This window comes from Kitasatospora sp. NPDC058048, from assembly GCF_042885555.1.
Taxonomy (GTDB): domain Bacteria; phylum Actinomycetota; class Actinomycetes; order Streptomycetales; family Streptomycetaceae; genus Kitasatospora; species Kitasatospora lactacystinica.
The window spans coordinates 1-57,671 of sequence record NZ_JBHVRT010000042.1; the positions used below are offsets into that span (position 1 = coordinate 1).

42 protein-coding genes, 1 pseudogene and 1 riboswitch (1 of these 44 running past the window's edge) are annotated in these 57,671 nt (G+C 75.3%); of the genes and pseudogenes, 24 read left to right on the forward strand and 19 right to left on the reverse strand.

Annotation, left to right across the window (positions count from 1 at the left end):
- Window positions 1-256 precede the first annotated feature (256 nt).
- The gene (locus ACFVVA_RS33235; protein WP_387694463.1) at window positions 257-1,045 is read left to right on the forward strand and encodes an SDR family NAD(P)-dependent oxidoreductase; all 789 of its coding nucleotides are present in this window, start codon (window positions 257-259) and stop codon (window positions 1,043-1,045) included.
- On the opposite strand, the gene ACFVVA_RS33240 is transcribed toward ACFVVA_RS33235, so the two are convergent.
- Window positions 999-1,910: an NAD(P)-dependent oxidoreductase gene (locus tag ACFVVA_RS33240; RefSeq protein WP_387694464.1), complete on the reverse strand. Its 912-nt coding sequence runs from the start codon at window positions 1,908-1,910 to the stop codon at window positions 999-1,001. The two genes, ACFVVA_RS33235 and ACFVVA_RS33240, sit on opposite strands and share 47 nt — an antisense overlap.
- Before the next feature lie 155 nt (window positions 1,911-2,065).
- Here ACFVVA_RS33240 and ACFVVA_RS33245 point away from each other — a divergent pair, with 155 nt between their 5' ends.
- Together ACFVVA_RS33245 and ACFVVA_RS33250 are read left to right on the forward strand one after the other, a co-directional pair.
- Window positions 2,066-2,617 carry a MerR family transcriptional regulator gene (locus tag ACFVVA_RS33245; RefSeq protein ID WP_387694465.1) on the forward strand — a complete coding sequence of 184 codons (552 nt, stop codon included), beginning with the start codon at window positions 2,066-2,068 and terminating at the stop codon, window positions 2,615-2,617.
- Between the two features lie 4 nt (window positions 2,618-2,621).
- A complete protein-coding gene (locus ACFVVA_RS33250) occupies window positions 2,622-3,395 on the forward strand; it encodes a GNAT family N-acetyltransferase (RefSeq protein WP_387694466.1) in 774 nt (257 codons plus the stop codon).
- A 383-nt stretch (window positions 3,396-3,778) separates the two neighbouring features.
- Here ACFVVA_RS33250 and ACFVVA_RS33255 read toward each other — a convergent pair whose 3' ends face one another.
- The 7 genes from ACFVVA_RS33255 to ACFVVA_RS33285 form a co-directional block, all read right to left on the reverse strand.
- Entirely contained in the window at window positions 3,779-4,225 is a 447-nt protein-coding gene (locus ACFVVA_RS33255) for a hypothetical protein (RefSeq protein ID WP_387694467.1), read from the reverse strand.
- 4 nt (window positions 4,226-4,229) lie between these two features.
- Window positions 4,230-5,489 carry an amidase domain-containing protein gene (locus tag ACFVVA_RS33260; RefSeq protein ID WP_387694518.1) on the reverse strand — a complete coding sequence of 420 codons (1,260 nt, stop codon included), beginning with the start codon at window positions 5,487-5,489 and terminating at the stop codon, window positions 4,230-4,232.
- A 2-nt stretch (window positions 5,490-5,491) separates the two neighbouring features.
- Window positions 5,492-5,824 carry a type VII secretion target gene (locus ACFVVA_RS33265; protein WP_387694468.1) on the reverse strand — a complete coding sequence of 111 codons (333 nt, stop codon included), beginning with the start codon at window positions 5,822-5,824 and terminating at the stop codon, window positions 5,492-5,494.
- 154 nt (window positions 5,825-5,978) lie between these two features.
- On the reverse strand, window positions 5,979-6,677 hold the full coding sequence (locus tag ACFVVA_RS33270) for an ABC transporter ATP-binding protein (protein ID WP_387694469.1): 699 nt from the start codon (window positions 6,675-6,677) through the stop codon (window positions 5,979-5,981).
- A gap of 31 nt (window positions 6,678-6,708) precedes the next feature.
- The gene (locus ACFVVA_RS33275; protein ID WP_387694471.1) at window positions 6,709-7,500 is read right to left on the reverse strand and encodes an ABC transporter ATP-binding protein; all 792 of its coding nucleotides are present in this window, start codon (window positions 7,498-7,500) and stop codon (window positions 6,709-6,711) included.
- A 760-nt stretch (window positions 7,501-8,260) separates the two neighbouring features.
- Window positions 8,261-10,318 (reverse strand): ABC transporter permease, encoded by a 2,058-nt coding sequence (locus tag ACFVVA_RS33280; RefSeq protein WP_387694472.1) that lies wholly within the window; start codon window positions 10,316-10,318, stop codon window positions 8,261-8,263.
- Between the two features lie 6 nt (window positions 10,319-10,324).
- The gene (locus ACFVVA_RS33285; protein ID WP_387694473.1) at window positions 10,325-11,014 is read right to left on the reverse strand and encodes a hypothetical protein; all 690 of its coding nucleotides are present in this window, start codon (window positions 11,012-11,014) and stop codon (window positions 10,325-10,327) included.
- Between the two features lie 108 nt (window positions 11,015-11,122).
- On the opposite strand from ACFVVA_RS33285, the gene ACFVVA_RS33290 reads away from it, so the two are divergent.
- Window positions 11,123-11,722, forward strand: coding sequence for a hypothetical protein (locus ACFVVA_RS33290; protein ID WP_387694474.1), 600 nt, complete (start codon window positions 11,123-11,125; stop codon window positions 11,720-11,722).
- 4 nt (window positions 11,723-11,726) lie between these two features.
- Entirely contained in the window at window positions 11,727-13,211 is a 1,485-nt protein-coding gene (locus ACFVVA_RS33295) for an ABC transporter substrate-binding protein (RefSeq protein WP_387694475.1), read from the forward strand.
- Window positions 13,212-13,396: 185 nt separating this feature from the next.
- Here the strand turns inward: ACFVVA_RS33295 and ACFVVA_RS33300 are convergent, their stop codons facing one another.
- From ACFVVA_RS33300 to ACFVVA_RS33315, 4 genes are all read right to left on the reverse strand, one after another.
- A complete protein-coding gene (locus ACFVVA_RS33300) occupies window positions 13,397-14,557 on the reverse strand; it encodes a PP2C family protein-serine/threonine phosphatase (protein WP_387694519.1) in 1,161 nt (386 codons plus the stop codon).
- Between the two features lie 202 nt (window positions 14,558-14,759).
- Entirely contained in the window at window positions 14,760-15,182 is a 423-nt protein-coding gene (locus ACFVVA_RS33305) for a MarR family transcriptional regulator (protein WP_359904334.1), read from the reverse strand.
- A gap of 87 nt (window positions 15,183-15,269) precedes the next feature.
- Complete coding sequence (locus tag ACFVVA_RS33310) at window positions 15,270-16,604, reverse strand: M48 family metalloprotease (RefSeq protein ID WP_387694476.1); 1,335 nt, start codon at window positions 16,602-16,604, stop codon at window positions 15,270-15,272.
- Between the two features lie 138 nt (window positions 16,605-16,742).
- Window positions 16,743-17,525, reverse strand: coding sequence for a universal stress protein (locus ACFVVA_RS33315; protein ID WP_387694477.1), 783 nt, complete (start codon window positions 17,523-17,525; stop codon window positions 16,743-16,745).
- Window positions 17,526-17,894: 369 nt separating this feature from the next.
- Here ACFVVA_RS33315 and ACFVVA_RS33320 point away from each other — a divergent pair, with 369 nt between their 5' ends.
- The 7 genes and pseudogenes from ACFVVA_RS33320 (at window position 17,895) to ACFVVA_RS33350 (ending at window position 25,410) form a co-directional block, all read left to right on the forward strand.
- Window positions 17,895-19,133, forward strand: coding sequence for a CapA family protein (locus tag ACFVVA_RS33320; protein ID WP_387694478.1), 1,239 nt, complete (start codon window positions 17,895-17,897; stop codon window positions 19,131-19,133).
- A gap of 580 nt (window positions 19,134-19,713) precedes the next feature.
- Window positions 19,714-20,460, forward strand: coding sequence for a 2,3-dihydro-2,3-dihydroxybenzoate dehydrogenase (locus ACFVVA_RS33325; protein ID WP_387694520.1), 747 nt, complete (start codon window positions 19,714-19,716; stop codon window positions 20,458-20,460).
- Window positions 20,461-20,631: 171 nt separating this feature from the next.
- Window positions 20,632-21,843 (forward strand): isochorismate synthase DhbC, encoded by a 1,212-nt coding sequence (dhbC, locus tag ACFVVA_RS33330; RefSeq protein ID WP_387694521.1) that lies wholly within the window; start codon window positions 20,632-20,634, stop codon window positions 21,841-21,843.
- The gene (locus ACFVVA_RS33335; RefSeq protein ID WP_387694479.1) at window positions 21,840-23,519 is read left to right on the forward strand and encodes a (2,3-dihydroxybenzoyl)adenylate synthase; all 1,680 of its coding nucleotides are present in this window, start codon (window positions 21,840-21,842) and stop codon (window positions 23,517-23,519) included. Before dhbC ends, ACFVVA_RS33335 begins: the two co-directional genes overlap by 4 nt.
- A 102-nt stretch (window positions 23,520-23,621) precedes the next feature.
- A pseudogene (locus ACFVVA_RS33340) lies at window positions 23,622-24,239 on the forward strand (isochorismatase family protein); the annotation flags it as partial.
- A 122-nt stretch (window positions 24,240-24,361) separates the two neighbouring features.
- Window positions 24,362-24,595 carry a phosphopantetheine-binding protein gene (locus ACFVVA_RS33345; RefSeq protein ID WP_380348422.1) on the forward strand — a complete coding sequence of 78 codons (234 nt, stop codon included), beginning with the start codon at window positions 24,362-24,364 and terminating at the stop codon, window positions 24,593-24,595.
- 14 nt (window positions 24,596-24,609) lie between these two features.
- Window positions 24,610-25,410, forward strand: a complete 801-nt coding sequence (locus ACFVVA_RS33350) for an AMP-binding protein (RefSeq protein WP_387694522.1) — start codon at window positions 24,610-24,612, stop codon at window positions 25,408-25,410.
- A gap of 126 nt (window positions 25,411-25,536) precedes the next feature.
- On the opposite strand, the gene ACFVVA_RS33355 is transcribed toward ACFVVA_RS33350, so the two are convergent.
- The gene (locus ACFVVA_RS33355) at window positions 25,537-26,739 is read right to left on the reverse strand and encodes a M20 family metallopeptidase (RefSeq protein WP_387694480.1); all 1,203 of its coding nucleotides are present in this window, start codon (window positions 26,737-26,739) and stop codon (window positions 25,537-25,539) included.
- Window positions 26,740-26,858: 119 nt separating this feature from the next.
- Here ACFVVA_RS33355 and ACFVVA_RS33360 point away from each other — a divergent pair, with 119 nt between their 5' ends.
- The 4 genes from ACFVVA_RS33360 (at window position 26,859) to ACFVVA_RS33375 (ending at window position 36,403) form a co-directional block, all read left to right on the forward strand.
- Window positions 26,859-34,202 (forward strand): amino acid adenylation domain-containing protein, encoded by a 7,344-nt coding sequence (locus ACFVVA_RS33360; RefSeq protein WP_387694481.1) that lies wholly within the window; start codon window positions 26,859-26,861, stop codon window positions 34,200-34,202.
- A complete protein-coding gene (locus ACFVVA_RS33365; protein WP_359904308.1) occupies window positions 34,199-34,384 on the forward strand; it encodes an MbtH family protein in 186 nt (61 codons plus the stop codon). Before ACFVVA_RS33360 ends, ACFVVA_RS33365 begins: the two co-directional genes overlap by 4 nt.
- Complete coding sequence (locus ACFVVA_RS33370) at window positions 34,381-35,784, forward strand: DHA2 family efflux MFS transporter permease subunit (protein ID WP_387694482.1); 1,404 nt, start codon at window positions 34,381-34,383, stop codon at window positions 35,782-35,784. The genes ACFVVA_RS33365 and ACFVVA_RS33370 overlap by 4 nt, the downstream gene beginning before the upstream one ends.
- Before the next feature lie 70 nt (window positions 35,785-35,854).
- The gene (locus ACFVVA_RS33375) at window positions 35,855-36,403 is read left to right on the forward strand and encodes a Uma2 family endonuclease (protein WP_387694483.1); all 549 of its coding nucleotides are present in this window, start codon (window positions 35,855-35,857) and stop codon (window positions 36,401-36,403) included.
- Between the two features lie 30 nt (window positions 36,404-36,433).
- On the opposite strand, the gene ACFVVA_RS33380 is transcribed toward ACFVVA_RS33375, so the two are convergent.
- The 5 genes from ACFVVA_RS33380 to fhuB all read right to left on the reverse strand — a co-directional run bounded on the left by ACFVVA_RS33380 (window position 36,434) and on the right by fhuB (window position 41,794).
- Window positions 36,434-37,291 (reverse strand): MBL fold metallo-hydrolase, encoded by an 858-nt coding sequence (locus tag ACFVVA_RS33380; RefSeq protein ID WP_387694484.1) that lies wholly within the window; start codon window positions 37,289-37,291, stop codon window positions 36,434-36,436.
- Window positions 37,292-37,302: 11 nt separating this feature from the next.
- A riboswitch (guanidine-III (ykkC-III) riboswitch) is annotated at window positions 37,303-37,370 on the reverse strand.
- 25 nt (window positions 37,371-37,395) lie between these two features.
- Window positions 37,396-37,593, reverse strand: a complete 198-nt coding sequence (locus ACFVVA_RS33385) for a DUF397 domain-containing protein (RefSeq protein WP_387694485.1) — start codon at window positions 37,591-37,593, stop codon at window positions 37,396-37,398.
- Window positions 37,590-38,405: a Scr1 family TA system antitoxin-like transcriptional regulator gene (locus tag ACFVVA_RS33390; RefSeq protein ID WP_387694486.1), complete on the reverse strand. Its 816-nt coding sequence runs from the start codon at window positions 38,403-38,405 to the stop codon at window positions 37,590-37,592. The genes ACFVVA_RS33385 and ACFVVA_RS33390 overlap by 4 nt, the downstream gene beginning before the upstream one ends.
- Before the next feature lie 67 nt (window positions 38,406-38,472).
- Window positions 38,473-39,597, reverse strand: coding sequence for an enterochelin esterase (fes, locus tag ACFVVA_RS33395; protein WP_387694487.1), 1,125 nt, complete (start codon window positions 39,595-39,597; stop codon window positions 38,473-38,475).
- A gap of 19 nt (window positions 39,598-39,616) precedes the next feature.
- Complete coding sequence (gene fhuB, locus ACFVVA_RS33400) at window positions 39,617-41,794, reverse strand: Fe(3+)-hydroxamate ABC transporter permease FhuB (RefSeq protein ID WP_387694488.1); 2,178 nt, start codon at window positions 41,792-41,794, stop codon at window positions 39,617-39,619.
- Window positions 41,795-41,901: 107 nt separating this feature from the next.
- Here fhuB and ACFVVA_RS33405 point away from each other — a divergent pair, with 107 nt between their 5' ends.
- From ACFVVA_RS33405 to ACFVVA_RS33440, 8 genes are all read left to right on the forward strand, one after another.
- Window positions 41,902-42,933, forward strand: coding sequence for an ABC transporter substrate-binding protein (locus ACFVVA_RS33405; protein ID WP_387694489.1), 1,032 nt, complete (start codon window positions 41,902-41,904; stop codon window positions 42,931-42,933).
- Window positions 42,934-42,960: 27 nt separating this feature from the next.
- Window positions 42,961-43,743: an ABC transporter ATP-binding protein gene (locus tag ACFVVA_RS33410; RefSeq protein WP_380537831.1), complete on the forward strand. Its 783-nt coding sequence runs from the start codon at window positions 42,961-42,963 to the stop codon at window positions 43,741-43,743.
- Between the two features lie 225 nt (window positions 43,744-43,968).
- On the forward strand, window positions 43,969-44,826 hold the full coding sequence (locus ACFVVA_RS33415) for a DUF4132 domain-containing protein (protein ID WP_387694490.1): 858 nt from the start codon (window positions 43,969-43,971) through the stop codon (window positions 44,824-44,826).
- Window positions 44,823-49,988, forward strand: a complete 5,166-nt coding sequence (locus tag ACFVVA_RS33420; protein ID WP_387694491.1) for a hypothetical protein — start codon at window positions 44,823-44,825, stop codon at window positions 49,986-49,988. The genes ACFVVA_RS33415 and ACFVVA_RS33420 overlap by 4 nt, the downstream gene beginning before the upstream one ends.
- Window positions 49,985-51,151 carry an AAA family ATPase gene (locus ACFVVA_RS33425; protein WP_387694492.1) on the forward strand — a complete coding sequence of 389 codons (1,167 nt, stop codon included), beginning with the start codon at window positions 49,985-49,987 and terminating at the stop codon, window positions 51,149-51,151. The genes ACFVVA_RS33420 and ACFVVA_RS33425 overlap by 4 nt, the downstream gene beginning before the upstream one ends.
- A 4-nt stretch (window positions 51,152-51,155) precedes the next feature.
- Window positions 51,156-54,788 carry a DUF5682 family protein gene (locus tag ACFVVA_RS33430; protein ID WP_387694493.1) on the forward strand — a complete coding sequence of 1,211 codons (3,633 nt, stop codon included), beginning with the start codon at window positions 51,156-51,158 and terminating at the stop codon, window positions 54,786-54,788.
- On the forward strand, window positions 54,785-56,755 hold the full coding sequence (locus ACFVVA_RS33435) for a hypothetical protein (RefSeq protein WP_387694494.1): 1,971 nt from the start codon (window positions 54,785-54,787) through the stop codon (window positions 56,753-56,755). Before ACFVVA_RS33430 ends, ACFVVA_RS33435 begins: the two co-directional genes overlap by 4 nt.
- Window positions 56,756-56,958: 203 nt before the next feature.
- Window positions 56,959-57,417, forward strand: a complete 459-nt coding sequence (locus ACFVVA_RS33440; RefSeq protein ID WP_359914760.1) for a MarR family transcriptional regulator — start codon at window positions 56,959-56,961, stop codon at window positions 57,415-57,417.
- Between the two features lie 163 nt (window positions 57,418-57,580).
- On the opposite strand, the gene ACFVVA_RS33445 is transcribed toward ACFVVA_RS33440, so the two are convergent.
- Window positions 57,581-57,671: the end of an ATP-binding protein gene (locus tag ACFVVA_RS33445; protein WP_387694495.1), read on the reverse strand. The gene runs 1,670 nt beyond the window's last position; 91 of the gene's 1,761 nt are visible here — the last part of the coding sequence; its start codon lies off the right edge, out of view; it ends in the stop codon at window positions 57,581-57,583.

Here is a 57,671-nt window from a genome sequence, read left to right on the forward strand (position 1 = left end):
CCCGGCGCGGGGGCGCGGGGGCGGGGACCGTCCCGACGGTCCCGGCCGCCGCCGTTCCGGTTCTCCGCCGGCTTGGTCCTCGCGCTCCCTTCATGTCCCCTTCGCGGTCCCTTCGCGCCGCTTCGCGTCGTCCTGGGACCGCTCCAGGACCGCTCCGGGACTGTTCCGGGACCGCTTTTGCGCCGCCGACCGTCCGGATCCGGCGTACCGGCCGAAGAGCCCCGGCTCCCGTCCGTCGGCTGGATAGAGTCCCGCCATGGTGACTGTGAACGCGGAGAGCCCGGCGGGCGGGCGGCTGGCCGGCCGCTCCTGTGTGGTGACGGGTGCGGCCAACGGCATCGGGAGGGCGGTCGCCGAACGCTTCGCCCGGGAGGGCGCGTCGGTGGTCGCCACCGATGTGGACGCGGCCGGGCTGGACCGGCTGGCCGAACGGTTCCCCGGCGCCGTCAGCACGGTGGTCGGTGACGTGGCCCGGGACGAGGACGCCCGCCGGATGGTGGCCGCCGCCGTCGAGCGGCACGGGCGACTGGACGTCCTGGTGGCCAACGCCGGGATCATCCCCCTGATGGAGATCACCGAGGCCACCGCCGAGGAGTGGGACCACGTGATGGCGGTGGACGGCCGCGGTATGTTCCTCACCTGCAAGTACGCGATCGAGGCGATGACCGCCCAGGACCGGCCCGGCGGCTCGATCGTCTGCCTGTCCTCCATCTCCGGCGAGGCCGGTCAGCGCGGCCAGGCGGTGTACGGGCCCGCCAAGTTCGTCGCCTCCGGCCTCACCAAACACCTCGCCGTGGAATGGGCCGACCGCGGCATCCGGGTCAACGCCGTCGCCCCCGGCACCATCACCACCGCGCGCGTCGCCCGGCTGTACGACGAGCCCGGTGGCCCGGAGTACCTCGGGGCGATCGAGAAGCGGCACCCGATGGGGCGGCTCGGGGACCCGGCCGAGGTCGCGGCGGCCGTCCTCTTCCTCGCCTCCGACGACGCGTCCTTCGTCACCGGGGTCGTGCTGCCGGTGGACGGCGGGTACCTGGCGCAGTAGGGCCGCCGCCGGACGGCCGGTCCCTGGCGAGCAGCTCGACCAGGACGGACACTCCGTCCGCCCCGTGCCCGGCGCCGACCGCCGTCCGGGTGAGGGCGAGCGCCGCGTCCAGCACGGAGGTGTCCAGGCCGCGCGCCCGGGCGGTGTGCGCGACGTGCGCCAGACCGGCCTCGGCGGAGGCGAGACTGCTGCGGTCGCCCGGATGCCTGCGCTCGTCCGCGCGCTGCGCGTAGCCGTCGATCAGCGGCGGCAGCAGGCGCGGCAGGCCCTGGGCGTACGGGGCGAGTTCGACGCCGCCGATGCCCTCGGCACGGGCCAGCGCCAGGGCGTGCAGGTAGCCGTGCACGGTGGTCCAGAACAGGTCGAGCAGGGCGGCGTCGAAGGCGCTCGCCCGCCCCGGGTCCGCGCCCACGTGGCGTACGGTGCCGCCCAGTGCCCGCAGCGCCGCCTCGTGGGCGGCGAAGGCCTCGGCGTCGCCGCTCAGCAGGACAGTGCCCTCCGGGCGGCCGACGGTCGGGGTGGGGGTGAGGACCGCGGCGTCCAGGAGGCGGAAGCCCCGGGCCTCGGCGTCGGCGGCGTTCGCCCGCGCGTCGTCCGGGGAGACCGAGGTGGCGTTGACGACGGTCCGGCCGCGCAGCGCCGTTCCGGCCGCCTCCAGCACGCTACGGGCGGCCGGCTGGTCGCGGACGCAGAGCAGCGCGAGCGGGGCGTCCGCCACCGCCTCGGCGGCGCTCGCGGCCGACCGCGCGCCGAGGTCGAGCGGCTCGGCGTCCCGGCCCGGCGTGCGGTTCCACACGGTGACCGGATGCCCGGCGGCCCGCAGCGCCCCGGTGAGCGCCCGGCCCATCGGGCCCAGGCCAAGCACGGCAACAGCTGTTCGGGCAGGGGTGGTTGAGGAAGTTCGTTCGTTCGGCACGGCGGCTACGCTAGAGCTTCACGCCGACGGCAGAGTCAAGGCGCAGAGGCACGGTGGAACGTCGCGGCGGACGGCGCGGACGCTCCGCCGAGGAGGTGTCCGCGATGCGGATCGGAGAACTCGCCCGGCGCGCCGGCGTCACCCCGCGCGCCCTGCGCTACTACGAGGAACAGGGGCTGCTCGCCCCCGAGCGCCGCCCCAGCGGCTACCGCGAGTACGACGAGCGGGACGTGGACACCGTCCGGGGCATCCGCACCCTCCTCGCGGCCGGGCTCAACAGCACCGTGATCGCCGAGATCCTCCACGGCCTGCCGCTTCCCGGGCGGCGCCCGCCCGGCCCGACCTGCCCCGAGTTGCTCGCCGGCCTGGCCCGGGAGCGCGCCAGGATCACCCGACAGATGGACGAACTCGACCGGGCCCGGGGCCTGTTGGACGCCATCATGGGTGCTCGGGCGCCGGGCGAGGCGATCCGGTCCGGCCGGATCGGGGCGGCGGAGCGGACACCGGGCGCGGATGCTTCGCCCTCGGATGAGTCCCCCTCGGATGAGTCCCCCGCGGGTGCGTCTCCCGCGGGTGCGACCGCCGCCGGGGACCGTCGCCCGCGTTCGGCGGTACGGAAACTCGATGGCGCGCGCTCCCGGCTCGTGCTGGAGTGAGCGGATGGATCATGACGAGGTGCTCGCCCTGTTCGACGACCGGCTCCGGCGCAACGCGTCGCCCGACCCCGGCTGTCGCGTCGAACGCGACGGTGCGGTGATCCGGCAGGTGGGCTCGGAGCACAGCTGGAACGGTGTGGTCTGGTCCGGCCTGGACGAGGCCGGCGCGGACGCGGCGATCGCCGCGCAGGTGCGCCACTTCGCCGGACTGGGCCTGGAGTTCGAGTGGAAGGCCTACTCCCACGACCGCCCCGCCGACCTCGGCGCCAGGCTGCTGGCGGCCGGCTTCACCCCGGAGCCGGACGAGGCGCTGATGCTCGCCCGGATCGCGGACCTGCCCACCGACGCGGCCCTGCCCGAGGGCGTCCGGCTGCTCCCGGTGACCGACCCGGCGGGGGTGGACCTGCTGATGGAGGCCAACGAACAGGCCTTCGGCTCCGAGAACCCCGGGCTGCGCGCGCGGTTGCTCGACCACCTGCGGCACGGCAGCTCGACCGTCAGCATGGTCGTCGCGATGGCCGGCGACCGCCCGGTCAGCGGCGCCCGGATGGAGCTGGTCCCGGGCACCGGGTTCGCCGGCCTCTGGGGCGGCGGCACCGCACCGGACTGGCGCGGCCGGGGCATCTACCGGGCCCTCATCGCCCACCGGGCCCGGCTCGCGGCCGAACTCGGCTACCAGTACCTCCAGGTCGACGCGAGCGACCAGAGCCGGCCCATCCTCCAGCGCCTCGGCTTCGCCTGGGTGAGCACGACGACCCCTTACGTGCACCAGCCGTAGGCCCCGCCGAGGGCGGCCGAGGGGGCGGGAGCCGAGGGGCCGGGAGTCGAGGGCGCCGGGGCCGGAGGGGCCGGGACCTGGGAAACTGGGCCGATCGGCAGGGGAGCACGGGGGTGCCGCTGCTCAGGATGTGCCGTTCGGTACATGCGGGGGAGGGCCGGCCGAGGTCATCGTTGAGGCACCACGAGCGGGGACCGTCCGAGTCCCCGGGGAGGAGCCTCGGCGTGTTCGACCTCTACCACCCGCGCGTCCTCGGCACGACGGCCGTCGTGCCCGCCGCCCTCGGCGGCTTCGCTCTCAGCTTCGGTCTCGGGCTCGGCCTCGGTCTCCGGCTCGGTCTCGGGTTCGGTCTCGGCCTCGTGCGCCGGGTCACCCGGCGGCGATCAGGCCGGGAGCCGTGTCCGGGGCACCGCGGCCGGATCGACCGCGTCCGTGAGCGGGCCCTGTCCGAAGCAGCTGCTCCGCTGGGCCCCGGTGTCGTGCACGGCGGTCTGCACCAGGGCGTACTGGAACGGCACCCCGATCACCGCCAGCGGCAGCAGTACGCACAGCAGGGCGTGCCCCGGGCCGATCCGGAACGTCCTGCGGCGCACGGCGGTGACGAGCTGCCAGCCGCCCCAGCACACCGAGACGACGGCCAGCCCCAACCCCGCCCAGGCGAGCGGCAGTACGGGCGCCGGGGCGCCGGGGCTGTCCTGGCAGCGGCTCACGAGCCCGTGGATGTCGCCGTCCGCGACCAGCGTCGGCACGCCGCACGCCCACCCGAGGCAGGCGAGCAGCAGCGGGCCGCCCGCCCGGAGCCACCGCGGGGAGCGCTGTTCTTCACTCATACGCCTAGTACCAGTCCGGATTCACGCGGACGAAGTGCAGCTTCTGGTGCCCGCGCTGCTCCTGGAAGCTGTCGATCCGGCCGCCCATGCTCGCGTTCTGCTGGCCGCCGCTGTGCTGGGTGTAGCGGATGTCCCCGTCCGGGGTCACCGCCGTCACCACCGCGGTGTGGTGGACGACGCCCTTTTTGTCCTGGGAGTCCTGGTCGGAGTCCTCCTCGTAGTAGACGATGTCCCCGGGCTTCACTTCGCCCGGCGGGACCTCCTGACCGCCGTGGCGCAGCATGAAGTCGTGCATGTTCTGTGCCCCGGCCCAGCTCTTCGAATAGTCGAGCCGCTGGTCGAGCCAGTCGCCGCCCGCGTCGTCGCTGCGTCCCCAGGTGTCGTCCCCGCGCCAGCCCCACCACTGGTCCCACTTGGCGTGCACGCCGCCCTGGCGCAGCGCCTCGGAGGCGAAGTTGGTGCAGTTGTCGTCGAAGACGTCGATGGTGGTGTCGTTCCAGTGCTCCAGCGCCCACTGCACCGTCTTCACCCGGTCGTACTTGGCGTTGGGCCCGCCGCGCAGGCCCACCTTCACGTCGTCGGGGATGCCCGGGAGGTTGGCGAGGGTCACGGGGTCGGAGAGCATCAGCTGCTTGTGCTGGTTGTCGGTCAGTGCCTTCCACCAGTCGGCGACCAGCCGGGGGTCCTGCCCGCTGGGGATGCCCCCGGTGTACATGGACAGTTCGGTCTGCGAGGCTTCGCGCTGGAGCTGGTCCAGCGCCTTGCGCGGGTCGGTCTCGCAGGTCGCGGCGGCGAGCTTGCGCAGTTCGGCGGAGGCCAGCTTGTCGGCCTGGGCGGCCTCGCGCAGCGCCTCCTGGAGCATCGCGTCCACCTCCTGGACGGCGTTGTCGTTAGAGGCCGCCGCGCCGCCGCTGCCGTGGACGGTGGCGGTGGTCTCGTCGACGGTGAGGCCGTACTGCTGGGCCATGTCCAGGGCGGAGTTCAGGGTGAGCTTGGCCCGGGTGATGCCGGCGCTCAGCCCGTCGAGGATCATGACGACGCCGCGCATGATGTCCGCGCCGGCCTCCAGGATCTGGGCCTGCTCCTGGAGCTTGCGGCCGGCGGCCTCGCCGACCTTGTCCTTCCAGTTCTCCTTGAGCGGGTCGACGCCGTTGGCATGGATGTCGTTGACGGCCTGCCACGCCTGCTTGGACAGGGCGAGCCAGGAGCCGGCGGCGGCATCGACGTCGATGCTGTTGGCGGCCTTGAGCGCCGCGATGGTCATCGTCACGGCTGCTGCCCCGGTTCCGTGCCCCCGAGGTCACCGAGTGCGGCGTCGAGGCGGCGGGCGTACTCCTGGTCGGCCTGGTCGTAGGACTGCGCCGACTCGTGCAACTGTGAGGAGTACAGATGGAGTTGATCGACGACCGACTTCACGTGGGCCTGCCAGGCGTCGGCGCAGTCCTTCAGCGCCGGACCGGATTCCCAGGCCGACATCGCGTCGGCGGCCGTGTGGCTGTTGTCGAGCCAGTGCCCGACGGGGCCGAAGGTCTTGGCGGCCTCCGTGAGGCCGTTCGCCGACTGCCGCAACGCATGTGTCTGGACGTGGATGTGGTTCACGGTCAGGTCCCCCTACCCGGCTATGTCGATCCCGATCGACATGGGTGCGGCCATCGTAACGACCGGTTTGGAAGGGAAAGGTCATCCGAAAGTCATGAGAAAGTAATTCAACAGGGCTGGTCGCCTTGCTTCCTGTCGGATAGTGGGCAGTCGGTCACCGGCGCGGAAACCGAGCCTCGTCCGGACCGGGCGGGAGGAGGCCGCCCGGGAGGATCTCCCCGGGCTCGCCGGAGAACACCACCTCGCCCCGGTGCAGCACGTGCACCACCGCGGCCCCGGCCAGGGCGTGCGGCAGCGACTGCGCGGCGAGCACGACCGTACGGCCGTCGGCGGCGCCGGCCAGCAGGTGGGCGTGCAGCCGCGCGGCGACGGCCGGGGCCAGGCCGCGCTCCGGCTCGTCCAGCAGGAGCAGAGCGGGCCGAGATGCCAAGGCCCGCCCGACAGCGACGAGTTGCTGCTCGCCACCCGACAGGACGCCGGCCCGGCGGCCCAGCAGAGCGATCAGCTCCGGGAACAGCTCCAGCACCTCGGCGCGCCCCGGCCCGCCCAGGAGCAGGTTCTCGGCCACGGTCAGCGAACCGAACACCCCGCGACCGGCCGGGACCACGGCCAGACCCCGCCGCACCCGCTGGTACACCGACAGCCCGCCGATGTCCCGGCCCCGCCAGAGCGCCCGCCCGCCGGCCAGCGGCACCACCCCGGCCAGGGCGTGCAGCGCGCTGGTCCGCCCGGCCCCGTTGCGGCCGAGCAGGACCGTGACGGCGGCGGACGGGAAGTCCAGGTCGACACCGTGCAGCGCCTCCAGCGGGCCGTAGCGGACCCGGGCGGCACGAAGGGCGGCTTCGACGGGCATCAACCCACCTCGGAGGTCGGGCGGTTCGGCATCATGTGGCGGCTCCCCACGCCCGGGTGACCCGAGGATCGGCCAGGACGGCCGCGGCCGGTCCGGCGGCGACCACCCGGCCCTGCGCCATGGCGTAGACGGCATCGGCGAGTTCGGCGACCAGTTCGGCGTCGTGCTCGACCAGCAGCAGCGCCATGCCGCGCTCGGCGAGGCCGCGCAGGACGGACACCAGGCGGGCCGTCTGCGCGGCGTCGAGGCCCGCCGCCGGTTCGTCCAGCAGCAGCACCCGGGGCTCGCCCGCCAACGCCCGTGCCAGCTCCACCAGGCGCAACACCCCCGTGGGCTGCCCACCGGCCGGTTCGGCGGCGATCTCCTGCAAGCCGAACAACCGCAGCGCGCGAGCCGAACGTTCGGCGGCCGTCCGGGCGTCCACCCGCCGGGCGTACTGCTCGGCGCCCACCCGGACGTTGTCGGCCACCGAGAGGGTCGGAAAGACGGCGATCTGCTGGAAGGTTCGCCCGAGCCCCAGTCGCACCCGCCGGTGCGCGGGCAGCCCGGTGACGTCCCGCCCGCCGAGCAGCACCCGCCCGCCGTCGGGCCGCACCGTCCCGGCCAGACAGTCGAACAACGTGCTCTTCCCCGCCCCGTTGGGCCCGATCAACGCGGTGATCCGCCCCGCCCGCGCCACCAGGTCCACCCCGCCCACCGCCTCGATCCCCCCGTACCGCCGCACGATGCCCCGCGCGGTGAGTCGGGCGGTGGGGGCAGTGGCGCTCATGGTCGTGCCCCGTGCGCTGCGGAGCGGCCTGCCGTTGGGGGGCGGGGTGGTCATGGCAGTTCCTCCGGTGCGGTGATCTGCGCCGTGCGCGTGCGTGTGTGCGTGCGCTTGCCGGATGACGATGCGCCCGTGCGGCCGGCCCCCCTGCCCGCGGTCGGCCGGTGCGCTGCACTGTCCGTTGCGGTGAGCAGCTGGTGAGCAGCGGGTGAGCGGAGAACCGCGGGACCGCCCTCGCTGCGGTGCCCATCGCTCGCATCCGCTGGACACCGCCCGGCCCGTGAGTCCCGCGAGTTCCGCGAGTCACGGGTCGCTCGTGGCTGTGACTCGCCGGTGGCTTCGCCGGGTGGCTCAGACGGCCCTGCGGTACCGCCCGACGGGTTGGGCGCAGACGGGTTGGGCGCAGGGGGGACCTGGCGATCACGGCCGTCCCGCCTCGCGCGGTGATCCGCCGTGGGCTCGGCGGCAACCACATGGGGTTGAGTGGGCCCGCCGCAGCTCGCCGCCGCCGCGCCGCTGTTCCGGAGCGTGCGTGCCCTGGCCCGCCGGGCTCTGCCTGCCGTGGTCCGACGGCGACAGCCGTCCCTCCTTCTGCGGGCCGTGCGACAACAGCTGTCCGCGGCCGAGGGGCTTGCCGGCCCTTGCCGTCCCGGTGTGCTGTGCGGGAGCCGTCCCGGCCGGCCGTGCGCCCGCCCGCCGAACTGCCCATCTGCCCATCTGCCACCCGGCCCGGCGGCTCGGTGGTCCTCCTCGCGGCCGGGGCCCCCGAAGGTTCCGCCGGGTCGCCCGACGGCCTGCGTGGTGGTGGAGTCGGGGGTCATCGTCGTCCGTCCCGTGCGATGAGGGCCCGTAGTCGGCGGCCGGTCGGGGTGAGGCGGGACGCGGGGAGAGGGGCCGTCGGGGGCGGGCGGCGGCCGGGGAGGGGGATGGCGGCGAGTCCGCCGGGGAGGCGGCCGATCGTGGCGGCGAGGACGCCGACGGCGACGGCGGAGACTCCGGCGACGGTGCCGGCGTCGAGGCCGATCAGGAGGGCGGCGGCGAGGACGGCGGCGAGGGCACTGTCGGCGCCGGCGACCATGACGGCGGCGAACCAGAGGAGGCCGCGCACCGGGTCGAAGGCGGTGGGGTCGAAGGCGCGTCCGGCGAGACCCATCAGTCCGCCGCCGAGAGCCGCCAGCGCGGCGCCCGCGACGAAGGCGAGGAGCTTGAGGCCAGGGACGTCCACGCCGGCCGCGACCGCGCCCGGTTCGTGGTCCCGCATGGCGGTCAGTGCCCGGCCGAGGCGGCCCCGGTGCAGGGTGCGGACGGTGAGCAGGCCGAGGCCGAGGAGGAGGAGCTCGGCGAGGTAGAAGACGCGGTCCCCGGTCAGGAAGGCGGGGCGGTCGAGCACGAGCCCGGTGGTGGCGTACGGCTGCTCGAAGACGAACCGGCTCATCGCCGTCCCCACCGCGAAGGTGACCAGGGCGAGGGCGAGTCCGCGTCGGCGGATCGCGGGCCACCCGACGAGCAGCCCGAGCGGGGCGGTGACCAGGACGGCGAGCAGCAGCGCCGGCACAGCGGGCAGGGGCGGAAGGCCGGGGACCCGGCCGGACATCAGCAGTGCGGTGCCGAGGGCGCCGAGGCCCGCGTAGCCGGCCTGGCCGAGCGAGATCTGCCCGCCGTAGCCGGTGACCACGACGATGGACAGCAGGACGAGCGCGAGCGCGGGTACGAGCAGGGCGTTGCGCAGGTCGTTGCCCCGGAAGCCGAGCGGCAGCAGGAGCAGCACCAGGCAGACGGCGCCCGCCAGCCGTCCACCGCCTCCGCCACTGCCCCTGTTACTGCCACGGCCTCCGTCACGGGCCCCGCCCGCGCCCGCGCCCCCGCCCGCGTTCTTCGTACGGTGAGCGGCCGGCGGCGCCGTTCCGGCCTCGGTCCGTTCGCCGGTGATGCCCGGTCCGGCGAGCAGGGCGGTGGCGAGCAGCGCGATCACGAACAGGTTGGATTGCACGGCCTGGACCAGCGGCAGCAGCTGTCCGGACGGCCGCAGCCGGGTGAGCTCGGCCTGGGCGATGCCGAGCCCGAGCCCGGTGGCGATCGCGACCGGGATGCTGCGCAGCCGGGCGGCGACCGCGACGGCCATGGTCTCCATCACCAGCAGCGGCAGCCCGTACGGGTCGAGCAGCAGGTACGGCGCGAGGGCGATGCCGACCAGCCCGGCGGTGAAGGTGCCGAAGGCCCAGCCGGCGGCGGAGACCCGGTCGGCGTCGACCCCGGTGAGGGCGGCGAGGCGGCGGTCGTCGACGACGGCGCGCAGCCGGAGGCCGAGGCCGGTCCACCGGGTGGCGGCGAGCACGGAGAGGCCGAGGACGAGGATGGCGGCGAGCTGGGCGACGGTGTCCGGCCGCAGGCTGTGCCCGCCGGGAAGCCGGATCGGGGCGCCGCCGAGTGCGGAGGGTGCGCCGGCCAGTGGCGCCGGGCCCCACAACAGGACGGCCAGGCCGATGAGCAGAACGAACACGCCGATCCCGGCCACCATGGTTTCGGCCGGGCCGGCGCCGCGCCGCTGCAGCGGGCGGTAGACCAGGAGGTCGAGCAGCACCCCGAGTGCGGGGGCCACGACCAGCAGGCAGCAGGCGACGGCGGGCCAGACCGGCCAGTGCCGCACCACGACGAGGTCGCGCAGCAGGTAGGCGATGGCCATGGCCTGGGCGCCCTGAGCGATGTTGAGCACGCCGGTGGCGCGGTGGCAGACGACCAGGCCGATGCCGCTGAGCGCGGCGGCGGCGCCGACGGTGAGTCCGGCGAGGGCGAGGTCGACGGTGAGGTCGAACGAGCCGGAGGAGGAGGCGAGGGCGGTGACGGTGGTGACGGCGTCGAGGGGCGACGGGCTCATGGGCGGTCAGCCGTCCGGCGGGGCGGATTCGCCCGGACGGGTGGGGCCCGGCCCGGCGGCGGCGGACGGCGAGCAGAGCGGGCAGGGTGTCAGGCCCCGGGCCCGGACGGCGTTCGCGTCCACCGGTGCGGCCAGGTCCTTGCCGGTGACCAGCGGGCAGTCCGGCCGGTGGTAGCGGGTGCCCTCGGGGACGGCCAGCCACCGGGCGTCATCGGTGACATCGGCCTCGCCGGCCTCGTTGGCCTGCCCCGAACGGTCGGCCTGTCCGGAACGGTCGGCCGGGTCCGGTGGAGCGGGCCCGGCGTCCGGTTCGACCAGCAGGTCGTACAGCCGCTCCACCCGTCGGTCGGTCAGATCCGTGCGCTCCGACGGGGACGGCGGTCGCAGTGCGACCAGGAGGGTCCCGGACACGATCAGTGCCGCGCCGGGGATGGTGGACGAGGCCAGGTAGGGGACCTGCTGCTCGACGAAGCGCTCACCGGAGGTCCCGTACCAGCCGAGCACGCACAGCACGGCGCCGGCCGCGGCGAGCAGCCAGCCCGCCCACTCCCGGGCGGTCCGCAGCGGCCGAGTCCGACGGAACCCGTCCCGGAGGAACCCGTGCCGGACGGCGCGCAGCGGGCGGCCGCCGCGCCGGACGGGCGAACCCTCCGGGGCGTTACGGGTGATTTCTCCGTCGGATTGTGATTCGTCCATGGATCCGCCTTCATGGTGTCACTTGAGACGTTTCCAGGATCGGCCTGGAACAGCATCCGGGACACGGAGAGCGGGGCCCGGGCGGCGCAGTCGAGAGGGAAGACCACCATGCACGTGACGCGAAGCGGCACCCCCGAGGACGGCGGCCGGGCCCGGCGGGCGGCGAGCGTCCTGCTCGTCCTGCTGCTCGCGGGTACGGCGGCGGCGTGCGGCAGCGACGGCACGTCCGGCTCGGCGGCCACCTCCCCGGCGGCGACGGGTGCCACCGTCACGGCGACCGCCACCGAGTCCGCCCCCGCGACGGCCACCGCCACCGCTACCGCCACCGGCACGGCCCCCGCCGACCCGGCCGCCGCGAAGGGGGAGATCACCACCAACTGGGAGAAGTTCTTCGACCCCGACACCCCGATCGCCGACAAGGCCAAGCTGCTCCAGGGCGGCGACGAACTGCTCCCGGCGCTCCAGGGCTTCGCCCAGGACCCGAGGGTCGGCCAGGTGCAGGCGAAGGTCGCCGACGTCGCGTTCACCGACGCGAGCGACGCGACCGTCACCTATGCGCTCTCGCTGCAGGGCAACGTGGTGGAGCCGAGCGCGACCGGCCAGTCCGTCCTCGACAACGGCACCTGGAAGGTGTCCCGCTCGACCCTGTGCGGTCTGCTCGTCCAGGCCGGCGGGCCCACGGCCACCCCGATCCCCGGCTGCAGCTGACCGGATGCGGCCGACCGCCCCGCCGCGCCGCCGGGCCGACGACGCGCTCCCGCGCCGGTGGCCCGGCCATGTCCCGGGGACGGTCCGCCCGGACCGTTCCCGCGGCGCCCTCACCGCCCGCTTCGCGGTCCTCCTGCTGCCCCTCGCCGCCCTGCTCGCGGCGCTGCTCACCGGCTGCGGCACCCGGCTGCCGGCCGAGGCCTTCACGACCCGCCCGACCCTCGCGTCCCCTGCCGGAGCCACCGGAGCCACCGGCGCGGCCGGGAGCGGCAACCCCGCCTCCGACACCGGCGTCACCGCCACGGAGATCAGGATCGGGCTGGTCACCTCGCTCACCAGCCCGGTCGGCAGCGAGGTGTTCAGCGGTCCGCGCTACGGCGCCCAGGCCTTCTTCCAGGCCCTCAACGACCGCGGCGGCCTGCACGGGCGCACCGTCCGGCTGGTGACCTGCGACGACGGCGGCAGCGGGGTCGGCAACCAGGACTGCGTGCACCGGCTGATCGACCGGGAACACGTCTTCGCCTTCGTCAGCGGCAGCGTCCTCGACTACGCGGGCGCCCCGTACGTGAGCGGCAAGGCGGTGCCGGACGTCGGCGGCCAGCCGATCGGCACGGAGTACGACCGCTGGCCGCACCTCTACGGGATCTACGGCAGCGCCGCCCCGCGCGACGGGCGGTCGGTCGGCTGGAACGGCACGCTCTACCAGAGCACCGAGGTCTTCCGGTTCTTCAAACAGCGACTGGGCGCGACCAGCGCCGCCGTGGTCGCCTACAACCAGGCCGACTCGACACGTTACGCCGGACAGCTGAAGGCCGGGCTGGAGGCCGAGGGGTACCGGGTGCTGCTCCAGACGGTGGACTTCGCGCTGCCGAACTTCCAGGCGGTGGCTGCGGCGGTGCACGCCGACGGCTCGCAGCTGCTGTTCGACGCGATGGACTCCCGGGGCAACGCGGCGCTGTGCCGGGCGCTGGACGAGGCCGGGGTGACGGTGGCGGCGAAGGTCACCAACGTGCAGAACTGGTCGGAGACGGTGCGCACCGACTACGCCTCCTCGCCGGACTGCCGCAACGCGCTGTGGGCGACCTCGTCGAGCCTGAACTACGAGGACGAGCAGTACCCGGCGGTCCACGACTTCCGGACCGCGATGGCCCGCTACCACCCGGACCGGGCCGCCCTGCTGTCCGCCTGGGAGCTGGAGGGCTGGGCGGGTGCGCAGTGGCTGACCGACGCGCTGGACTCCTGCGGCGCCGCGCCGACGCGCTCCTGCGTCGAGGCGTTCATGAACCGCGCCGAGCCCTACGACGCGCACGGCTTGATCCTTCCCGCCTCCTTCGTCCCGCAGCCGCCTCCCACGGGGCCGACCCGGGCGTGCCTGAACGCCGCTCGTTGGCAGGACTCGGCCCAGAGCGGCCAGGGCGGCTGGGTCACCCAGGTGCCGTCGATGACCGCGAACTGCTTCGACGTGCCGCAGTTGCCGTACAAGCCGTAGCGCAGGGTCCGATCGACAGCAGACAGCAGACAGCAGACAGCAGACAGCAGACAGCCGGCAGCCGACGGACTTCAGCTGACAGCTTTCAGGGAACAGCTTTCAGATGACGGATAACAGATAACAGATTTCGAAATCTGTCATCTGTTATCCGTCATCCGTTACTTGTCGTTGTCGGTCGCCCGCGCTCACGGCAGCCGCTCGACCACCACCATGGCCGCGTCGTCGTCCAGCCTGCCGCCGACGTGCGCGAGCAGATCGCGGCGCAGGCTCTGGAGCAGGGCGGTGGGGCGCTCGGAGTGCCAGGCGGTGACGCGTTCGGTGAGCGGGTAGAAACGCCGCTGGGCGTCGCGGGCCTCGATCACGCCGTCGGTGTAGATGAGCAGCCGGTCGCCGGGCCGGAACGGGAAGGTCTCCGCCTCGTACCGCGCCGGCGCGAGTTCGCCGAGGCCCAGCGGCGGGGAGGGGTGGTGCGCGGCGAGGGTGGTGATGCCGCCGGCGCGCAGCAGCAGTGGGGGCGGGTGGCCGCAGTCGATCAGGCGGACAGGGGAACCGTCGTCGGGGATGTCGAGCAGGACGGCGGTGATGAAGGATTCTCCGGCTTCGCCGCTCTCCTCGGGGGGCTCCTCGGGCGAGGGGAGGGGCAGGGCGGACAACGCTTGCAGGCCCTGCCGCTCACGCCGGTCGCGGCGGTCCCGTCGGGACTGTTCGGCGAGCTGGGCGAGGTCCCAGCTGACACTGCCGTCCAGGTAGGCCGCCAGGTCGGGCAGTTCGGCGTGCAGGTGGGCGGCGGCGCGGAAGGCGCCGAGCAGCAGGGCCGCGTCGCCGAGCGAGGACAGTCCCTTGCCGCGGACGTCGCCGACCAGCAGCCGGGTGCCGGTGGCGGTGCGGGCGGCCGCGTACAGGTCGCCGCCGACCTGTGCCTCGGCCTCGGCGGCCAGGTAGACGGAGGCCAGGTGCAGCGGTCCGATCCGTTCCGGCAGCGGGCGCAGCAGCACCCGCTGAGCGGCCTCGGACACCGAGCGCACCCGGGCCAGCTCGCGCTCGTGCCGCTCTCGCAGCACCCGCAGGCCGACGATCAGCACCGAGACGATCAGCTGCGCGCTCAGCTGGGTCTCGATGTTCGCGCTGGTCAGGCTGTCGCGGACGGCGCCGATGACGGTCAGCGCGGCGAACGCGAGCGCGGCGACCGCGGCGGTGGCCCGGGGTCCGGCGAAGGAGGCGGTGAGGGCGGGGGCGACGATCAGCAGCGGGCCGAGGTGGATGTCCGGCGGGGAGAGGATGTCGACCACGGCGATCAGCACGATCAGCGCGAGGGTGAGCGCCGTCAGCACCCGGCGGTCGGGCAGCCAGGCGCGGCGGCGGTCGGGGGGATGCGTCGCGTTCGAGCGGTGCGGCGCATCGGGACGCTGCCGGAGGGGCACTCCTCCTCTGTACACCGTGGAGGCGGCGGGGCGCACCCGGAAGGGCTCGGCCGGCCCCTTCGGCCGGCTCTCCGGTCGGCCCCTTCGACCGGCCCCTTCGGCCGGTGTTCCGGGTGACTCCCCCAGGTCAGCCCTCCTGGCCGTACCGGGCCAGGTAGTCGGCGAAGCGGGCGACGTCCTCGTCGGACCAGTCGGTGAAGCGCGCGGTGAAGGAGAGCCGGCGCTGCTCGTTGGCGTCCCGCAGCAGGGTGAGGCCGGCCTCGGTGGCGCGCAGGATCTGGCCGCGCTGGTCGTCCGGATCGGTCTCGCGGGCCAGCAGGCCGAGCTTCTCCAGGGCGGTGACCTGGCGGCTGACGGTGGACTTGTCGAGCATGAAGTGCGCGGCCACGTCGGCGGCCCGGCAGCCGCCGCGCTCGGTGATCAGGTCGAGGATGCTGTAGGTGACCAGGGAGAGGTCGGGGTGCAGCTGGGAGGCCTTGTGCCGGGCGCGGCGGGCGAAGGCGGTCAGCTCGCGCTGGATGGTCTCGATGGACGACTGGCGGCCGGGCACGGCGTTCCTATCTCCTCGATATTTGTTGCACTATACAACGGATTTGCCCGGGATCGCACGCTGCTCCGGTGCTCGCCGCTCCGGCGCTCATCGCCCTGCTGCCCGTCGCCCCGCTGCCCGCCGCCCCGGCGCTCGCTGCTCCGGTGCGGCCCGCCAGGCGCGGGCGGCGGCGATCCGCCTGGTCGCACTCGGGTGAGTGGCGAACAGTAGCTCAAGCACCCTCGGCGGGTCGACATCCGAGACGTTCGCCACGGCCAGTCTGCGCTGCATGGCCACGAACTGCTCGACGTCCCCGGTCAGTTCGAGTGCGTGCCGGTCCGCCCTGGCCTCGATCCGGCGGCTCACCGCGCACTGCGGTGGCCCCGACAGCGCGCCCAGCAGCGCCGCGAGCGCCGCCAGCAGCGGCAGCGCCCGGGGGTCCGCCGCGTCCGTTGCCCCGGCCGCGTCCAGCAGCGGCGGCCACGTGGCGAGCAGGCCGAGGACGGCCACCGCGACGGCCGCGCCGACCGCGCCCAGCGCGGTGCCGACCGGCACGTCCCGGTGCTTGACGTGGCCCAGCTCGTGCGCGACCACCAGCTCCACCTCGCGCGGCTCCGCGGTGGTCAGCAGCGTGTCGTACGCGACGATCCGGCGGGTCGCCCCGAACCCGGAGACGTACGCGTTGAGCGCGGTGGTGCGACGGGAGGCGTCCGCGACCAGGACGTCCCGCACCCGGACGTCGTCCCGCTGGGCCAGTGCGAGCAGCGCGGTGCGCAGCTCCCCGGGGGGCATCGGGGAGAAGCGGTTGAACACCGGCTCGATCAGCAGTGGATGGAGGAAGGAGAGCGCGGCCGTCAGCAGCGCCGCCGCGCCCGCCGCCGGCAGCCACCAGCGCTGCGGCGACCAGGCGGTCAGCGCGAACAGGCCCAGTGCGAGCGGGAGGACGAGGACGAGGGTGAGCGCGAGGCCGCGTACCGCGTCCAGCGCCCAGCCGGCCCAGCCCTGGGTCACCAGCCCGTAGCGGGCCCGGACGGTCCGCGCCCCGGCGCCGAACGGCAGTTGCAGCGCCTGGCCGAGCACCACCAGGGCCGCCGCGCCGGCCAGTACCCCGGCCGTCCGGGAGCCGCCGAACCACCCGCCGACGGCGGTCACCAGGGCGGCACCGGCCGGGGTGAGGCCGAGCAGCAGGGTCAGCGCCAGGCCCGCCAGCCGTCCGCCCAGTGCCCACGGCAGCTGGGCGCGGCGCAGCGCGCGGCCCCGGGCGCGCTCGTCGGGGGTGAAGTCCGGTGCGGGGGCTTCGCCGGGCGGGGCGCACGGGGACGCCGCGGTCCCGGACGCCGTGGTCTCGAAGGGCAAGGTCTCGGAGGCCACGGCCTCGGGGATCGCGGCCTCGGGGCTCGGGGGTTCGGCGGCCGGGGGTTCGGGGGCCGGGGTGGTGTCCATGGCGGGGTGCGGCTCTTCCGGTCGGGTCGCGGGCGGGGCGGTACGGCGGTTCAGCGGTGATTCAGCGGTGATTCAGCATGGCGTACCCGACGGGGCGATGCGCATGCCGCGGCCCGGCGGTCGCCCGCGGGCGGCGGTTCACTCCTCGGAGGGCCCGGTGGCGCCGTGGACGCCGGAGCGCAGCAGTTGGTGGCCGAGGTCCACCAGGGCGCGGCCGACCGCGAACTCGTCGCCGACGGCGGGGGCCGGGGCGTCGCGCGGGTTGCGGCGGGAACGGGCGTCACTGTGCAGCACGTCGCCGTCGGCGTTCAGCACGGCGTGCACCCGGGTGGTGTCCTCGTCCTCGACCACGTGCAGGCTGAGCTGCCAGTCCTTGGTGCGCACGGCGCCGGGGGCCGACTGCTCGACGCCCTCGCCGCCGGCCTCGGCCGGCGACGGGGCGGCCACCGTCCCGTCGGCGCGGACGATCACCACCGGGCAGGCGCCGTGCACGGCGCAGCGGGTGGACACCGAGCCGAGCAGCGTCCGGGCGAAGGTGCCCCGGCCCCGGCTGCCCAGCACCAGCAGGTCGGCCCCCTCCGCCGCCTCCAGCAGTACCTCGGCGGCGTGGCCGAGCACCAGGCTCTCCCGGACCTCCACCGAGCGGTCCGGGCCGAGGATCTCGTTGATCTCGGCGCTCAGCGTGCGGCGGGCGGTCCGCTCGAAGCCGTCGTCCACCATCGGCGCGAACCACCCGTACAGCGAGGGGTACTCCCAGGCCGCCACCGCGTGCACCGCCGCGCCGGTCAGCACGGCCTGGCCGACCGCCCAGCGCAGAGCCGCCTTCGACGGCCCGGAGCCGTCGATCCCGACCACGATCCGGTGCTCCCGGGTGAGGGACGGGGGACTGCCGCCCACGGCGGAGATCTGATTGCTGCCCATCACGCCACACCTCCCGGCCTTCGGCGCGGGACTCGCTCCCTGCACACCACGCTGCGCGCCCCGCCCGCCTCCGCGCCAGGGACACGGTGGCCGGGTCGGCCGGGGCCATTGGGACGGTCGGGCCAGGGGTCCGTCCGGCGACCGGCCGTCGATGCCGGGCCCTCGATGCCGGGCCCTCGATGCCGGGCCGGTCATGCCGGGCCGTCGATGCGCGGCCGGCGGTGTCCGCCGGTCGATGTCCGGCCGTCGATGCCCACCCCGGCCCGGGGGTGTCCCTTGTGGCCGGAATGTTGCGGGCTCGGGTCCGGATGGTGGTGATTCGGTGGCGTAGGCTGACCGCTCTTGCATCATCCTCGGGGGGATCCACTCATGCGCCGTGTCGCGGCCGCCGTCGCGCTGCTCGTCGGAATAACCGCCGTCGCCGCCTGCGGGCCGGACGACCCCGAACCGGCCCCGGCCTCCGCCGCCCCCGTCCCGCCGTCCTCGGCGCCGGGCGGCTCGCCCACCGGCACGGCCCCGGGCAAGAGTGCCCCGCCCCGGCCCGACGGCACCATCACCGTCGCGTTCGCCGGGGACGTCCACTTCGAGGGCCGCACCGAGGCCCGGCTGTCCGTCCAGCCGCCCGAGCCCGCGCTCGGCCCGATCTCCCGCACCCTCGCCGACGCCGACCTGTCCGTCCTCAACCTGGAGACCGCGATCACCGGGCGCGGCGCCCCGGAGCCGAAGACGTACACCTTCCGCACCTCGCCCAAGGCGCTGTCGGTGCTCAAGGACTCGGGCGTCGACGTCGTCTCGATGGCCAACAACCACGCCGTGGACTTCGGCGCCGACGGCCTCACCGACACCCTCGCCGCCAAGGACTCCTCGCCGATCCCGGTGGTCGGCTTCGGACGCAACGCCAAGGAGGCGTACGCCCCGTACGTCACCACCGTGCGCGGGGTGAAGGTCGCGGTGGTCGCCGCCAGCCAGGTCGAGGACCTCACCAACCAGAAGTGGCGGGCCGGTGCCAACAAGCCGGGCATCGCCTCGGCCCTGGACGTGCCGGCGCTGGTCAAGGCGGTGGAGACGGCCAAGCAGCAGGCTCCGGTGGTGCTCGTCTACCTGCACTGGGGCGACGAGGGCAAGGCCTGTCCGACCGGTCCGCAGACCACCATCGCCAAGAAGCTCGCCGGCGCGGGCGCCACGGCCGTGGTCGGCACCCACGCGCACACCATGGTCGGCTCGGGCATGCTCGGCAACACCTACATCGGCTACGGCTTCGGCAACTTCCTCTGGTACGGCACCTCCAACTACCCCAACTCCAACGAGACCGGCGTCACCACCCTCACCCTCACCGCCGACGGCAAGGTGACCGGCGAGGCCTTCACCCCGGCCACCATCGACGACAAGGGCATCCCGGAGCCGGTCAGCGGCGCCACCGCCGAGGTCGCCCTCAAGCGCCGCGACGGCCTGCGCGGCTGCACCGGCCTCTCCCCGGCCCCGGCCGGCCCCGGCGCCCCGGCTGCCGGCTCAACGGCCCCCACCGCTCCGGCGACGACCCCCACCGCTCCGGCGAAGGCCCCTTCGGGTCCCGCGAAGGCAGCCACCACCCCCGCCGTCCCGCGTTAGCCCGCGCTGGTCGGGCACGAGGAACTGACGACCGAACGGCTCTCCCTGCTGCGCCCGCCGAGGGCGACATCGACGCCGTCCTCGCCGTCCACCGGGACCCGGCCACCTGCGTCCACAACCCCTGATCGCCCGTGTCCGCCCGGAGAACCTCGCCTCCCGGTGCGTCGCCCTGCGCGCAGGCCCGCGCCGCGCGGAACACCTCGACGGTGAGGGCTGTGACGGCTTCGACCTGATCTTCGCGAGCCGCCTGCCGTAGGGACCCGCCGGACACTGCCACCACGTCCACCGGCACCACGGGCACGACCGGCGCCACTGCCGCAGACGCCGAGGCCGCGGGACATCGCAGACGCAGACGCAGACGCAGAAGCCGCCCGCCCCGGTCCGGGGGCGGGCGGCTTTCTCGTGTTCGGGGGCGCGTTCGCGGTGCGGAATGGCCGCCGCGGGACCGGCGGGAGCGAGTTGACGTTCGCACAGGCTCTCGATGCAGACGAACAGCTGTGTTAGGTTAGGCTTGCCTAATCTTGCTGGTCGGAGGGGATGTCCTGTGCAGCAACAGTCCGAATTCGCCGGTGCCGTCGCGATGGTCACCGGGGCCGGGCAGGGCATCGGCGCGGCCGTGGTGCGGGCGCTGGTGGCCGAGGGAGCCGTCGTCGCGGCGGTGGACCGCAACCGTGGGGGGCTCGACGCCCTGGTGGCCGAGCTGCCGACCGTGCGTCCGTACGTGCTCGACGTGTCCGACGCCCAGGCCGTGGACGGCGCCGTGGAGTTGATCGAACGCCAACTCGGGCCGATCGGCACGCTGGTGAACGTCGCGGGGATCCTGCGCACCGCACCGGTGGTCGAACTCTCCGACGGGGACTGGGCGGACACCTTCGCCGTCAACGCCACCGGCGTCTTCCACACCGGTCGGGCCGTCGGCCGTCGGATGGCGGACCGCGGGCGCGGGGCGATCGTGACCGTCGGGTCCAACGCCGCCGGGGTGCCGCGGGCCGGGATGGCCGCCTACGCGGCGTCCAAGGCGGCGGCCACCATGTTCACCCGCTGCCTGGGGCTGGAACTCGCCCGGTCCGGGGTGCGGTGCAACGTGGTGTCGCCCGGTTCGACCGACACCGAGATGCAGCGCGCGCTGTGGGGCGAGGACGCCGAGGCGGCCGAGCGCCGGGTGATCGAGGGCGACCCGGGCGCCTGGCGGGTCGGCATCCCGCTCGGGCGGATCGCCGCCCCCGCCGACATCGCGGAGGCGGTGGTGTTCCTGGCCTCCGAGCGGGCGCGGCACATCACCATGCACGACCTGTACGTCGACGGCGGCGCGACCCTGCGTGCCTGATTGGGGCTGGGCGGTGCCGATCGGCGCCCCGCCCGTCCCTCCTCCTCGCCCGCGCTCCCGCTCCTCCCTGCCCCCCGCTCCCCGCCCTCCCGTTGCTCCTCGTCCCCCGTAGAACCGTCCCAGACTGGAGAGACCGCCGTGACCACGGTGCACCACGCCCCTGCCGGGCCGATACCCGCCGGGCCCGACGCCCCGGCGACCGCCCTCGCCGAGGGTCCGGACCACGCCGTCATCGGCGCGGCCAGCGGACTGCTCGGCCAGTACCGGGCCGGCTCCGACGAGGCGTTCTTCGCCTCGCCGACCCGCACCCTGCTCGGCTCCGGTGTGCACGCCCGGGTGCCCCAGGACGGGCGGCCGCTGCCGGTGCGGGTCGCCGAGACGCTGGCCGGGGCGGGCCGGGACGGGGTCGAACGGCCGCTGGTGGTCGGCGCGGTGGCGTTCGACCGGGACAGCCGGGTCGAACTCGCCGTGCCCGCCCGGGTCCGCACCGCCGGGGCGCTGCGCGACGACCCGCTGATCGCGCTGCCCGCGCCGGCGGCCGAGCGGATCGACTGGCGGATCGCCCCGGTGCCCGCGCCGGAGGCGTACGGCGCCGGTGTCGCGGCGGCCGTCGAGCGGCTGCGCGGCGGGGAGTTGAGCAAGGTGGTACTGGCCCGGACGCTGGAGCTGAGCGCCGCCGAGCCGCTCGACCTGCCCGCCATCCTGCAGCGGCTGGCCCGGCGCGACCCGGGCGGTTACACCTTCGCCGTCCCGTCCGGCGGCGGCCGCACCCTGATCGGCGCCAGCCCCGAACTCCTGCTCTCCCGGCGGGGAACGGCCGTGCTCGCCAACCCGCTGGCCGGCTCGGTCCCGCGCAGCGAGGACCTCGGCGAGGACGTCAGGCGCGCCGCCGCGCTGCTGGAGTCGCCCAAGGACCTGCACGAGCACGCCGTCGTGGTGGACGCCATCCGCGAGGCGCTGGCGCCGTACTGCCGCACCCTCGAAGTGCCCGAACGGCCCACCCTGGTACGGACGGCCGCGATGTGGCACCTGGCCACCACGATCCGCGGCGAGCTGGCCGACCCCGCGGTCTCCGCCCTGGAACTGGCCTGCGCACTGCACCCCACCCCGGCGGTCTGCGGCACGCCGACCGACGTCGCACGCCGGGTGATCGGCGAGGTCGAGCCCTTCGACCGCGGCCTCTACACCGGCATGGTCGGCTGGGAGGACGCGACCGGCGACGGCGAGTGGGTGGTCACCATCCGCTGCGCCGAGGCGCAGGAGCGGACGCTGCGGGTGTACGCCGGCGCGGGCGTGGTCGAGCAGTCCCGGCCGGAGGCCGAACTCGCCGAGACCAGCGCCAAGTTCCGCACCTTCCTGGACGCCGCGGGGGTGGCCCGGTGACGCCGCTGGAGACCGCACGGGCAGGCTTCACCCCGTACCCCGCCGAGTTCGCCGAGCGCTACCGGGACGCCGGGTACTGGCGCGGCGAGACCTTCGGGCGGATGCTGCGCGAACGCGCCGCCGCGCACGGCGGGCGGATCGCCGTCGTCGACCCGGGCGGTCACTCGGTGGCGGCCGCCGAGCGGCGCTGGACGTACGCCGAACTCGACCTCCGGGCCGATCGGATGGCCGCCGGGCTGCTCGCCCGCGGCATCCGGGCCGGCGACCGGGTGGTGGTCCAACTGCCCAACGCCGCCGAGTTCTTCGAGGTCGTCTTCGCGCTGTTCCGGATCGGCGCGCTGCCGGTCTTCGCGCTGCCCGCCCACCGGTACGCCGAGATCGGGTACTTCTGCTCCTTCACCGGGGCGGTCGCCTATGTGGTGCCGGCCGTCGAAGGCGGTCACGACTACCGCGAACTCGCCACCCGGGTGCAGGCGGAGAACCCCGCGCTGCGGCTGGTACTGGTGGCCGGCGAGGATCCGGGCGAGCACGTCCGGCTCGCGGACGTGCCCTGCGACGGTCCCGGACCGGAGGCCTTCGGCGGGGAACCCGGGCCCGGCGACGTCGCCTTCCTCCAGCTCTCCGGCGGCAGCACCGGCGTGCCGAAGCTGATCCCGCGCACCCACGACGACTACATCTACTCGCTGCGCGGGTCGGTCGAGCTCTGCGGGCAGGACCGGGACAGCGTGTACCTGTGCGTGCTGCCCGCCGCGCACAACTTCCCGCTCAGCTCACCGGGTTCGCTCGGCACGCTGTACGCCGGCGGCCGCGTGGTGCTCTGCCCGCAGCCCGCCCCGGAGACGGCCTTCCCGCTGATCGAGCGCGAGAGCGTGACCATCACCGGGCTGGTGCCGCCGCTCGCACTGCTCTGGCTGGACGCCGCCGAGCGCGGCGCCCGCGGGTACGAGAGCCTGGAGGTACTGCTGGTCGGCGGCGCCAAGTTCAGCGAGGAGGCCGCCCGGAGGGTGCGGCCGGTGCTGGGCTGCACGCTCCAGCAGGTGTTCGGGATGGCCGAGGGACTGGTCAACTACACCCGCTTGGACGACCCGGAGGAGCTGATCACCACCACCCAGGGCCGGCCGATCTCGCCGGACGACGAGGTCCGGGTGGTGGACGACCAGGACCGGGACCTGCCCGACGGCGCCACCGGCCACCTGCTCACCCGCGGGCCGTACACCATCCGCGGCTACTGGAACGCGCCCGAGCACAACGCCGGCTCCTTCACCGCGGACGGGTTCTACCGCACCGGGGACCTGGTCCGGCGCACCCCGACCGGCCACCTGGTGGTCGAGGGCCGGGCCAAGGACCAGATCAACCGGGGCGGCGAGAAGGTCGCCGCCGAGGAGATCGAGAACCACCTGCTCGCGCACCCCGCGGTGCACGACGCGGCGGTGGTGTCGATGCCCGACCCGTACCTGGGCGAGCGCACCTGCGCCTACGTGGTGCTGCGTGCCGGGCACCGCGAAAACCCGCCGAAGAGCGTCGAGTTGAAGAGGTTCGTGCGGCAACGCGGGCTCGCCGAGTACAAGGTGCCGGACCGGGTCGAGTTCGTCGCCGCCTTCCCGGCCACCGGGATCGGGAAGGTCAGCAAGAAGGACCTGCGCGCCGCGATCGCGGCTTCGCTGACCGGCCGCTGACCGCCCGCCGATCGGCCGCCGAGCGCCCGCGGATCGGCTGCCGACCGCCCGCCGACCGCCCGTTGCCCCCCACACCGCCACGTCTAGCTAAGGAACACCACCGTGGGCCTGCCCCGCATTCCCCGCTATCCCATGCCCGCCGCCGAGGAGCTGCCCGCCAGCCGGGTCTCCTGGACGGTGGACCCGGCGCGCGCCGTGCTGCTGGTGCACGACCTGCAGAACCACTTCCTGGACGCCTTCGACGCCGAGGCCGCGCCGGTGCCCGAACTCCTGCACAACGTCTCGGAGTTGGCCGGTGCGGCGCGCGCCGCCGGCGTCCCCGTCGTGTACTCGGCGCAGCTCGGCGGGCAGAGCCCGGCCGAGCGCGGGCTGCAGCAGGACTTCTGGGGCCCGGGCATCCCGGACGACCCGCGGGCCACCGCGATCGCCGAGGCCGTGGCCCCGGAACCGGTGGACACGGTGCTCACCAAGTGGAAGTACAGCGCCTTCGTGCGCACCGAGTTGGAGCAGCTGCTGCGCGAGCAGGGACGGGACCAGCTGGTGATCACCGGCGTGTACGCGCACATCGGCGTGCAGGCCACCGCGTGCGACGCCTGGATGCGGGACGTGCAGGCCTTCGTGGTGGCCGACGCGGTCGCCGACTTCGGCCCGGAGGAGCACCGCGGCGCGCTGGCCTGGGTGGCCGGGCGCTGCGGGACGGTCACCACGGCGAAGGCCGTGCTCGGGGCGCTCGCTCCGGCCGCCCCGGGCGCTTCGGATGTCCAGGGCGTTTCAGGTGTCCAGGGCGCCACGGGCGTCGCTGGTGTCGCGGTTGTTGCGGAAATCGAAGGGGTGAGCGGGAAGTGACGGGCGTGGGCTTCACGGTGGAGCGGATCCGGGCCGAGGTCGCCGATCTGCTCGGCGAGGACCCGGCGGAGATCCCGCTGGACGAGAACCTGGTCGACTGGGGGCTGGACTCCATCCGGCTGATGACCCTGGCCGGGCGCTGGCAGGAGGCGGGCGCCGAGGTGGCGTTCGTCCAGCTCGCGGAGCGCCCGGCGATCGAGGCCTGGGCCGAACTGCTGGGCGCGGCGTGATGGTGCCGGAGGTGATGGTGCCGGAGACGGCGGCGGCGGTGCTGTCGACGGCGGGGGTCCGCGAGGCGGTGCTGTCGGCGGCGCCCGAGCTGCCCGCACTGCCCCGGCGTGCGGTGCGGTACCCGGCGACCACCGCGGTGGGTCCGGTCGAGGCGCAGGCGGCCCGGACGCCGGACGCGCCGGCGCTGGTGCTCGCGGACGGGGAGACCGTCAGCTACCGGGAGTTGAACGCCGCGGCCAACCGGCTGGCGCGAGCCCTGGCCGCCCGCGGGGCCCGCCCGGGCGCGGTGGTCGGTCTGGCGGGCCTCCGGCGTCCGGCGGAGCTGCTGACGGCACTGCTGGCGGTGGCGAAGTCGGGCGCGGCGTACCTCCCGCTGGACCCGGCGGACACGCCCGGGCGGCGGGAGCGGCTGCTGGCGGAGAACGCGCCGGTCTGCGTGCTGGGGGAGGGGGTGCCGGGGGCGTTGGCCGGGCTGGAGACGGACGGCGAGCTGCCCACCGACCCGCCCAGGGCGCTGACCCCGCACCACCTGCTCTGCGTCGGGTACGGCCCGGGCGGGCGCCCGACCGCCGTGCGGCTCACCCACGCCGAGGCGGACCGCCGGGTGCGCGAGCTCCAGGCCGAGCACCCGCTCGGGCCGGGCGACCGGGTGCTCCAGTTGGGCCTGCCGCTCTGGGAGTACCTGTGGCCGCTGCGGACGGGTGCCGCCGTGGTGCTGGCCGACCCGTGGCAGGAGGGCGAGGTCGGGGAGCTGGTGCGGAAGCTGGGCGTGACGGCGGTGCGGGTGGCGCCGGGGGTGCTGCTCGGCGGGTGAGGGCGGGCGGCCGGGCGCTACGGCGTGCGGCAGTCGACGGACCTCGGGTGACAACTTTCAGCGAACAGAGTTCAGATGACAGATTTCATCATCTGTTCGCTGAAAGTTGTCGGCTGCCCCCGTCCGTCAGCGCACCCCGCCCGCCGCAGCCTCGGTCGCCGGACGCGCCGCCGGGTCCACCGCCAGGCCGACCGCCAGGTCCACCGCCGTCCACGCCATCGCCACCGCGCCGTCCAGCACCGCCCGCTCCGCCTCCACGCCCAGCGCCGCCTCGGCGAAGGCCGCCTCGTGCGGGGCGCAGGCGCCGCCGGTGATGTCCAGCACCGGATGGATGGACGGCACCGCGTGCGACACGTTCCCCATGTCCGTACAGGCGAAGGGTCCGCTCTCGACCGGTTCCGGCCGGCCGAGCGCCGCCGCGTTGGCCCGCCACAGTGCCAGCAGCCGGGCGTCGGAGCGCATGTCCAGGTAGTCCGGCTCGGGCCGGGTCAGTTCCACCTCGCAGCCGGTGGCGAGCGCCCCGGCGCGGAAGCAGTCCTCGACCCGGGAGCGCAGCTCGGCGAGATCCTCCGCCGCCGAGGCCCGGATCTCGTACTCGGCGCTCGCGCTGTCCGGGATCAGGTTCGGCGCCGTCCCGGCCGCCGTGGTGATGCCGTGCACCCGCCACTGCGGCGGGAGTTGTTGGCGCAGCAGCCCGATCGCGACCTGGGCGACGGTGAGCGCGTCGGCGGCGTTGCGCCCTCGGTGGGGGTCGAGGCTCGGGTGGGCGGCGCGTCCGGTGTAGCGGACGGACAGCGTGCCGAGCGCGAAGGAGCGGAAGTCGGCGATCTCGACGGGGCAGGGGTGGACCATCATCGCGGCGTCCACCCCGTCGAACGCCCCGGCCTCCAGCAGCAGCGCCTTGCCGGCCCCGCGTTCCTCGGCGGGGGCGCCGATCACCCGGACGGTGAGCCCGAGCCGGTCCGCGTGCGGGGCGAGCCCGAGTGCGGCGCCGATCCCGGCGGCGGCGATCAGGTTGTGCCCGCAGGCGTGGCCGAGTTCGGGCAGCGCGTCGTACTCGCAGACCAGCGCGACGGTGACCGGTCCGCTGCCGAGGCGCGCGTCGAAGGCGGTGGCCAGGCCGTGGGCGGGTGCGGTGACCGAGTAGCCGTGTGCGCGCAGCAGTTCGGCGCACCAGGCGGCCGCGAGGTGCTCCTCGAAGGCGGTCTCGGGGTGGGCGTGGATGCGGCGGCTGAGTGCGAGCAGCTCGGCCCGGTGGGCGTGGACGCGGTCGTGCACGGCCTGCTTGGCCTCGGCGGGGGGAGTGGTCGGCGGCTCGGTCGGGGGCATGGGTGGCGTCTCCGGGTTGTCAGGGGCCCGTCCGTGCGGGGCCGTTGACCAGATCATATGAAGTTAGATTAGGCTAACCTAAGTAAGGCGTTCCGGATCCCCGAGGAGCTCTCCACCCCATGCCTGCCGTCGAAACCCAGATCGCCGACAGCCAGACCGCCGAGGTCCCCCTGCTCGCCGCCCAGGCCGCGATCTGGTACGCCCAGACCCTCGACCCCGCGAGCCCGGTCTACAACACCGGCGACGCGGTCGAGATCACCGGCCCGCTCGACGAGGACCGGTTCGAACAGGCGCTGCGGCAGGCGGTGGACGAGGCCCAGGCGCTGAGCGCCGTCGTCGTCACCGGCCCGGACGGCACACCGCGCCAGCGGCTGCGCCCCGGCCGCCGCTGGCCGCTGCACCGCCTCGACCTGCGGGCCGCCGCCGACCCGGCCGCCGAGGCCGAGGCCTGGATGCGCGCCGACCTCGCCCGCCCGGCCGACCTCGCCGAGGGACCGCTGTTCACCCACGCGCTGATCCGCCTCGCCGAGGACCGCCGGATCTGGTACCGCCGCATCCACCACCTCGCCGTCGACGCCTACGCGTTGACCCTCCTCGGCGAGCGGATCGCCGCCCTCTACGCCGCCCGCGTCACCGGAGCCGAACCCGCCCCGAGCCCCTTCGCCGGACTCGCCGAGGCCGCCGCCGAGGAGGCCGCGTACCGCGGGAGCGCGCAGTACGAGGCCGACCGCGCCCACTGGTCCGCCCGGATGGCCGGCGCCGACACCCCGGCCGCCCTCCCGGGAACCCCCGAGCCCGCCCGGTCCGGTAATCCCGCCGAGCCCGCCGCCGGCGACCGGGACGCCGTGCCCGGTGAGGCGGTCCGCCTCACCGCCGACCTGCCCGCCGGCACCCGCGACCGCCTGGAGCGCGCCGCCGACGCCGTCCGCGCCACCTGGGCCGAACTGCTCCTCGCCGCCGCCGCCGGATACCTGCACCGCCTGACCGGCGCCCAGGACGTGGTCCTCGGCCTGCCGCTCGCCAACCGGCGCGGGCCGGCCGCCCTGCGCACCCCCGTCGCCGCCGCCAACGTGCTCCCGCTGCGCCTCGCCGTGCGCCCCGCCGACAGCGCCGAGACACTGGTGCGCGCCGTGGTCCGCGAGCTGCGCGCCGTCCGCCGCCACCAGCGCTACCCGCTGGAGGAACTGCGCCGCGACCTCGGCCGCACCGGCGACCGCCGCGCCCTGTTCGGCCCGATGGTCAACATCAAGGCCTTCGAGAGCGACCTCGACCTGGCCGGCCTGCCCGGCACCGTCCGCAACCTCGCCGCCGGCCCGGTGGACGACCTCGCCCTGAACGTCTCGCCCGGCCCGGACGGCGCGCTGCGCCTGGTCGTCGACGCCGACCCGGCCCGCTACGGGCCCGCCTCGGTCGCCGCCCACCGCGACGGCCTGCTGCGCTACCTCGACGCCCTCGCCGAGCTGCTGCTCACCGACCCGCGGACGCCGATCGCCCGGATCGACCTGCTCGACCCGGACGGCCTGCGCCGCGCCACCGAGGGCCGCACCGAGCCCCCGGCCGAGCGGACCGTGCCCGAGCTGTTCGCCGCCCGGGCCGCCCGCACCCCGGACGCCGTCGCCGTCCGCTCCGGTTCGAGCGCGCTGACCTACCGGCAGCTCGACGCCGCCGCCGACCGGCTCGCCCACCGCCTGACCGCCCTGGGCGTCCGGGCCGGGACGCCGGTCGCGATCGCCCTGCCGCGCGGCACCGACACCCTGGTCGCGATGCTCGCCGTCCTCAAGGCGGGCGGCGCCTGCGTCTCCCTCGACCTCGCCCACCCCGCGCAGCGCCTGGCCGCCGTCCTGGCCGACGCCCGCCCGGTCTGCGCGGTCGGCACCGCCGAGGCCCTCGCCGGGCTCGACCTGCCCGCCGGCCTGCCCACCGTCCGGCCGGAACCGGCCGACGCCGGGTCCGGCGGTGAGCCCGGGGCCGACGGCGAGTCCGCACCCAGCGGTGAGCCCGGCCCCGACCGCGGGCCCGGGCCCGACCGCGAGCCCGTGCCTGCCCTGCCCGCCCCGCGACTCGACCAGCCCGCCTACGTGCTGCACACCTCGGGCTCCACCGGCCGCCCCAAGGGCGTGGTGGTCACCCACGCCTCGCTGGCCAACCTGCACGCCGGCCTCGGCGAGGACCACATCGCCCCCGCCGTGCGCCGCACCGGCCGGGACCGGCTGCGCGTCGCCCACAGCGCCTCCTTCGCCTTCGACGCCTCCTGGGACCCGGTGCTCTGGATGGTCCACGGCCACGAGCTCCACCTGCTGGACGACGCCACCTACCGCGACCCGGCCGCGCTCGCCGCCCACCTCGACCGGGAGCGCATCGACTACCTCGACCTCACCCCCTCCTACCTCGAAGTCCTGCTCGCCGAAGGCATCCTGGACGAGGGACGGCACCGCCCGTCCGTCCTCGTGGTCGGCGGCGAGGCCACCCCGCCCGCCCTCTGGCAGCGCCTGGCCGCCGTCCCCGGTCTGCACCCGGTCGACCTCTACGGCCCGACCGAGACCACCGTCGACGCCTACGCCTGGACCCCGGGTCCGGACGGCGCCCCGCGCGGCCGGGTGGTGCGCGGCTCGCGCGCCTACGTCCTGGACGGCTCGCTGCGCCCCGCTCCCGACGGCGTCACCGGTGAGCTGTACGTGGCCGGCGCCTGCCTGGCCCGCGGCTACCTCGGCCGCCCCGACCTCACGGCCGAACGCTTCCTCGCCGACCCGTTCGGCCCGCCCGGCGGCCGGATGTACCGCACCGGCGACCTCGCCCGGCGCCGCCCCGACGGCACCCTGGAGTTCCTCGGCCGGGCCGACGACCAGGTGAAGATCCGCGGCTTCCGGATCGAACCCGGCGAGATCGCCGCCGTCCTCGCCGAACTGCCCGGCGTCGCCCAGGCCGTGGTGATCGCCCGCCCCGGACCGCAGGGCAAGCGGCTGCTCGGCTACGCCGTCCCGGAGAGCGGCAGCAGGCCCGACCCGGACGGGCTGCGCGCCGCGCTCGCCGCCCGGCTGCCCGCGCACATGGTCCCGGCGGCCGTCCTGCTGCTGGACGAACTGCCGCGCACCGCCCACGACAAGCTCGACCACCGCGCCCTGCCCGAGCCGGCCGTCACCACCGAGGGCGCGGCGGCGGCCACGCCCCAGGAGGAACTGGTCTGCGGCCTGTTCGCCGAGGTCCTCGGTCTGCCGCAGGCGCCCGGCCGGGACACCTCCTTCTTCGACCTCGGCGGCCACTCGCTGCTCGCCGGCCGCCTGGCCGCCCGGCTGCGCGACACCTTCGCCGCCCCGGTCGGGTTCGCCGACGTGTTCCGGCAGTCGACCCCGGCCGGCCTCGCGGCCCTGCTCGGCGGGGCGGCCGGCCCGGCCGCGGAGCCCGAGCAGCGGCGTTCCGTCCCGGTGCCCGTGCCGCGCACCGAGCGGATGCCGCTCTCGCCCGCCCAGCGTGGCCTCTGGTTCCTGCACCGCCTCGAAGGCCCCAGCCCGACCTACAACATCCCGCTGGCGCTCACCCTCACCGGCCCGCTCGACCGGCACGCCCTCACCCTCGCCCTCGGCGACCTCGTCGCCCGGCACGAAGTCCTGCGCACCGTCTACGGGGAGGAGGCGGACGGCAGCCCGTACCAGCGCATCCTGCCCGCTGCGGGCATCGAACTCCACGACGGCACCGGCGACTTGGCCGAGGCCGTCCGGTACGCCTTCGACCTGACCGCCGAACCCCCGCTGCGCGCCACGCTGTTCACCGGGCCCGCCGCGGCCGGCGGATCCACCCCGCCCGCCGGCGGCGAGGAGCGGCACACCCTGCTCCTGCTGCTCCACCACATCGCGGGCGACGGCGCCTCCACCACCCCGCTGCTGCGCGACCTGGCCGCCGCCTACACCGCCAGGATCGCCGGACTGGACCCCGAACTGCCGCGGCTCACCGTCCAGTACGCCGACCACGCGGCCTGGCAGCGGGAGCGGATCGGCACCACCGAGGCGCCCAGCGCGCTCGCCGTCCGGCAGGCGGAGCACTGGCGTGCCGCGCTCGCCGGACTGCCCGACCAGCTGGAGCTGCCCCTCGACCGCCCCCGCCCGGCCGTGGCGGGCCACCGGGGCGCCACCGTTCCCTTCGCGCTCGGCGCCGAGGCGCACAGCGCCCTGGCCGGGCTGGCCCGGGCCGCCGGCAGCACCGTCTTCATGGCCGTCCAGGCCGGTCTCGCCGCCCTGCTCACCCGGCACGGCGCCGGCACGGACGTCCCGGTCGGCACCCCGGTGGCCGGCCGCGAGGACGAGCGGACCGCCGCACTGGTCGGCTACTTCGTCAACTCGCTGGTGCTGCGCACCGACACGTCCGGCGACCCCACCTTCCGGGAGCTGCTCGCCCGGGTCCGCGCCACCGTGCTCGCCGCGCACGAGAACGCGGAACTGCCCTTCGACCGGCTGGTCGAGGAGCTCAACCCGGCCCGCTCGCTCGCCCGGCACCCGCTGTTCCAGGTGATGCTCGCCTGGCAGAGCCGCCCGGACGAGCGGATCGCCCTGGGCGGCGGCCTCACCGCCGACATCGCCGCGATCCCCAGCGGTACCGCCAAGTTCGACCTCACCCTCAACGCCGGCGAACTGCCCGGCGGCGGCATCGGCGGCTTCCTGGAGTACCGCACCGACCTCTTCGACGCCGCCACCGCGGCCGCGCTCGCGGAGCGCCTGACCAGGCTGCTCACCGCTGCCGCGAGCGCCCCCGACACCCCGATCGGCCGGCTGCCGCTGATCGGCGAGGAGGAGCGGCGGCGCGCCCTGGTCGAGTGGAACGGCCCGTCGGTGGAGACGACTTCGGACGCCACCCTGCCCGAGCTGTTCGAGGCGGCGGCCGCCGCCAACCCGCGCGCCGTCGCGGTCGGTTACCAGGGCGAGCAGCTCGACTACACCGAACTCGGGGCCCGCGCCGACCGGCTGGCCCGGCTGCTCGCCGCCGAGGGCATCGGCCCCGGCACCATCGTCGCGCTCGCCCTGCCGCGCTCGATCGAACTGGTCGTCGCCCTGCTGGCGGTGGCCAAGTCCGGCGCCGCGTACCTGCCGCTCGACCCCGACTACCCGGCCGACCGGCTCGCCTACATGCTGGCCGACGCCACCCCCGCCGCCCTGCTCACCGACCGGGCCACCGCGCCCCGGCTGCCCGCCCACGAGGTGCGCCAACTCCTGGTCGACGGCCCGGAGTCCGAGCGCCACCCGGCCGTCCCGCTGGCCCAGCACGAGCGCACCCGCCCGCTTCGGGCCGAGGACACCGCCTACGTCATCTACACCTCCGGTTCCACCGGCCGGCCCAAGGGCGTGCCCGTCACCCACCGCAACGTGGTCCGGCTGTTCGGCGCCACCGACCACTGGTTCGGCTTCGGAGCCGAGGACGTGTGGACGCTGTTCCACTCCTACGCCTTCGACTTCTCGGTCTGGGAGCTGTGGGGCGCCCTGCTGCACGGCGGCCGGCTGGTCGTCGTCCCGCACCTGGTCAGCCGGGACCCGGCGGCCTTCCTGGAGCTGCTCGCCCGCGAGCGGGTCACCGTGCTCAACCAGACGCCGTCCGCCTTCTACCAGCTCAGTGCCGCCGACCGGGACCGTCCCGGCAGCGAACTCGCCCTGCGCTACGTGGTGTTCGGCGGCGAGGCGCTCGAACTCGCCCGGCTGGACGACTGGTACGACCGGTACGCCGAGGACGCCCCGGTGCTGGTCAACATGTACGGCATCACCGAGACCACCGTGCACGTCTCGTACATCGCCCTCGACCGGGCGAGCGCCGCCGCCGGGAGCAGCAGCACCATCGGCGTCAACATCCCCGACCTGCGGGTCTACGTCCTCGACCAGCACCTCCAGCCCGTCCCGCCCGGCGTCACCGGCGAGATGTACGTGGCCGGGGCGGGCCTGGCCCGCGGCTACCTCGGCCGCCCCGAGCTGACCGCGACCCGCTTCGTCGCCGACCCGTACGCCGAGCTGTTCGGCGAGCGCGGCACCAGGATGTACCGCTCCGGGGACCTCGCCCGGCGTCGCGCCGACGGCGTGCTGGAGTACTTCGGCCGCGCCGACCAGCAGGTCAAGCTGCGCGGCTTCCGGATCGAACTCGGCGAGATCGAGGCCGTGCTGGCCGCGCACCCGGCCGTCGCCGACGCCGCCGTGGTGGTCCGGGAGGATATGCCGGGGGACAAGCGGCTGGTCGGCTACGCGGTGGCCGACGGCGCCGCCCCGGACGAGCTGCGCGCCCACGCCGCCGCCGGACTGCCCGTCCACATGGTGCCCGCCGCCGTCGTCCTGCTCGACCGCCTCCCGCTGACCGCCAACGGCAAGCTCGACCGCCGGGCCCTGCCCGCCCCCGAGGCCCCCGCCGCGGGCGCCGGCCGCCCGCCGCGCACCCCGCGCGAGCAGCAGCTGTGCGAACTGTTCGCCGAGGTGGTGGGCGTGGCCTCGGTCGGCGTCGAGGACGACTTCTTCGCGCTCGGCGGGCACTCGCTGCTGGTTGTGCGCCTCGCCGGGCGGATCCGCGAGGTGCTCGGACTGGAGGTCGGCATCGGCGCCCTGTTCCAGGCGTCCACCGTGGCCGCCCTGGATGCCGCCCTCGCCGCGGGCGCGCCCGGCGCCGACGCCCTGGACGTGCTGCTCCCGCTGCGGCCGGTCGCCCCCGGCCGGCAGCGCCCGCTGTTCGCCGTCCACCCGGCCGGCGGCCTCAGCTGGTGCTACACCGGACTGATCCGCAACCTGCCCGGCGAGGTGCCGATCTACGGCCTCCAGGCCCAGGGCGTCGGCGCCGCCACCGCCGGACTCCCGCTGCCCGCGACGCTGGAGGAGCTGGCCGCGCACTACGCCGACCGGCTGCGCGAGGTCCAGCCCGAGGGCCCGTACCGGCTGCTCGGCTGGTCCACCGGCGGGATCATCGCGCACGCGGTGGCCGTCCGCCTCCAGGAACTCGGCCAGGACGTGGAACTGCTCGCGATCCTGGACGCCTACCCCGCCGAGGGGTTCCGCGAGCTGCCCGTCCCGGACCGGGCCGAGGCGCTGGAGGCGCTGCTCACCATGGGTGGCTTCGGGCCGGAGGACCTCGACGGGCGTCCGCTCGAACTCGGCCCCGTCACCGAGCTGTTGCGCCGCGAGGGCAGTCCGCTCGCCGGGCTCGACGAGGCCACTGTGGCCGCGCTGAACGAGATCTACCTCAACACCAACCACCTGGTGCGCGGCTACGACCACCGCCGTTTCGACGGCGACGTGCTGTTCTTCCGCGCCACCGTCGACACCATCGACGACACCCTGGTGCCCGAGCTCTGGGAGCCGTACGTGTCCGGTCGGATCGCCAACACGAACGTGTCCTGCTCCCACAAGGACATGACCCTGCCCGCCCCGATCGCGCACATCGCGAGCGTGATCGCCGACCACCTCGCCGACCTCCCGAAGAAGACCGACGATGGAGAAGACCACCGATGAGTGACGCCCCCGCCAACCCCTTCGACGCCGACGGCGAGTTCCTCGCGCTCGTCAACCCCGAGGGACAGCACTCCCTGTGGCCCGCCTTCGCCGCCGTCCCGGCCGGCTGGAGCATCGCCCACGGCCCGTGCGAGCGCCCGGCCGCCCTGGAGTGGATCACCGCGAACTGGACCACCCTGTGACCCCACCCGCCACCCCCGGCGCCGAGGCCCCGGCGCGCCCCCTGCTCGCGGGGCGCGCCGCCGTGGTGGTCGTCTACACGGCCGCGATGTGCATGAACGGCCTGGACTCGACGATCGTCAACCCGGCGCTGTTCAGCATCGCCGAGGACTTCGGCCGGCCCGTCTCGGCGGCCAACGCCGTGGAGACCGCCTTCCTGGTCGGCCTCGCCCTCGGCCTGCCGGTGGCCGGCTGGCTCGGCGACCGGTACGGCGTCAAGCGGGTCTTCCTCGGCGCGCTCGCCGCCTTCACGCTCGCCTCCGCGCTCTGCGCGGCGGCACCCGGTCTGGGTACGCTGTCGGCGGCCCGGGCCGTCCAGGGCGTGGCCGGCGGCCTGCTCACCCCGGTCGGGATGACGCTGCTGTTCCGGGCCTTCGCCCCGCACGAGCGGGCGGGCCTGGGCCGCATCCTGATCGTCCCGACCGCGCTGATGCCCGCTCTCGGGCCGCCGCTCGGCGGCCTCCTCACCGAGCACCTGTCCTGGCACTGGCTGTTCCTGGTCAACGTGCCGATCGGGGTCGCCGCCGTGCTCATCGGGCTGGTCGGCCTGCGCGGCGAAGAGGAGCCTCCGGCCGGCCGCTTCGACACCACCGGCTTCCTGCTCGCCACGCCCGGCCTCGGCCTGCTGACCTACGCCCTCGGCTTCGGCCCGGCGCACGGCTGGACCTCCCCGGGCGTGGCCCTCGGCGGACTGCTCGGCCTGGCCCTGCTGGGGGCGGCCGTACGACACCAACTCCGCGCCCCCGAACCGCTGGTGGACCTGCGGCTGCTCGCCGACCGGACCTTCGGCGCGGCGAGCTGGCTCGCCCTGCTGACCTCGGCCGGGCTGATGGGCGCGCTGTTCGTGCTGCCGCTGCTCTACCAAGCGGCGCGCGGCGCCACCGCCCTGGACGCCGGGCTGAGCGTCTTCCCCGAGGCGATCGGCCTGATGGCCGCCTCGCAGGTGGTCGACCGCCTGCTGCCCCGGCTCGGCCCGCGCCGGCTCGCCCTGCCAGGCCTGCTGCTGGCGGCGGTCGTCCTCGCCTCCCTCGGGTTCGCCGAGAACCCGTGGGCCGTACGGGTGTTGATGTTCTGCGTCGGCCTGATCCTGGGCACCGCCGTCCTCACCGTCCAGATCGCCGGCTTCGCCGATGTCCCGCCGCCCGCCATGGGCCGTGCGATGGGCCTGTTCACCATCCTGCGCACCCTCGGCGGGGCGCTGGGCATCGCGGCCACCGCCGCGCTGATCGGTGCGCTCGGCGGCGGCACGGGTGTCGGGCCGTACCGCCTCGCTCTCCTGCTGACAGCCGCCCTGGTCGCCGCCGGCGCGCTGCTGGCCGCCCGCCTCCCCGCCGACGCCCCGGGCCCGCCCCCGGAGGAATGACGCCGGTGCGGTCCGTGGTCCTCCGGTGCTCCTACTGCCCTACGGTGGTCGGAGCACCGGAGGAGAGCCCATGAACCCTCAGCACTACCGTCTGCTCGAAGAGGCCCGTCGCAGCCTGCCGGACGGCTACAAGGTCGAGCTGTCCGGTGACATCATCGTCATGCAGACGTCACCGTCATCGATTCACCAGCTCAACCTGGCGATCGTCCAGCGCCAGTTCGAGGCGCACTGTCCTTCCGGCTACTTCCCGACGGGGAACAGCGACCTCTTCTCGCCGGAGGTCGGTTCCGTCCGCAACCCGGACCTCACCTACCTGCCCGAGGACATCATCGAGCTGGGCCGCGAGATCCCCGCCGACCTGGCGCTGATCGCGGTCGAGATCGTCTCGCCGTCCAACCCGGACAACGACTGGAGCGGGAAGGTCCGCGACTACCCGCGGATGGGCTTCCCGCTCTACCTGATCGTGGACCCCCGGCAGAAGACGGTGACCTTGTTCTCCGAACCCAACCGCGACCGCTACCACACCCGGACGGAACGGGAGTTCGGCGAGAAGCTCCGCATCCCCGCGCCCTTCGAATTCGAGCTGGACCTGACCCGGCTGGTCCCCTACCGGGACTGATCGGCCGCGGGGCCCGGGGAGTTCACCCGTTCACTCGTGAGGCCAGAGGATGAGGTCGTCCATCCGGTACCGGCGCGGCCGGTCGCCGAGTTCGGCGACGGCCGCCCGGATGCGGTCCAGGTGGGCGGGGGTGAGCTGGAGCGGAGGCTCGTCGGGCTGGTGGGTAGTGCGGATCGGGTAGTCGACGCCCGGGTCGCGGGTCATCTCGATGTGGCAGCCGAGCACGTACGTCACCGGGTGGCTCCCGGCGAACGCCACCAGCCGCTCGACGGTCCGTCGGAAGGCCGGCCAGTCGTTGATGTACAGCCGCCCCGGATAGACGGTGTCTCCGGTGAGCAGGAAGCCCGTCCACGGGTCGTAGTACGTGACGGCCGCCTTGTGGTGCCCCGGCGTGGCCAGGCACTTCAGCACCCGCCCGCCGCCCAGGTCGACCAGGGCCACGGCCTCCTCGTCCCGGTCGAAGCCGAAGTACGGCCAGGCGGTGGGCAGATCGGCACCGACCAGGGTGGTCGCGGGCCGGTCGGCGAACTGGCCGTCGCCCGCGACGTGGTCGCCGTGCGGGTGGGTGTGCAGCACCAGCAGCCCGTAGCCGTCCCGGGGATTGCGGGCGAGCCACGCCTCCACCAGCGCGTCGACCGTCGCGCGCAACGGGAAGTACGCGGCCTCGGCCGTCGCCCCGGTGTCGATCAGCACCGCCCGCTCCGCCCCGAAGAGCAGGAACAGGAACGGGGCCTCGTAGTTGATCGCCTTGTTCTGCCGCAGGATGACGGTGTGCTCGTCGTACTCGTGGACCTGGATGTCCGGGTCCGTGTTGTGCTTGGCGGACGGGGAACCGTGGATCCACCGCACGTCCAGCGGACGGGCGATCGGTGCACCGGCAGCGGCCATGACGCCTCCACAGTGCGTCGTCTTGGCAGGCCGGGTACGGCGCACGTCTCGTCCGGGGCCGGCGCCGCTGCACCGCCCCGGGGACGCTAGCACGAGCGATGGATTCAGCGGTCCAGAGGAGTGACGTCTCGGGCGAGCTGGACGAAGTCGGCCCAGGCCTCGGTGGTGAAGGCGAGCTGGGGCCCGCTCTTGTCCTTGGAGTCGCGGACATGAACGGTGCCCGGAGTGGAAGCGACCTCGACGCAAGCGCCGCCTTCGGTCCCGCTGTGGCTGGACTTGAACCAGGCCAGTTCGGTGTTCATAGCTCCTCCGCCAACTTGGCGATGAATTCTGTCGAGGCCTCGGGATTGAGGGCTCGTTGAAGGATCATTGCATGGCGTTGGCTCAGCAGGCCGACCTTCTCCGGCTCTGAGTGGAGCAGGCCCATCGCCTGTCCTTCCTCGTACGCCAGCCGCTGGTGCTCCGGGCTGTCGAGCAGGATGAAGGGGCCGTTCAACCCCGGGTGCGAACCCGAGCCCGGTACGACCTGAATGATGATGTGGCGCGCTTTGCCGACGGCCAGCAGGTGAAGGAGCTGGCGCTTGTGGGCTTCTCCGCTGCTGAGGACGTTCCGCAGCGGCGTTTCACCGATCAGGAAGTTGAACGACTTCGTTTGGGTCGCGAGTACGGTCTGGCGTGCGAGTCGCGCCGCAACGCGCTCATCGATGGTGTTGTCATCGAGCGGAGGCCAGTGCGCGTTGAGGAGCGTTCGAGCTGTTTCCTCGGTCTGGAGGAGTCCTGGAATCAGCAGTGTTTCGAACCAGTGGATGACGACGGCCTCGGCTTCGTAACGCATGTACTCCTCAGCGAAGTACGGATACTTCTCGGGTAGCAGGAACTGCGCCCCCGCCACCAGGATCCCCTTCGCGTCGCACATGTCGTCCGCTACCTGCAGCAGGTGCATCGAGGGCTTGCGCCGCCCGGCCTCCATCGACCGCAGGCTTTCGATGCCGTACCCGGCCTCGGTGGCCAGGTCCTCGCGGCTGACGCCCGCGCGTGTCCGCCACAGCTTGATCTGATTGCCGCAGTACTTCCACGACATCGGCGGCGGCGCGGCGGACGAGGGCGCGTTCATGGGGTACCTCCAGGCCGATCGGTGCGAAGTTCGACGCTAGACGCCCGATGGCCTGGAGGTATGCGAATCAGCCCGAAACCATTCCCTCGGGTGACCCGAGCAGGTGCGCGAGCCCGTCGGCCAGGCCGCCGCGCCAGCAGGCGTAGTCGTGGCCGCCGTTGAACTCGCGGTAGGCGAGGTCGTAGCCGCGGGCCGTGAGGACGTCGCGGAGGTGGCGGTTCTGGGCGAGGAGCATCCACTCCTGGAGCCCGACCTCGATCCAGAAGCGGGCCTGCCGTCGTTCCTCGGCGGCTAGGCGCCGGGTCAGCCATTCGCTGCCCGCGTCGAACTCGGTCTCGTCGGGCCACCAGAAGGAGCCGGATTGGGAGAGTGCGTTGCCGAAGCGTTCCGGGCGGCGGTAGGCGGCGTAGGCGGCGGTGAGGCCGCCCGCGCTCTGGCCGGCGATCACGGTGGCGGCCGGGTCGCCGCTCGCGCCGAACTCCTGTGCGGCCCAGGGCAGCAGGCGGTCGGCTAGGAGGTCGATGAAGGCCGGGTTGCAGCTCAGGTCGTCCGGGCGCTTCGGCCCCATGGTGTGCACCAGCAGGGTGACGGTGGGCGGGATGGCGCCGTCGGCCGTCAGGTTGTCGAGGGTGTCGCCGACGGACAGCACCTCGCCCCACATCTCGCCGTCCAGCAGCACCGCGACCGGGTACGGGCCGCCGTCCGCCCGGTGTCCGGCGGGGAGGTGGACGTCGACCCGCCGCCCGGCCACCGTGTGGGCGAGCGTCCGTCCGCGCGGCACGCCGTCGCGCCGCGCGACGTACGGCTGTGTGGGCGCGGCGGGCAGGCTGAGCACCGAGGCGGGGTGGCGGCCGTCGCGGGCGGGCAGCCGGGGTTCGGTGTCGTACGGGTCGGGGCGGGCCTGGTCGAGGACGCGCAGCCAGTCGGGCCGGGTGGTGCCGGGGGCCTCGCCGCGGAACGGGTACAGCTGGTAGGAGGCGCGGTGGTCCTCGCGCAGCCGGTAGGTGATCGCCCACGTCCCATCCGGCTGACGCTCCATCAGATGCGGTGTCAGGTCCCCGGCGTGGCGGTCCTTGTCGGTGACGGTGTGCAGCAGTGCGAGCACGCCGTCGCAGTCGCCGTTGTGATGGGTGAAGGTGACCAGGCGGTAGGCGGGGTCGTCGGAGCAGAGGGCGACGAGCGGGGTTTCCACAGCAGTGACTCCAAGAGGCTTAGGCGGGGCTGCCCTTGCGACCGAGCAGCACCCAGAGCAGGAAGGGACCGCCGAGGACGGTGGTGACGATGCCGACGGGGATCTCCACCCCGGCGAACAGCACTCGGCCCAGGGTGTCGGCGAGCACGACGAGCAGGGCGCCGGTCAGGGCGGAGCCGAGCACGGGCACCCGTGCGGGCCCGGCCAGCCGTCCGGCGATCACCGGGGCGGCCAGGGCCACGAAGCCGACCGGCCCGCAGACGCCGACTGCCAGCCCGGCCAGGGCGACGGCCAGCAGCAGGCAGGCGAGCCGGACCCGGCCCGGGTCGACGCCGAGTGCGGAGGCGACGCTGTCGTCGAAGCGCAGCACCGCCAGCCGCCGGGCCACCGCCAGCGCGATCGGCACCAGTGCCGCGAGTCCGATCAGGACGGGCGTGGCGACGGCGAGGTCGCGTCCGTTGAGGCTGCCGTTGGTCCAGATGTACAGCGATCCGGCCGAGTTGAGCGAGCGCCGGGCCATCGCGACCTGGATGACGGCGGAGGCGAGCGCCGACATGGCGAGCCCGACCACCAGGATCCGGTAGCCGCGCGCGCCGAGTCCGCCGGAGGCCAGGGTGACGACCAGGACGGCGATCAGCGCGCCGAGCGGTCCGGCCCACCAGGCGCCGAAGGTGCCCGCGGTGCTGGCGGAGATGAGCACGGCGGCGGTCGCGCCGTCGTTGACGCCGAGGAGTTCGGGGGTGGCCAGGCGGTTGCGGGCGAGGGTCTGGGTGAGGCAGCCGGCCAGGCCGAGGGCGGCGCCGGCGGCGAGTCCGGCGACGATCCGGCCGAGCCGGAACTTCTGCACCAGCAGGACGTCCAGCCGGTCGCCGTAGCCGAACACGGCCTGGAAGGTGCGGGCGAGGTCGAGTTCGCTCTGTCCGGCGTGCGCCGAGACCACGACGGCGGCCAGTAGGGCGCCGGCCAGGCCGAGCGAGGCCAGCAACGCCCGGCGCGGCAGCAGCAGCGACCATGTGCCGTGCCGCAGGGTCAAGTCCGGCTTGGGCGGCGCAGGTTCGCCGCGTCCCGCGGCCGGCGCGGATTCGGCGGGGTCGGCCATGGCCAGGGCGGCGGAGTGTCGGGAGCGGACGATCGCGATCAGGGCCGGGGCGCCGATCAGTGCGACGATCACCGAGACCGGCGCCTCGAAGGGTCGGGCCACCACCCGGGCGAGCACGTCCGCGCCGGTCAGCACGGTGGCGCCGAACAGTGCGGCGAGCAGGGTGAGTCGGCCGATCCGGGGGCCGGCGACGGTGCGGGCGAGGAAGCCGGAGAGCAGTCCGAGGAAGGCGATCGGCCCGGCCAGCGCGACCGCCGAGGCGGTCAGCAGGGTGACGGCGACGGCGACGGCGGCCCGGGTGGCGCCGGGGCGGTGGCCGAGGCCGCGGGCGAGGTCGTCGCCGAGGGCGAGCGCGGTCAGCGGACGGGTGGTGAGGGCGGCGAGCAGGAACCCGGCGCCGAGCACCGGGGCGAGCTGGCGCAGGGTCGTCCAGCCTTCCACCCCGGCGAGCGAGCCGAGCACCCATACCCGGTACCGCTCGTACGCCTCGGGGGAGTTGACGATCAGCACGTCGGTGAGCCCGCGGAAGATCGCCGCGACGGCGGAGCCGGCGAGGACCAGCCGCATCGGCGATCCGCCGCCCCGGCTGCTGGCGACCAGCAGCACCACGGTGCTGGCGAGCACCGCGCCGCCGAAGGCGAAGGCGAGGTAGCCGAAGGAGGTCTGCACGCCGAGCACGGCGATGCCGAGCACGACGCCCAGCGAGGCGCCGGCGTTGACGCCGAGCAGGCCGGTCTCGGCCAGCGGGTTGCGGGTGACGGACTGCAGTTGCGCCCCGGCGACGCCGAGCGCGGCGCCGACCAGCAGGGCGGTGAGGGTGCGCGGCAGCCGCAGGTCGCCGACGACGAGGGCGAGCCGGCCGTCGGCGCGGGCGCCGTCGTGGTTCAGCAGGTAGTCCAGCACCCGCCCGGGGCCGACCTCGCCGGCGCCGACCGACAGCGAGAGTGCGGCGAGGGCGAGCAGGAGGACCGCCGCCGCCGTGACGGCGGGCCAGGTGGGGCGGGCACCCTCGGGCCGACGGCTCCGCCGGCCCGGTGGCGGCGAATCCGGCGCGGTGGCGGGGGGCGCCGCGCGGACGCCGGCTTGCGAGAATGTCATAAGGTAAGGCTAACCTAATGGCCGAGCTCGTCCCGTGGGGCACCCCCGTCCCGTCGAACTTCTCGGACGCCGCTCAACTTCCGTACCACCGTTGCCCGGAGGCACCCATGCCGTTCGCCCGTCGCCCGCTCAGCCCCGTCCGCCGCCGTGCGGCCCAGGCGCTGGCCGTCTCCGGGGCGGCCGCGCTCCTGCTCACCGGCTGCGGCTCCTCCGGTTCCTCGTCCTCCTCGGGTGCCTCGGGCTCCTCCGCGGCCGCGTCCCCGGCGGCGGACGCGGCGGGCGGCGGGAGCGGCGGCAAGCGGACCGTCAAGGACGCCACCGGCAAGGCCGTCGAGGTCCCCTCCGAGCCCAAGCGGATCGTCACCCTCACCCAGGAGGACCTGGACGCGGTGCTCGCCCTGGGCGTCAAGCCGGTCGGCATCACCAACGGCCAGGGGCTGGCCGAGCCGCCCGCGTACCTCAAGGACAGGGTGCAGGGGATCCCGGTGGTCGGGAACCTGCTCCAGCCCGTGATGGACAAGGTGATCGCCGCCAAGCCCGACCTGATCCTGGCCGGCGACATGCAGGACGAGCAGGTGCTCAAGCAGCTGCGCGAGATCACCCCCGCCACGCTGGTCACCATGGCGCCCACCGACGACTGGAAGCTCGCCTTCCGCGGCATCGGCAACGCCGTCAACAAGCTCGACCAGGCCAACAAGGTGATCGGCGACTACGACGCCAAGGCCGCCAAGGCGGGCGCCGAGCTCACCAAGAACAAGGGCGCCGCCGTCTCCATCGTGCGCTGGAACCCCACCGGCCCGAGCTGGATGGAGAAGAAGCAGTTCGCCAGTGGCGTCGCCCTGGACATGGGCCTGACCCGCCCGGCCGCGCAGGACAAGGACGGCAACGCGCACAGCCCGGCGCTCAGCCTGGAGAAGCTCAACGAGATCGACGGCGACTGGCTGTTCCTGTCCACCCTGACCGACGACGGCAAGGCCGCGCTCAAGGACGTCCAGTCCAAGCCCGCCTACCAGGAGCTGGGCGCGGTGAAGAACAACCACGCCGTCACCGTGGACGGCTCAGTCTGGTCCACCCGGGGCGGCCCGCTCGCCGCCGACGTCGTCATCGGCGACTTCGCCAAGGCGCTCGGCGGCAACTGAGCGCACGTCGAACCAGGGGGAGCTGCCATGGAGTTGACCATCCAAGGGCTCAGTGCCGGCTACGGGCCGGGGCGCCCGGTGCTCGGCGGCGTCGACCTCACCGTCCCGGCCGGACAGGTGGTGGCGGTGGTCGGCCCGAACGGCTGCGGGAAGTCCACCCTGCTGCGGTCCGTCGCGCGGCTGCACCGCCCGGACGGCGGGCGGGTCCTGGTCGGCGGCGAGGACGTGTGGCGGCTGCGCCCGCGCCAGGCCGCCCACCGGGTCGCGCTGCTGCCGCAGAGCCCGCAGGCCCCGGAGGCGGTCACCGTCGCCGGGCTGGTCCGCTACGGCCGCCATCCGCACCAGGGGCTGTTCCGCCAGTGGTCGGCGGAGGACGAGCGGCTGACCGCCGAGGCCCTGCGCGCCACCGGTGTGGAGGACCTCGCCGACCGTCGCCTCGACCGGCTCTCCGGCGGCCAGCGCCAGCGCTGCTGGCTCGCCATGGTGCTCGCCCAGGACACCCCGGTGGTCCTGCTCGACGAGCCGACCAGCGCGCTCGACCTCGGGCACGCGGTGGAGGTGCTGGAGCTGGTCCGCCGGGTCGCGGCGGGCGGGCGGACGGTGGTCATGGTGCTGCACGACCTCGCGGCGGCCGCCCGCTACGCGGACCTGCTGGTCGCGCTGCGGGACGGCGCGGTGGTGGCCTGCGGGCCGCCGCGCGAGGTGGTGGACGCGCCGCTGGTGCGGGCGCTGTACGACATCGACAGCCATGTGCTCGCGGCGCCGGGCGACGGTGCGCCGGTGATCGTGCCCCGGGCGCCGTCGGTCTGACGGGACGGAGGGGCGGGCGGTGCGGAGGGACGGGCGGGGCGGCTGCTTTCGAGCAGCTGCCCCGTTTTTTTCGTCTCCTCGATCACTCGTTCGAGTGGTTTGAACTTTGCATGTCACGGCCCGAGTTCACCCCGCCCGTCGCGTTGTCAGTGGGCCTCGCTACGTTCCTCGCATCGCTGGTCAGCAGGCGATCGACAAGTGTTTCCCGGTGGGAGGAGTACGGCCGTGGCATGGGTGGAGACGGACGCGGGAGGGTACCGCGTCGCGCTCGACGGGGAGGGCAGGGTGGCGTGCCGCAACGCGGCGGGGCGCGACCTCAAGTCCCTGCCGTCGAAGCTCGGTGACGACCGCGTGGTCATCCAGCTCAAGCAGCTCGCCGAGTGGCTGGCCGCGCACGAGCGCGGCTGCCTGGAGGACGTCGAGCGCTGGATGGTCCGCTCGCTGCCGGTGCCCGCCGCCGTGCTCACCGCCGTGTGGCCGGACGAGGCCTGGCAGGGCGTCCTGAAGGACCTCGTGGTCACCACCACGGACGGCTCCGTGGCCGGCTTCCTGCGCGGCGTCGACGCCGAGCGCGGCCTCGGCCTGGTCGACCTGGACGGCGACACCGTGCGCCTCACCGACGGCGAGGTGCTGATACCGCACCCCGTCCTGCTCCAGGACCTCGACGAGCTGCGCGAGTTCGCCGTCGAACTCGGCGTCTCCCAGCGTGTCCAGCAGCTCTACCGCGAGGTCTGGCACCGGCCCGCGGAATCGCCGGCGGACACCGAGGTCACCACCTACGCCGGCGGTCGCTACCGCGAGCTGCGCGAGCTGGTCGGGCGCTGCACCCGGCTCGGCTGCCGGGTCCGCGGCGGCTCCGCCGTCCAGCCGGTCACCGAGGGCGGGCGCACCGTCGAGGCCCGGGTCTGGGTCGGCGACTACTACGAGTACGACGCGTGCGAGACCGGCGCGCTCAGCTGGGCCGGCCCCGACGGCCGTGCCCTGCCGCTCACCGAGGTCGGACCGGTCGCCTGGTCCGAGGGCATGCGGATGGCCGCCGCCCTGTACGCCGGCCGCACGATCCAGGGGGAGGAAGCCGCATGACCGCCACCGCGCACCCGACCACCGCGCACCCGACCACCGCGCACCCGACCACCGCGCACCCGACCACCGCGACGCCCGAGGAACTGCTCGACGCCGGTGCCGTGCTGCCGCCCGGCACCCTGCCCGGGGCCGGCCGCCCCGACAGCGCCGCAGACGTCCTCACCGCCCGCGGCTACACCCACCCCGCGCTCGACGGGCGCCGGATCGTCCGGCTCGTCCCCGGGGCGCTCGGCCCGGCCGAGGACCTCGCCCTCGACTTCCTCGGCCTGGCGCCGGAGGCCGCGCCCGCCGAGGTCGGCCAGGTCCGCCAGGAGGCGCTCGGCTTCCCCGCCTGGGCCCTGGTCCACGACCCGGCCAACGGCCACCACGCGCTCGCCCTGGTCAAGGAGCTGGAGCGGCTCGCCCGCCAGGCCGCCTCCAAGCCCGGCGCCGCCAAGGACGGCTTCGACGAGCTGTCCGTCCGCCTCGGCCGGGCCGTCCCGCACTTCCTGCCCACCTTCTGCGAGGAGGTCGGCCGGATCTTCCTGCGCCACGAGAACCGGACCTACGCCGCCGCCTGGTTCGGCAAGGCCCGCGAGGCCGAGCGCACCCACGGCCTGGCGGTGGACGAGGAGCGGCTGCGCGCCGTCTTCCTGGAGTTCGCCCTGGCCGGCGCGCTCACCGTCAAGTCCCTGCGCCAGTACGTCAAGGAGCTCGCCCAGCGGCTCGACCCGCTGACCGCCTGGCAGCGCTTCCGCCAGCTGTGCACCGAACGCTCCGCGGCCGGCATGGCCCCGTACGCCGGGGTCGCCGAGGACGCCCGCGCGCTGATCAAGGCCGCCGGGCTGGACCGCGCCGAGCACGAACGGGCGCTGCTCGCCGAGCTGCTGGACTCCCCGGCGGTCACTCGGGCGCCCGCCGCGTTCTGGAAGTCCTGGCACGGCGCGCTGGTCGAGCTCGGCCGCAGCGACGCGGCGGTCCGCACCCGCCTGCTGGAACTGCTGCCCGACCCGTCCTCCTCCGAACCGGCCGGGCACGACACCGCCTGGCTGGCGCTGCTCGCCGAGACCGGCGCCGAGGACCTGCTCACCGGCCCCCGCCCCGAGGGCGCCGAACCGGCCGCCGCCTGGCTGCAGCGCTGGTGCAACCACCACGGCCGCGGCTGGCGCAGCCGGCCCAGCTGCCCGGACACCCTCGCGCTGGCCGGCCGGATGGTCGAGCGGCTCAGGGCCGACGCCGTCCCGGTGGACCTCCACACCGGCATCCGCGCCAGCCGGACCAGGATCGACCTGCTGGACCTGCTGCTCACCGCGGGCGTGCCGGTGGCCGGTCCGCCGGACGGCCTCGGCATCGAGCTGCACGACTGGGTCTCGGAGTGCGGCCCCGACAGTCCCACCCTCGCCGCCGTCGGTGCCGACGAGCGCTACCGGCCGCTGCTGCGCCGAGCCGCCCCGGCCGCCTGGAAGACGGCCGCCGAGCGCGAGGTGCCCGCCCTGCCGCTGCTGAACGAGCTGTTCGCCGAGTGGGCCGAGGAGCGCTCCGAGGAGCTGTTCGCCGCCCGCGGCCTGGCCGCCGCCGCCGACCTGGTCCGCGCGTTCGGCCAGCACCGCACCGCCGTCCGGACGGTCGCACCGGCCGTCGCCGACCGGGTCGCCGCCCTCGACGTCGCCGCGCTGCTCACCGACGCCCTCCGGGCCGGCATCCTGGACGAACTCGGCTGGCCCGCCCTGGAGGAGGCACTCGGCAAGATCGCCGACCCGCCCGCCGACGACGCCCCGCGGCACCCCGTCCCCAGCCTGGGCGGCGCGGGCCTGAGCGGCCTGGTCGTCGAGGACGCCTGGCCGCACCTGATCCTCGCCCGCCTCGACCGGGCCGTCGTGGTCGGCCCGGAGGGCATCGTGCTGGAGCACACCCTCCGGCTGCCCGAGGAACTGCACCAGCGCAACCGGATCCGGCTGCGCCTGGTCGACGGCGAACTGCTGGTCGTCTGGTCCCACGAGGGCAAGCAGCTCGCCTACTGGTCGAGCCGCCCGGACGAGCGGTTCGAGCTGGAGGGCGAGACCATCGCCGGCTACTACTACGGCGACCGCGAACCCGAGCTTCCCTCGCTCCAGCTGCCCGGCGGCGGCCGTACCACCGGCGAGCGCCCGCTGCACGCCGGCGACACCCGGATGCCCGACGAGCACCCCGTCCTCGGCGACGGCACCGGCTACTGGACGGTGCGCCACGCCTCCGACGGCGAGGCCGTCCTGCGCGAACTCGACCCGGCCACCGGCGCCCTGGGCCGCGCCGCCGAACCGCCGGTGATCGCCGCCACCGCCCAGGCCGGCCGGCTCGTCCGGAAGAGCACCTGGCTGCTGCCGCTGCAGCCCGGCCTGGAGCGGACCCCGCTCGGCACCGACGGCACCGTGCTCGGCAGCTGGGTCAGGGTCGAGCCCCACAAGGCCGTCACCACCTTCACGGCCGACGGGCAGCGCATCGTGCTGCCGCTGACCGGATACCGCTCGGACACCGTCCCGGTCGGCCGGCTCGGCCTGCCGGGCGCGGCCGCCCCGGTGGTCAGCCACACCTCCGGCGACCACTTCTCGCTCAACCTGCCCGACCTCACCGGCAGCGCCGACCGCACCGTCGACCTGCACCCCTGCCACGCCGGTGAGCTCTCCGCCGCCGGCACCCCGCTCGTTCCGCCGTTCCCGCACTGGCACGCCCTGCGCCCGCGTGACGAGGCCGGCTCCACGGTGCTGCGCGGCGTCACCTCCGAGCAGGCCGCCCGGCTGATCGACGCCGCCTGGCCGACCGACACCGAGCCGGTCCCCGAGGACGAGCAGTGCTGGCTCACCGTCCAGGGCGTGCGCCGTCCGCTCGCCCGGCGCACCCCGCGCACCCTGCCCGTCCCGGAGGTCGGCGCGATCCTGCCCGGCATCGCGGACCAGCGGCTGCTGGCCGGCGTCGCCGGCCTCGCCCGCCTTGCCGCCGACCTGCTGGACCGGATCGCCCGGTTCGCCCCGCAGCCGGAGGCCGAGCGCCCGAGCACGAAGCAGAACACCGAGTGGCAGCCCGAGCACGGGCGCGACCACGAACTGCGCGACGCCGTGCGCGCCGTGCTGCCCGAGATCGGTGGCTTCGGCAACAACTGGGGCTCCGCCGCGCACTGGTGGGTGCTCAACAACCTGCGTGCCGTCACCGGGGTGCTGGCCGCCCCGCCCGCCGCCGACGGCGAGGGCTGGAGCACCCCCGTCACCGTCACCCTGCGCAACGGCAGTGTCAGCTACGGCTGGCTCCAACTGCTCGGCCGGGTCCACGCGCTGGCCCACGCGGTGGCCTCGCCGTTCACCGACCCGGCCCACCGCTCCTCGCTGGTCCTGCTGCTCGGCGAGCTGACCAGGGGCCCGCTGGCCGACCGCGGCGCCACCCTGCGCGAGATCGTCCTCGCCGAGCAGGTGCCGGCGGCGCCGAACGCCACCGGCACCCGGCCGGTCACGCCCCGCGAGGGCGAGGTGCTGCGGCACGGTGGCCGCACCGTCGTCATCATCGGCCACCAGCGGCAGTCCGCCGACGGCTGGGTGCACTGGCTCGCCGTCGACCACGACCCGAGCGGGGAGTTCGGCCCCGTCGCGCACTTCACTACGCTGGAGGAGCGCGGCACCGAGGAACTGGTCGATGCCGCCTGGGTCGCCAAGTTCTGGCGGGTCGCCGCCCTGCGCGGCGCCGTCCCGTACGACCAGGCCGGGGCCGAGGCCTTCAGCGCACTCACCGGCATCGGCACCGCCCGCTCCGCGCTGCTGCTCAGCCCGCCGTCCGGCCTGCTGTACTGGAACGACATCCCCGTGCCCGCCGAACTCGGCCTCAAGGCCGCCGACTTCAAGGCCGCCCGGACGTGGCTGCGCGGACACGACGAGACGGGCCTCGCCGCCGTCTGGGGCGCCCTGCTGCCCGCGGACCCGAAGACCCTGTGGACCGACGGCCCCGACCTCGCCGCCGGGGCCGAGGAGTGGATCCGGCGCTTCGGACGCCTCGTCACCCTCCCCGAGGAGGCGCTGGCCACCGTCCAGGGCGTGTCCATCGACACCGTCGAGGCCGTGCTCAACCTCACCGGCACCCCGTGGCTGACCCGCCGCACCCCCTTCCGGGTCATTCGCCAGGACGGCTCCGGTCCCCGGCTGGTCCCCGAGGACGGCTCCGCCGTGCCGGACCCCGGCGCGATCTCCTCCACCGTCGCCGCACTGCGCTGGCTCGCCTACCACCTGCCCGCCGGCAGCCCGCTGCGCCCACTGCTGCCCGCCGCCGCCACCGCGCTGCGCGAGCGCCTGGCCGACCCGGAGCTGCTGCTCGACCTCCACGTGACCAGCACCGTCAAGGGCAAGCCGCTGGCCGCCGTCCTGCGCACCCACTTCGGCCTGCCCGCCGAGGGCGGCGCCGAACCGGACGGCCTGGTCCGATGCGGTCCGGCACTCGTCCTGATGCCCCACCACGAGCAGTACGAGCGGATCTGGCTGCGCCCGGCCGCCCTCAGCGGCCCCGACGACCCGCTGCTCGAACTGATCGGCGGACTCGCCGAGAGCCACTGGTACCGCATCGAGCGGCCGGCCCTCGAAGCCGTGCTGCGCGGCGAGCCGGAGCGGCTGGTCGCCACCGCCACCACTGCCGCCACCGCCACCACCGCCACCACTGCGGCCGCCACCGCCACCGCCGCCACCGCCGCCGTCCCGGCTGCCGGCGAGGGCCCCGCCTGGCTGCAGAACCCGCAGCTGTCCGTCCCCGCACTGGTCGCCGAGGTGTCCCGCACCCACGACCTGGGCGAGGACGCCGCCACGCTCTACCTCCAACTGCTCGCCCTGCCCGACCCGACCGACCGCAACACCGCCCGCTGGACGGGCTGGAAGCCCGCCCGGCTGAAGAAGGCCCGCGCCGAACTCGCCGCCACCGGCCTGGTGCTGGAGGCCAAGCGGGCCCGGGCCGGCCGCAGCCTCTTCCTGCCCGGCGGCTGGCAGGAGGCCAAGGCGCCGGCACTGCCGGCCGAGACCTGGAAGGCCGCCCTGTACGAACTGCACACCCACCGGCCCGCGCTGGTCCCCCTGCCCGTCCCCGAGCTGTTCGCCCGGGCCTGGCAGCGGACCGTCGACGGCGACGCCCCCGGTTACGAAGAGCTCCAGACCAGCAAGCGCAGGAAGGCCCGCCGATGACCGCCACCGAGACCACCCCCGGCGCGACCGCCACCGTCGCCGCCGCGGACCGGCAGACCGTCCCGCCCGAGGAGAAGTACGCCGCCGAACTGGAGTTCCTGGCCGCCCACGACAGCGGCCCGCGCCCGCCCGGCTGGCGGCTGACCCCGCGCGCCGTGGTCACCTTCGTGATGGGCAGCGGCGGCGAGAAGCTCAAGGCCGGGCGCAAGGGCCTGGTCATCGAGCCGAAGTTCGTCGGCGAGCGCGCCCTGGTCGAGCGCTGCGTCGTCACCCTCGCCGGGGAGCGCGGCCTGCTGCTCGTCGGCGAGCCCGGCACCGCCAAGTCCATGCTCTCCGAGCTGCTCGCCGCCGCCGTCTGCGGCACCAGCGCGCTCACCGTCCAGGGCACCGCCGGCACCACCGAGGACCAGCTCAAGTACGGCTGGAACTACGCCCTGCTGCTCGCCAAGGGGCCCAGCCGCGAGGCCCTCGTCCCCTCGCCGGTGCTCACCGCGATGACCGCCGGCGCGGTCGCCCGGGTCGAGGAGGTCACCCGCTGCCTGCCCGAGGTGCAGGACGCCCTGGTCTCGCTGCTCTCGGAACGGCGCATCGCCGTCCCCGAACTGGCCGGCACCCCGGACGGGCAACTGCACGCCGCGGCCGGCTTCACCCTGATCGCCACCGCCAACCTGCGGGACAAGGGCGTCAGCGAGATGTCCGCGGCGCTCAAGCGGCGCTTCAACTTCGAGACGGTCGGCCCGATCGGCAGCCTCGCCGCCGAGGTCGACCTGGTCCGCCGCCAGTCCACCGTCGCCGTCGCCCGGGCCGGCGCCGCCTACGCCGTGGACGACGCCGTCCTGGAGGCCCTGGTCACCGCGTTCCGCGACCTGCGCACCGGCCGCTCCACCGAGGGCTGGGACGTCGAACGCCCGTCCACCGTGATGAGCACCGCCGAGGCGGTCTCCGTCGCCACCTCGCTCGGCGTCAGCGCCGCCTACCTGCCCGACGGCGGGGACCTGCTCGGCCGGCTGCCCGGCCAGCTCCTCGGCGTGGTCCGCAAGGACGAGCCGGCCGACGCGGCCCGGCTGCTCGGCTACTGGGACGGCCCGGTCCGCCGCCGCGCCGAACAGGGCGCCGCCACCTGGCGCACCCTGTGGGACCTCCGCTCGGCACTGGAGGCCTGATCCGATGAGCAGCGCGGAGATTCCCCGCCCGGACGACGCGGACCGGACGGTCCGGGCCGAGGCCGACCGGCTGGCCGCCTCCGGCACCGGCAGTCCCGGGCCCCACCTGATCGGTGTGCGCCACCACGCGCCGTCCCTCAGCGCGGTCGTCCCCGCGCTGCTCGACGCCGCCCGGCCGGACGCCGTCCTGGTCGAGCTGCCCGCCGAGTTCCAGCCCTGGCTCGGCCGGCTCGCCGACGAGGCCACCCTGGCCCCGGTCGCCCTCGCGGCGGCCCCGACCGGGCCCGAGGAGGCGGCCGGGCCCGCCTTCTACCCGTTCGCCGACTTCTCCCCGGAACTCGCCGCCCTGCGCTGGGCCCGGCGCAACGGCGTGGAGGCCATCGCCTGTGACCTCCCGCTCGCCCACCGCGCCGCCGCGCGGGCCGGCGAGCGGGCCGGGGAGTCGAGGCGCACCGACGGGGGCCCGGAAGCGCCCGGCGTCGCCGACGCGCTGCGCCACCGCCTCACCGGCCGGGACGCCGACGACGACCTGTGGGACCGTCTGGTCGAGACGGCCGCCCCCGGCTCCTCCCCGGAGGCCGTCCGGCGCGCCGCCCTGCTGGTCGGCTGGGCGCTGCGCCGGGACGCCGAGAGCGGCCCCGGCGTCGACCCGTACGACCTGCGCCGCGAGGCCTGGATGCGGGCCCGCATCCAGGACGCCGCAGCCGGCGGGCGCCGGGTCGCCGCCGTGATCGGCGCCTTCCACGCCCCCGCCCTGCTGGACGGCCCCCTCGCCGCCGAGGAGCCGCCGCACCCGGACGACCCCGGGCACGTCCTGTCCCTGATCCCGTACACCTACCCGCTGCTCGACGCCCGCTCCGGCTACCCGGCGGGCATCCGCGACCCTGAGTGGCAGCACACCGTCCTGGACGCCGGCGGCGACCCGGAACGCCTCGCCGAGGCGCTCACCACCACCGCCGTCCGGATCTGCGCCGCCCTGCGCAGCCAGGACCACCCCAGCGGCCCGGCCGACGCCCGCGAGATCGTCCGCCTGGCCGGCGACCTCGCCCGGCTGCGCGGCCACGCCGCCCCCGGCCGCGGCGAACTCGTCGAAGCGGTGCAGACCGTGCTCGCCCAGGGCGAACCCCTGGGCCGCGGCCGGGCCGTCGCCCGCGCCCTCGAACAGGTGCTGGTCGGCACCCGCACCGGCCGTCCCACCCCCGCCGCCCCCCGCAGCGGACTCGCCCCCGCCGTCGAGACGCTCCTCGCCGGCCTCGGCCTGCCCGGCCCCGCCGACCCCGGCCCGCGGGACCTGCGCCTCGACCCGCTGCGCAGTGACCTCGACCGCCGCCGCGAGATCCTCCTGCACCGGCTCACCGCCTGCGAGGTCCCCTACGCCGAGTCCGTCGCCACCACCGGCGCCGGCGGCACCGAAACCCTCGGCACCCGCTGGCGCCTGCACTGGACGCCCGCCAGCGCCGCCATGCTCACCGTCGCCGGCACCCGCGGCGTCACCCCCGCGCAGGCCGCCGAGGGCGCCCTGCGCGCCGGCCTCACCGATCAGCCGACCCCGCGCGAGATCATCGACGGCCTCACCGCCGCCGCCTCCTGCGCCCTCCCCGCCCTCGCCGAGACCCGACTCGCCCAACTCACCACCGTCCTCCCCGCCTCCGCCACGCTGCCCGACCTCCTCGACGCCCTGGCGCTCGTCGACCGGCTGACCGCGGGCCACTTCCCCGGCTACGCCCCGGTCGGAGGGGAGACGTCCGCCCCCGCGTCCGCCGTTCCGGCGGGTCGGCCCGTGCTCGCCGCGGCCGGGGAGGTGCTCACCACTGCCGCCGTGCGGCAGCTGGAGGGCGTGGGCGGGTCGGACGATCCGCAGGACGCGCGGGCGCTGGTGGAGCTGGTGCGGCGGGCGGACCGGCTCGGCGGAGTGCGGCTGGCGTACACGCTGGCCGAACTCGCCGAGCGGGGGAGCCCGTTGGTACGGGGCGCGGCCGGTGCGGTCCGGGTGCTGCTCGGGCAGGAGCCGGCCGAGGTGCTGGGCGGCCGGGCCGCCTCCTGGGTGGACGGTGCGACCGGTCCGAAGACGCGACAGGCGCTCGGGCGGGCGCTGGTCGGCCTGCTGACGGCGGCGGAGGGGCTGTTCGACTCCGCGCCGCAGGCACTGGAGCCGGTGCTGGAGCGGGTCACCTCGCTGCCCGACGACGCCTTCCTGGACCGGCTGCCCGCCCTGCGCGGCGGGTTCGACACGCTCAGTCCGGCCGCCCGCGACCGGCTGCTGGCCCTGGTCGAGGAGAGCCTGGGCGCCCGGCTCGCCGCGCTGCCCGAGGAGGCCGGCCCGGCCGTGCTCGCCGACTGGGTGCGGGCGGACCTCGCGGCACGGGCGGCCCTCTCCCGCCGCGGCCTCCTGCCCCCGGCGGCGGCCGACACCCCGGCGGTCGCGCCGCCGGCCACGGCCGCGGAGCGGCCTCCCACCAGGCTCCCCGCCATGGCCGCCACGACCACCACGACTTCCGCCACGACCACCACGACCACCGGGCCCCGCGCCCTCGCCCCCGCCGAGCGCTGGCGGCTGCTCCTCGGCCGCCCCGGCGACGGCGGCCTGACCGGTCGCGGTGCCCGACTCGCCGCGGCCCTGGACGAGTTGTACGGCACCGGCCACGGCGAGGGCTCCGGCCCGGGCCTGGACAGCCGGGGCGGCAGGGGAGGCCGCGAGGCCCCGTACCCCGGCGTGCGGGAGTGGGCCGAGGAGCTGGAGTCGCTGTTCGGCCCCGGCGTGCGCGAGGAGGTGCTGGCCGCCGCTGTCGCCCAGGGACGTACCGACGTCCTGGAGACGATCGACCCCGCCGCCGTCCGCCCGTCCGTCGAGCTGCTGCGCACCGTGCTGGACCACGCGGGCGGTCTGCCCGAGGCCCGGGTGGCCCGGCTGCGCCCGCTGGTGCGGCGGCTGGTGGACGAGCTGAACCGGGAGCTGGCCACCAGGCTGCGCCCGGCGCTGACCGGGATCGCCGTGCCGCGCCCGTCCCGCCGCCCGGGCGGCGGGCTGGACCTGGACCGGACCATCCGGGCCAACCTCGCGACCGCCCGGCCCGGGCCGGACGGCGGCACCCTGATCGTGCCCGAGCGCCCGGTCTTCCGGACCAGGGCGCGGCAGGCCAACGACTGGCGGCTGATCCTGGTCGTGGACGTCTCCGGGTCGATGGAGGCCTCCACGGTGTGGGCCGCACTGACGGCCTCGATCCTGGCCGGGGTGCCCTCGCTGAGCACCCACTTCGTGGCCTTCTCCACCGAGGTCCTGGACCTCACGGCACGGGTGGACGACCCGCTGAGCCTGCTGCTGGAGGTGAGGGTCGGCGGCGGCACCAGCATCGCGAGCGGGCTGCGCTACGCGCGGGAGCTGGTGACGGTGCCGTCCCGCACGCTGATCGCGGTGATCAGCGACTTCGAGGAGGGCGGGCCGATCGGCGGGCTGCTGGCCCAGACCCGGGCGCTGGTGGACTCCGGCGTGCACCTGCTCGGCTGTGCGGCGCTGGACGACACCGGGACGGCCCGCTACTCGAAGGCGGTCGCGGGCCAACTGGTCGCGGCCGGAATGCCCGTGGCGGCGTTGAGCCCGCTGGAACTGGCCCGCTGGGTGGGGGAGAAGGTGCGATGAGCGTGACGGCGCGGACGAGCGACTGGCCGGGTGTGCGGCCCGAGGTGGTCGCCGAGGTGGTGGCCGGGCTGAGCGCCCGGCTGCAGAAGCGGCTGGACGGTGCGGCGGCGAAGCTGGCGGAGCGGCCGGTGGCCCGGGAGGGCGACGAGTGGCGGGTGGAGGTGGACGAGGAGACGCTGCTGGTGCTGCACGCTCCGGGTGGGGTGGTCGTGGTGGAGGCCGACGTCCGCTGCGGCTGCCTGCTGGCCCCGGCCTGCGTGCACCGGGCCGCCGCCGTCACCCTCTGCCCGCTCGCCGAGGCCGAGCCCGAGCCCCAGGTCGAGCCCGAGCCCGAGCCCGAGCCCGAGGTCGAGGCCGGGCCCGCGCCCGAGGGCGGCACCGGGTCGGCGGCCGCGGCAGGCCGAGAAGGAGCCCCGGAGACCCCCGGGGCGCCGACCGGTCAACCGGCCCCCGCCCCGCTCACCACCGCCGAACTCGCCGCCGTCCGCCACCTCCACGCGGCCGCGGCCGCCGTCCTGGCCGCCGGGGTGAGCGGGGCGGGCGCCGTCTCCCAGGCCGAACTGCTGCGCGCCGCCCACCGGGCACGACTCGCGGGCCTGCACCGCCCGGCCTCGGCGGCGGTCACCGTCGCGACGAGGGTCCGGGCGGCGCGTTCCGGCGCGCCGGACCACCGCCTGGTGGATCTGGTGGCGGGCCTGCGCGAACTGCTCGGCCTCACCACCGCCCTGGCCGCCGGCGCTGCCCCGGTCGCCGGCGTCGCCCCGGTCGCCGACGTCGCCCCGATTGCCGAGTTGCGCGGCACCGCGCGCCAGGCCTACCGGGAAGAGGGGGGTCTGCGGCTCTACGGCCTGTTCGCCGAGCCGGTGCTGACGGCGACGCACGCGGGCGCGGTCAGCTGGGCGGTGGATGCCAACGGGCGCCTGAGCACGATCGCCGAGGTGATGCCGCACGACGACGTGTCGGCCGCCGCCCCGCAGGCGGTCGGGGCGGGCAACCGGACGGTCCGCCTGGGTGATGCCGCCCTCAGCCACCGCGAGTTGAGCCGGGCCGGGCTGGCCGTCCAGGGCGCGACCAGGTCCTCCGGCGGCCGACTGGGCGCCGGTGCCTCGGTACGGGCGGTGCGTGCGGCGGGCGCGGCGTGGACGGCGGAGCCGGCCGCCCGGCTCTGGTCCGAACCGGCTCCCGCACAGGTGGCCCGGGCGCTCGCGGCGCAGGAACGGCCGTACGAGAGCCGCCCGGCCGGGAGCGACCTGCTGTTCCTGGACGTCACCCTGCTGGGTACCGCCCCCACCGGCCCGGGCGGGACGCCCCAGTTGCTGGCGCGCTGCACGGCGGGCGGTCCGGGAGGCTCGGGCGGTCCGGTGATCGTCCTGCGCCCGGCGCACGAACACCCGGACCTGCCGTTCCGGGCGAACCTCGCGCTGCTCGCCACCGCGCCCGGCCTGCGGCTGCGGGTGATCGGCCGATTGGAGCGCGCGGACCGTCCGGAGCTGCGCCTGCTCGCGATCGGCACGCCCCCGGGCACGCCGGACCGACTCGCCCTGCCCGCGGCCCGGGCGGGCCGGGTCAACCTCGGCCTCGAACGCCTCCAGACCGCCGACCTCGCGGGGCCCGGCCCGGTCGGTGGGCCGGCGGACGGGCCGACGGCCCCGGCGCCGTACGGCCCGCCCGTCCACGTGCTCGGGCGCCGGGTCGAGCAGACGGTCACCACCGGCCGGCACGCCCTCGCCCCGAGCGAGGCCTCGGCGGCGGCCGACCGCGCGCTGCTGCGCGCCGCCGGGCTGGCCACGGCCGCCGAGCTCCTCGACGCTCTGCGGGCCACCGCTGCCAACCGGCAGCGCGACGTCTTCGGCCGGATCGTCACGGACGACCACGAGGCCTTCGCCGCCGCCTGGCTGGCGGCGGCCTCCTACACCGAGGAGCTGGCCACGGCGCTGTGCGCGGCGGCCTGGTCCGGGGAGGGGTGAGGGGACTTCCACGGCAGGCGGGCAGGGGAGGGGCCGCCGGGCTATAAGTCGAACTATTTGCACAGACCGGTATTCCGCGCCAACTGGCATACTTGTCGTAGGAAGACACAGGACGAGACCTCGTACGAGAGCCGGTACGAGACCTCGCACGGGGCCTCGTCCGGCACACGGCACGAGCAGCGCGACGGAAGGGTGGGCGAGCCATGGGAATCCGCGACGATGCGGCCGAGGTCCGGGCCAGCGGCTGGCGGACGCTCGCCGCGCTGCACGGGATGATCGACACCGCACTGGAGAAGGCGCTCCAGGCCGAGTTCAAGCTCTCGGTGGTCGAGTACACGGTGCTGGACGCGCTCTCCCGCCAGGACGGCTGGCACATGCGGATGCAGCAGCTGGCCCGCGCGGCGGCGCTGAGCAGCAGCGCGACGACCCGGCTGGTGAGCCGCCTGGAGGACCGGGGCCTGCTCAGCCGCTTCCTCTGCGCGGACGACCGGCGCGGCATCTACACCGAGCTGACGGCCGAGGGCCGTGACCTGCTGACGGCCGCCCGGCCGGTGCACGACGCCGCCCTGGAGGCGACGCTGGCCGAGGCCACCGAGGTCCCCGAGCTGGCCCCGCTGGTCGGGTCGCTCGCCGAGCTCCACCCGGTCCACACCAAGGCCTGAGGCCGAATCGGCCCGCTCGCTCGGGCCGGCGGGCCACCCGGGCCGGGGCCTTGCCTCCGTCCGGCGGCTCCGGGTCTCGTGCGCGGGAGCGGGGTGAGCCGGAGGGCGGCGGGACCGCTCGGCGTCCGGTGGTGATCGTGCAGGGGTCCGATGTGCCGCGTCGTCACTGTTCGCCCCGGGGCACGTCCGGCCCGGTGTCGAGGGCCCGCCGCGGCAGGGTCCGGGGCGCGCGCGGTCCGCGGTCCGGGCCATCG

What these genes read in the sequence shown, in the direction of transcription:
- ACFVVA_RS33270 (WP_387694469.1), bottom strand. Translation starts at nt 6,677, where the DNA reads ATGCCCGTCGAAGCCGCCCTTCGTGCCGCCCGGGTCCGCTACGGCCCG.
- ACFVVA_RS33320 (WP_387694478.1), top strand. Translation starts at nt 17,895, where the DNA reads ATGCGCCGTGTCGCGGCCGCCGTCGCGCTGCTCGTCGGAATAACCGCC.
- ACFVVA_RS33380 (WP_387694484.1), bottom strand. Translation starts at nt 37,291, where the DNA reads ATGGCCGCTGCCGGTGCACCGATCGCCCGTCCGCTGGACGTGCGGTGG.
- ACFVVA_RS33250 (WP_387694466.1), top strand. Translation starts at nt 2,622, where the DNA reads ATGGATCATGACGAGGTGCTCGCCCTGTTCGACGACCGGCTCCGGCGC.
- ACFVVA_RS33430 (WP_387694493.1), top strand. Translation starts at nt 51,156, where the DNA reads ATGAGCAGCGCGGAGATTCCCCGCCCGGACGACGCGGACCGGACGGTC.
- ACFVVA_RS33365 (WP_359904308.1), top strand. Translation starts at nt 34,199, where the DNA reads ATGAGTGACGCCCCCGCCAACCCCTTCGACGCCGACGGCGAGTTCCTC.
- ACFVVA_RS33425 (WP_387694492.1), top strand. Translation starts at nt 49,985, where the DNA reads ATGACCGCCACCGAGACCACCCCCGGCGCGACCGCCACCGTCGCCGCC.
- ACFVVA_RS33275 (WP_387694471.1), bottom strand. Translation starts at nt 7,500, where the DNA reads ATGACCACCCCGCCCCCCAACGGCAGGCCGCTCCGCAGCGCACGGGGC.
- ACFVVA_RS33420 (WP_387694491.1), top strand. Translation starts at nt 44,823, where the DNA reads ATGACCGCCACCGCGCACCCGACCACCGCGCACCCGACCACCGCGCAC.
- ACFVVA_RS33440 (WP_359914760.1), top strand. Translation starts at nt 56,959, where the DNA reads ATGGGAATCCGCGACGATGCGGCCGAGGTCCGGGCCAGCGGCTGGCGG.
- ACFVVA_RS33235 (WP_387694463.1), top strand. Translation starts at nt 257, where the DNA reads ATGGTGACTGTGAACGCGGAGAGCCCGGCGGGCGGGCGGCTGGCCGGC.
- ACFVVA_RS33405 (WP_387694489.1), top strand. Translation starts at nt 41,902, where the DNA reads ATGCCGTTCGCCCGTCGCCCGCTCAGCCCCGTCCGCCGCCGTGCGGCC.
- ACFVVA_RS33355 (WP_387694480.1), bottom strand. Translation starts at nt 26,739, where the DNA reads ATGCCCCCGACCGAGCCGCCGACCACTCCCCCCGCCGAGGCCAAGCAG.
- ACFVVA_RS33315 (WP_387694477.1), bottom strand. Translation starts at nt 17,525, where the DNA reads ATGGGCAGCAATCAGATCTCCGCCGTGGGCGGCAGTCCCCCGTCCCTC.
- ACFVVA_RS33280 (WP_387694472.1), bottom strand. Translation starts at nt 10,318, where the DNA reads ATGAGCCCGTCGCCCCTCGACGCCGTCACCACCGTCACCGCCCTCGCC.
- ACFVVA_RS33435 (WP_387694494.1), top strand. Translation starts at nt 54,785, where the DNA reads ATGAGCGTGACGGCGCGGACGAGCGACTGGCCGGGTGTGCGGCCCGAG.
- ACFVVA_RS33410 (WP_380537831.1), top strand. Translation starts at nt 42,961, where the DNA reads ATGGAGTTGACCATCCAAGGGCTCAGTGCCGGCTACGGGCCGGGGCGC.
- ACFVVA_RS33325 (WP_387694520.1), top strand. Translation starts at nt 19,714, where the DNA reads ATGGTCACCGGGGCCGGGCAGGGCATCGGCGCGGCCGTGGTGCGGGCG.
- ACFVVA_RS33290 (WP_387694474.1), top strand. Translation starts at nt 11,123, where the DNA reads ATGCACGTGACGCGAAGCGGCACCCCCGAGGACGGCGGCCGGGCCCGG.
- ACFVVA_RS33310 (WP_387694476.1), bottom strand. Translation starts at nt 16,604, where the DNA reads ATGGACACCACCCCGGCCCCCGAACCCCCGGCCGCCGAACCCCCGAGC.
- fhuB (WP_387694488.1), bottom strand. Translation starts at nt 41,794, where the DNA reads ATGACATTCTCGCAAGCCGGCGTCCGCGCGGCGCCCCCCGCCACCGCG.
- ACFVVA_RS33360 (WP_387694481.1), top strand. Translation starts at nt 26,859, where the DNA reads ATGCCTGCCGTCGAAACCCAGATCGCCGACAGCCAGACCGCCGAGGTC.
- ACFVVA_RS33245 (WP_387694465.1), top strand. Translation starts at nt 2,066, where the DNA reads ATGCGGATCGGAGAACTCGCCCGGCGCGCCGGCGTCACCCCGCGCGCC.
- ACFVVA_RS33385 (WP_387694485.1), bottom strand. Translation starts at nt 37,593, where the DNA reads ATGAACACCGAACTGGCCTGGTTCAAGTCCAGCCACAGCGGGACCGAA.
- ACFVVA_RS33285 (WP_387694473.1), bottom strand. Translation starts at nt 11,014, where the DNA reads ATGGACGAATCACAATCCGACGGAGAAATCACCCGTAACGCCCCGGAG.
- ACFVVA_RS33255 (WP_387694467.1), bottom strand. Translation starts at nt 4,225, where the DNA reads ATGAGTGAAGAACAGCGCTCCCCGCGGTGGCTCCGGGCGGGCGGCCCG.
- ACFVVA_RS33390 (WP_387694486.1), bottom strand. Translation starts at nt 38,405, where the DNA reads ATGAACGCGCCCTCGTCCGCCGCGCCGCCGCCGATGTCGTGGAAGTAC.
- ACFVVA_RS33350 (WP_387694522.1), top strand. Translation starts at nt 24,610, where the DNA reads ATGGTGCCGGAGACGGCGGCGGCGGTGCTGTCGACGGCGGGGGTCCGC.
- ACFVVA_RS33295 (WP_387694475.1), top strand. Translation starts at nt 11,727, where the DNA reads ATGCGGCCGACCGCCCCGCCGCGCCGCCGGGCCGACGACGCGCTCCCG.
- ACFVVA_RS33260 (WP_387694518.1), bottom strand. Translation starts at nt 5,489, where the DNA reads ATGACCATCGCGGCGCTCAAGGCCGCCAACAGCATCGACGTCGATGCC.
- ACFVVA_RS33375 (WP_387694483.1), top strand. Translation starts at nt 35,855, where the DNA reads ATGAACCCTCAGCACTACCGTCTGCTCGAAGAGGCCCGTCGCAGCCTG.